The organism is Pseudomonas sp. TE6288 (assembly GCF_054062095.1).
The window spans coordinates 168,402-211,024 of sequence record NZ_JBSSEW010000013.1 but is presented as its reverse complement, the minus strand read 5'-3'; the positions used below and the strand labels follow the sequence as shown (position 1 = coordinate 211,024).

The 42,623-nt window shown below is 64.4% G+C and carries 43 protein-coding genes (1 of these 43 only partly in view); 32 read left to right on the top strand and 11 right to left on the bottom strand.

The window, feature by feature from the left end:
• The first annotated feature begins 228 nt into the window (after positions 1-228).
• The 7 genes from ACVWY1_RS15820 (at position 229) to ACVWY1_RS15790 (ending at position 6,222) form a co-directional block, all read left to right on the top strand.
• The gene (locus tag ACVWY1_RS15820) at positions 229-810 is read left to right on the top strand and encodes an alpha/beta hydrolase (protein WP_111531976.1); all 582 of its coding nucleotides are present in this window, start codon (positions 229-231) and stop codon (positions 808-810) included.
• Between the two features lie 63 nt (positions 811-873).
• Positions 874-1,821 carry a sigma 54-interacting transcriptional regulator gene (locus ACVWY1_RS15815; RefSeq protein WP_102684748.1) on the top strand — a complete coding sequence of 316 codons (948 nt, stop codon included), beginning with the start codon at positions 874-876 and terminating at the stop codon, positions 1,819-1,821.
• A gap of 181 nt (positions 1,822-2,002) precedes the next feature.
• Entirely contained in the window at positions 2,003-2,788 is a 786-nt protein-coding gene (locus tag ACVWY1_RS15810; RefSeq protein ID WP_457378486.1) for a MetQ/NlpA family ABC transporter substrate-binding protein, read from the top strand.
• 477 nt (positions 2,789-3,265) lie between these two features.
• Positions 3,266-3,931, top strand: a complete 666-nt coding sequence (locus ACVWY1_RS15805; protein WP_102684747.1) for an amino acid ABC transporter permease — start codon at positions 3,266-3,268, stop codon at positions 3,929-3,931.
• On the top strand, positions 3,912-4,571 hold the full coding sequence (locus ACVWY1_RS15800; protein WP_430944041.1) for an amino acid ABC transporter permease: 660 nt from the start codon (positions 3,912-3,914) through the stop codon (positions 4,569-4,571). Before ACVWY1_RS15805 ends, ACVWY1_RS15800 begins: the two co-directional genes overlap by 20 nt.
• Entirely contained in the window at positions 4,568-5,353 is a 786-nt protein-coding gene (locus tag ACVWY1_RS15795) for an amino acid ABC transporter ATP-binding protein (RefSeq protein ID WP_198755011.1), read from the top strand. The genes ACVWY1_RS15800 and ACVWY1_RS15795 overlap by 4 nt, the downstream gene beginning before the upstream one ends.
• Positions 5,350-6,222 (top strand): transporter substrate-binding domain-containing protein, encoded by an 873-nt coding sequence (locus ACVWY1_RS15790; protein ID WP_102684745.1) that lies wholly within the window; start codon positions 5,350-5,352, stop codon positions 6,220-6,222. Before ACVWY1_RS15795 ends, ACVWY1_RS15790 begins: the two co-directional genes overlap by 4 nt.
• Positions 6,223-6,341: 119 nt before the next feature.
• Here ACVWY1_RS15790 and ACVWY1_RS15785 read toward each other — a convergent pair whose 3' ends face one another.
• Together ACVWY1_RS15785 and ACVWY1_RS15780 are read right to left on the bottom strand one after the other, a co-directional pair.
• Positions 6,342-7,160, bottom strand: a complete 819-nt coding sequence (locus ACVWY1_RS15785; protein ID WP_457378485.1) for an alpha/beta fold hydrolase — start codon at positions 7,158-7,160, stop codon at positions 6,342-6,344.
• Between the two features lie 47 nt (positions 7,161-7,207).
• Positions 7,208-9,571: a penicillin acylase family protein gene (locus tag ACVWY1_RS15780; protein WP_046853756.1), complete on the bottom strand. Its 2,364-nt coding sequence runs from the start codon at positions 9,569-9,571 to the stop codon at positions 7,208-7,210.
• Positions 9,572-9,659: 88 nt separating this feature from the next.
• Between ACVWY1_RS15780 and ACVWY1_RS15775 the strand changes: the two genes are divergently transcribed.
• Positions 9,660-10,226 (top strand): sugar O-acetyltransferase, encoded by a 567-nt coding sequence (locus ACVWY1_RS15775; protein ID WP_457378484.1) that lies wholly within the window; start codon positions 9,660-9,662, stop codon positions 10,224-10,226.
• Here ACVWY1_RS15775 and ACVWY1_RS15770 read toward each other — a convergent pair.
• Complete coding sequence (locus tag ACVWY1_RS15770) at positions 10,205-10,762, bottom strand: DUF6436 domain-containing protein (protein WP_277502290.1); 558 nt, start codon at positions 10,760-10,762, stop codon at positions 10,205-10,207. The two genes, ACVWY1_RS15775 and ACVWY1_RS15770, sit on opposite strands and share 22 nt — an antisense overlap.
• Before the next feature lie 125 nt (positions 10,763-10,887).
• Here ACVWY1_RS15770 and bipL point away from each other — a divergent pair, with 125 nt between their 5' ends.
• Entirely contained in the window at positions 10,888-11,814 is a 927-nt protein-coding gene (bipL, locus tag ACVWY1_RS15765; protein WP_457378483.1) for a phospholipase BipL, read from the top strand.
• A 1-nt stretch (position 11,815) separates the two neighbouring features.
• Here bipL and ACVWY1_RS15760 read toward each other — a convergent pair whose 3' ends face one another.
• A complete protein-coding gene (locus ACVWY1_RS15760) occupies positions 11,816-12,568 on the bottom strand; it encodes a DUF2059 domain-containing protein (RefSeq protein WP_139674339.1) in 753 nt (250 codons plus the stop codon).
• 121 nt (positions 12,569-12,689) lie between these two features.
• On the opposite strand from ACVWY1_RS15760, the gene ACVWY1_RS15755 reads away from it, so the two are divergent.
• Together ACVWY1_RS15755 and ACVWY1_RS15750 are read left to right on the top strand one after the other, a co-directional pair.
• Entirely contained in the window at positions 12,690-13,313 is a 624-nt protein-coding gene (locus ACVWY1_RS15755) for a 2OG-Fe(II) oxygenase (RefSeq protein ID WP_457378482.1), read from the top strand.
• Positions 13,300-13,797, top strand: coding sequence for a DUF523 domain-containing protein (locus ACVWY1_RS15750; protein WP_198755013.1), 498 nt, complete (start codon positions 13,300-13,302; stop codon positions 13,795-13,797). The genes ACVWY1_RS15755 and ACVWY1_RS15750 overlap by 14 nt, the downstream gene beginning before the upstream one ends.
• An 81-nt stretch (positions 13,798-13,878) precedes the next feature.
• On the opposite strand, the gene ACVWY1_RS15745 is transcribed toward ACVWY1_RS15750, so the two are convergent.
• Positions 13,879-14,361, bottom strand: coding sequence for a transporter substrate-binding domain-containing protein (locus ACVWY1_RS15745; RefSeq protein WP_139674334.1), 483 nt, complete (start codon positions 14,359-14,361; stop codon positions 13,879-13,881).
• Positions 14,362-14,587: 226 nt separating this feature from the next.
• Here ACVWY1_RS15745 and ACVWY1_RS15740 point away from each other — a divergent pair, with 226 nt between their 5' ends.
• Positions 14,588-15,064 carry a DUF4399 domain-containing protein gene (locus ACVWY1_RS15740; RefSeq protein ID WP_110697227.1) on the top strand — a complete coding sequence of 159 codons (477 nt, stop codon included), beginning with the start codon at positions 14,588-14,590 and terminating at the stop codon, positions 15,062-15,064.
• Between the two features lie 73 nt (positions 15,065-15,137).
• Here ACVWY1_RS15740 and serA read toward each other — a convergent pair whose 3' ends face one another.
• A complete protein-coding gene (serA, locus tag ACVWY1_RS15735) occupies positions 15,138-16,367 on the bottom strand; it encodes a phosphoglycerate dehydrogenase (protein ID WP_110697229.1) in 1,230 nt (409 codons plus the stop codon).
• 170 nt (positions 16,368-16,537) lie between these two features.
• Here serA and ACVWY1_RS15730 point away from each other — a divergent pair, with 170 nt between their 5' ends.
• From ACVWY1_RS15730 to ACVWY1_RS15715, 4 genes are all read left to right on the top strand, one after another.
• A complete protein-coding gene (locus tag ACVWY1_RS15730; protein ID WP_457378481.1) occupies positions 16,538-17,935 on the top strand; it encodes an FAD-binding oxidoreductase in 1,398 nt (465 codons plus the stop codon).
• A 25-nt stretch (positions 17,936-17,960) separates the two neighbouring features.
• Positions 17,961-18,626: a fumarylacetoacetate hydrolase family protein gene (locus tag ACVWY1_RS15725; RefSeq protein ID WP_046853765.1), complete on the top strand. Its 666-nt coding sequence runs from the start codon at positions 17,961-17,963 to the stop codon at positions 18,624-18,626.
• A 105-nt stretch (positions 18,627-18,731) separates the two neighbouring features.
• Positions 18,732-19,652, top strand: a complete 921-nt coding sequence (locus ACVWY1_RS15720) for an SdiA-regulated domain-containing protein (RefSeq protein ID WP_139674325.1) — start codon at positions 18,732-18,734, stop codon at positions 19,650-19,652.
• Between the two features lie 86 nt (positions 19,653-19,738).
• On the top strand, positions 19,739-20,638 hold the full coding sequence (locus ACVWY1_RS15715; RefSeq protein ID WP_457378480.1) for an SdiA-regulated domain-containing protein: 900 nt from the start codon (positions 19,739-19,741) through the stop codon (positions 20,636-20,638).
• 119 nt (positions 20,639-20,757) lie between these two features.
• Here ACVWY1_RS15715 and rpiA read toward each other — a convergent pair whose 3' ends face one another.
• Positions 20,758-21,432: a ribose-5-phosphate isomerase RpiA gene (gene rpiA, locus ACVWY1_RS15710; protein ID WP_038707000.1), complete on the bottom strand. Its 675-nt coding sequence runs from the start codon at positions 21,430-21,432 to the stop codon at positions 20,758-20,760.
• A 134-nt stretch (positions 21,433-21,566) separates the two neighbouring features.
• Here rpiA and ilvA point away from each other — a divergent pair, with 134 nt between their 5' ends.
• The 4 genes from ilvA (at position 21,567) to ptsP (ending at position 26,602) form a co-directional block, all read left to right on the top strand.
• Entirely contained in the window at positions 21,567-23,081 is a 1,515-nt protein-coding gene (gene ilvA / locus ACVWY1_RS15705; protein WP_038706999.1) for a threonine ammonia-lyase, biosynthetic, read from the top strand.
• 79 nt (positions 23,082-23,160) lie between these two features.
• Positions 23,161-23,586, top strand: coding sequence for a DUF2269 family protein (locus ACVWY1_RS15700; RefSeq protein ID WP_267302592.1), 426 nt, complete (start codon positions 23,161-23,163; stop codon positions 23,584-23,586).
• Positions 23,587-23,826: 240 nt separating this feature from the next.
• The gene (locus ACVWY1_RS15695; RefSeq protein ID WP_028688498.1) at positions 23,827-24,306 is read left to right on the top strand and encodes an RNA pyrophosphohydrolase; all 480 of its coding nucleotides are present in this window, start codon (positions 23,827-23,829) and stop codon (positions 24,304-24,306) included.
• 22 nt (positions 24,307-24,328) lie between these two features.
• Positions 24,329-26,602, top strand: coding sequence for a phosphoenolpyruvate--protein phosphotransferase (gene ptsP, locus ACVWY1_RS15690; RefSeq protein ID WP_046853769.1), 2,274 nt, complete (start codon positions 24,329-24,331; stop codon positions 26,600-26,602).
• A 168-nt stretch (positions 26,603-26,770) separates the two neighbouring features.
• Here the strand turns inward: ptsP and ACVWY1_RS15685 are convergent, their stop codons facing one another.
• The gene (locus ACVWY1_RS15685) at positions 26,771-27,517 is read right to left on the bottom strand and encodes an NRDE family protein (RefSeq protein ID WP_457378479.1); all 747 of its coding nucleotides are present in this window, start codon (positions 27,515-27,517) and stop codon (positions 26,771-26,773) included.
• Between the two features lie 132 nt (positions 27,518-27,649).
• Here ACVWY1_RS15685 and ACVWY1_RS15680 point away from each other — a divergent pair, with 132 nt between their 5' ends.
• The 3 genes from ACVWY1_RS15680 to ACVWY1_RS15670 are packed head-to-tail and all read left to right on the top strand — an operon-like array spanning position 27,650 to position 30,278.
• Positions 27,650-28,432, top strand: a complete 783-nt coding sequence (locus ACVWY1_RS15680) for a sulfite exporter TauE/SafE family protein (RefSeq protein ID WP_102684728.1) — start codon at positions 27,650-27,652, stop codon at positions 28,430-28,432.
• Positions 28,433-28,448: 16 nt separating this feature from the next.
• Entirely contained in the window at positions 28,449-29,258 is an 810-nt protein-coding gene (gene lgt, locus ACVWY1_RS15675) for a prolipoprotein diacylglyceryl transferase (protein ID WP_102684727.1), read from the top strand.
• Positions 29,259-29,306: 48 nt separating this feature from the next.
• Complete coding sequence (locus ACVWY1_RS15670) at positions 29,307-30,278, top strand: thymidylate synthase (protein ID WP_046853772.1); 972 nt, start codon at positions 29,307-29,309, stop codon at positions 30,276-30,278.
• 135 nt (positions 30,279-30,413) lie between these two features.
• On the opposite strand, the gene cadR is transcribed toward ACVWY1_RS15670, so the two are convergent.
• A complete protein-coding gene (cadR, locus tag ACVWY1_RS15665) occupies positions 30,414-30,857 on the bottom strand; it encodes a cadmium resistance transcriptional regulator CadR (RefSeq protein ID WP_023630699.1) in 444 nt (147 codons plus the stop codon).
• Between the two features lie 111 nt (positions 30,858-30,968).
• Between cadR and ACVWY1_RS15660 the strand changes: the two genes are divergently transcribed.
• From ACVWY1_RS15660 to ACVWY1_RS15625, 8 genes are all read left to right on the top strand, one after another.
• A complete protein-coding gene (locus tag ACVWY1_RS15660) occupies positions 30,969-33,212 on the top strand; it encodes a heavy metal translocating P-type ATPase (RefSeq protein ID WP_457378478.1) in 2,244 nt (747 codons plus the stop codon).
• 30 nt (positions 33,213-33,242) lie between these two features.
• Complete coding sequence (locus ACVWY1_RS15655) at positions 33,243-34,112, top strand: LysR family transcriptional regulator (protein ID WP_457378477.1); 870 nt, start codon at positions 33,243-33,245, stop codon at positions 34,110-34,112.
• 217 nt (positions 34,113-34,329) lie between these two features.
• The gene (locus ACVWY1_RS15650; protein ID WP_277502279.1) at positions 34,330-35,388 is read left to right on the top strand and encodes a putative 2-aminoethylphosphonate ABC transporter ATP-binding protein; all 1,059 of its coding nucleotides are present in this window, start codon (positions 34,330-34,332) and stop codon (positions 35,386-35,388) included.
• 1 nt (position 35,389) lies between these two features.
• Positions 35,390-37,114 (top strand): putative 2-aminoethylphosphonate ABC transporter permease subunit, encoded by a 1,725-nt coding sequence (locus ACVWY1_RS15645; RefSeq protein ID WP_102681830.1) that lies wholly within the window; start codon positions 35,390-35,392, stop codon positions 37,112-37,114.
• A 30-nt stretch (positions 37,115-37,144) separates the two neighbouring features.
• Positions 37,145-38,167 carry a putative 2-aminoethylphosphonate ABC transporter substrate-binding protein gene (locus tag ACVWY1_RS15640; protein WP_277502278.1) on the top strand — a complete coding sequence of 341 codons (1,023 nt, stop codon included), beginning with the start codon at positions 37,145-37,147 and terminating at the stop codon, positions 38,165-38,167.
• A 91-nt stretch (positions 38,168-38,258) separates the two neighbouring features.
• The gene (locus ACVWY1_RS15635) at positions 38,259-38,804 is read left to right on the top strand and encodes a phosphonate degradation HD-domain oxygenase (RefSeq protein WP_277502277.1); all 546 of its coding nucleotides are present in this window, start codon (positions 38,259-38,261) and stop codon (positions 38,802-38,804) included.
• Between the two features lie 179 nt (positions 38,805-38,983).
• Positions 38,984-39,175: a type II toxin-antitoxin system HicA family toxin gene (locus tag ACVWY1_RS15630; protein ID WP_102681827.1), complete on the top strand. Its 192-nt coding sequence runs from the start codon at positions 38,984-38,986 to the stop codon at positions 39,173-39,175.
• Positions 39,176-39,191: 16 nt separating this feature from the next.
• Positions 39,192-39,605, top strand: a complete 414-nt coding sequence (locus ACVWY1_RS15625; protein ID WP_198755330.1) for a type II toxin-antitoxin system HicB family antitoxin — start codon at positions 39,192-39,194, stop codon at positions 39,603-39,605.
• Here the strand turns inward: ACVWY1_RS15625 and ACVWY1_RS15620 are convergent, their stop codons facing one another.
• Together ACVWY1_RS15620 and ACVWY1_RS15615 are read right to left on the bottom strand one after the other, a co-directional pair.
• Positions 39,606-40,985 (bottom strand): ATP-binding protein, encoded by a 1,380-nt coding sequence (locus ACVWY1_RS15620; protein WP_457378476.1) that lies wholly within the window; start codon positions 40,983-40,985, stop codon positions 39,606-39,608.
• 1 nt (position 40,986) lies between these two features.
• Positions 40,987-41,706, bottom strand: coding sequence for a response regulator (locus ACVWY1_RS15615; protein WP_110697258.1), 720 nt, complete (start codon positions 41,704-41,706; stop codon positions 40,987-40,989).
• Positions 41,707-41,865: 159 nt separating this feature from the next.
• Between ACVWY1_RS15615 and ACVWY1_RS15610 the strand changes: the two genes are divergently transcribed.
• On the top strand, positions 41,866-42,623 hold the start of the coding sequence (locus ACVWY1_RS15610; RefSeq protein ID WP_431196984.1) for a TonB-dependent siderophore receptor. Its footprint extends 1,519 nt past the window's final position; only the first 758 of its 2,277 coding nucleotides appear in the window; the start codon lies at positions 41,866-41,868; its stop codon lies beyond the right edge, outside the window.

Here is a 42,623-nt window from a genome sequence, read left to right as displayed (position 1 = left end):
TCAAGGTGATCAAGCGGATGGCTTACGGCTACCGGGACAGCGAATTCTTTTTCATGAAGATCAAGTATGACTTTCCCGGCAATCCGTGAAGAACCTTTTTTTATGCGCGAAGCCAGGCCTCTTTCATTTTGGTATTTTGGTTATTAATAAATATCTTCTTATTCCTTTACGAATATAACCCCCTCCCTATACTTGCACCCAAGCACGCAAACTTCCGGAGGCGTCCCCATGCGCAATGAGTCGATTCGTTACCTGATTGTGCCGGGCTGGCAAGGATCGCCAGACAATCATTGGCAAAGTCACTGGCAGCGCAGCCTGCCCAACAGCGCCCGGGTCGAGCAGAGCGACTGGCTCACGCCACAACGGCGCGATTGGGTTCAGGCATTGGAGCAGGCGATCGCCGCCGAGCGTTCGCCGGTGATTCTCATCGCCCATAGCCTGGGTTGCATCACGGTCGCTCACTGGGCCGCCCAGGCCAGCCCTGATCTGCAGCAAAGAGTTCGCGGCGCGCTGCTGGTGGCACCGGCGGATGTCGAGCGGCCGAATTGCGCGCCAGCCCTGCGCAATTTCGCGCCGATTCCCCTGCAGGCCCTGCCGTTTCCCAGCCAAGTGGTCAGCTCCGACAACGATCCGGCGGTGAGCGTGCCGCGCGCGTTGTACCTGGCGCAGGCCTGGGGCGCCGAAGCCGGGCTGTTGGCCAACGCCGGGCATATCAACGTCAAGTCCGGGCACCTGCGCTGGGAGCAAGGCTTTGCCTATCTCTACCGGCTGCAGGCCCGTGTCGACCAGCGCGCCCTGCGCCGCGCCTGATCCACAGGTTTCATCGACTGAGCTGAATCCCTCGACCGCTTGCGGCCGGGGCGGGAGTATTCCATGACATTTCACACACCATTCGGTCAGCCGCTGCTGACCTTCCCCGAACTGGACAAGAGCCCACTGAGCATCCGCGCCAAGGCGCTGGTGTTCGTCGATCCGCGCTCCCAGGCGCTGCGCCAGGCCCTGGAGCGGCTGGCGCCACAACCGTTGCCGGTGCTGATTCGCGGCGAGACCGGCACTGGCAAGGAGCTGCTAGCCCGGCAGATTCATCGCGCCAGCGATCGGGGCGGCCTGTTCGTGTCGGTCAACTGCGCGGCCATCAGCCCGACCTATGCCGATGCCGAGCTGTTCGGCTACAGCGCCGGTAGCCAGGGCGGTACTGCCAGCAGTCGCGCCGGATGGTTCGGTTCGGCCAATGGCGGCACGTTGTATCTGGACGAGATCGCCGACCTGCCCCTGGCGATCCAGGGCAAGCTGTTGGCCGCCCTGGAGAATCGCGAGGTGATCAGGGTCGGCGCCACGCAACCGCAGGCGGTCGATGTGCGGCTGGTGGCCGCGTCCAGCATCGACCTGGCGCTGGCAGTGCGCGCGGGGCGTTTCAACGAGCGGCTCTACCATTACCTGTACGAAGGTGAGCTGGAGTTGCCGGCGCTGCGTGATCGGGTCGGCGATATCCTGCCGTTGGCCGAGTACTTCGTGGGGATCTACAGCGTGCGCCTGGATCGGCCGGTTCCCCTCATCAGCGAGGCCGCCCAGCAGGCGCTCGAAGCGCATGCCTGGCCGGGCAATACCCGCGAATTGGAGAACGTCATTCACTTCGCCCTGCTGGTCAGCGATGGCGAGGAAATCCTCCCCGCGCATCTCGACCTGCCCGATACCGCTCCCCTCGCCAGCCTGGCCCGCCAGCTCATGCAGCTAGGCGGCAGTCGAGAGGCGGATACCTTGGCCGAACTGCGCGATCTGCTCGGCGCGGCGCTGGCACGACTGGGGAAAAGCTCGCCGTAGAGCAGTCTGCCGCCGTTCATAAGCAAAGGGCGTGATGGCCATTTGTTTTTGGCATAAGCAGCTAATCAAAAGATATTGTTCCGGAATAAAAAATCTCGGTATTGTCCGCTGCACGCCCACCCGAACGGATGGGCACCCGACTCGCCATCTGCGATGGCCCAGCTTTAGAACAAGGATCACCATGAAAAAGACCCTGCTGACCACCGCCCTGGCCGCCGCACTGTCGTTCGCGGGCCTCGCCAACGCCGCCGAGAAACTGGTGGTGGCCGCCACGCCCGTGCCGCATGCCGAAATCCTCGAACTGATCAAGCCGACCCTGGCCAAGGAAGGCGTGGACCTGGAGATCAAGGTCTTCACCGACTACGTCCAGCCCAATGTGCAGGTCGACCAGAAGCGCCTGGACGCCAACTACTTCCAGACCCTGCCGTACCTGAAGAACTTCAACGAAGGCAAGGGCACCCACCTGGAGACCGTGATCGGCGTGCACGTCGAACCGTTCGGTGGCTACTCGAAGAAGGTCAAGAGCCTGGCCGAGCTGAAGGACGGCTCGACCGTGGCCATCCCCAACGAGGGCAGCAACAGTGGCCGTGCCCTGCTGCTGCTGCAGAAGGCCGGGCTGATTACCCTGAAGGATCCGAAGAACGCCCTGGCCACGCCGAAGGATATCGCCGAGAACCCGAAGAAGCTCAAGTTCAAGGAGCTTGAATCGGCCATGCTCCCGCGTGTGCTGGATCAGGTCGACCTGGACATGATCAACACCAACTATGCGCTTGAAGCCGGCCTGAACCCGGCCAAGGACGCCCTGGTGATCGAAGGTAGCGATTCGCCGTACGTGAACTTCCTGGTTGCCCGCCCGGACAACAAGGACAGCGCGGCGATCCAGAAGCTGGCCAAGGCGCTGACCAGCCCGGAAGTGAAGGCATTCATCGAGAAGAAGTACAGCGGCGCGGTACTGCCAGCGTTCTGATACGCGACCTGGAACGAAAAACGCCGACGCATTTTGCGTCGGCGTTTTTGTTTGTGCTGAGCTGACGGGCAGGCCAGTCTGGAGTAGTGCAGCGCAAGCCTCAGCGTTGAGTCGCCAGGGCCCGGCGCAGCGCCAGGAGCCACAGCAGTTGTTCGTTCGAAGCAGGCAAGCAGGGGCTGTTCATCGTTGTCTTCCTTGTTGAATGTGATGGGCCGTGCAAGTCACAGTTTGAAATCCCTTGGAGGGGAAAAGCCTCGGAAAGATCCGCGTCTAGTGAAGGAAATTTCCGAACGTCACGGGGTGGTGATATAGATATGCAATAAAGATATTTATAAAAATATTTTTATGCCTTTAGAGTCTAGGAATCGTGCTTACCGGCACAGCGCCACTATTCGTGAAATGACGCCGAGTTACCCTCGTGCCGACCCTGGACCTTCCCATGCCGTACCTTCGTGACCCCGTGCCGAGGCCCTTTCCATGAGCTTCGACACTGCTTTCATGCTTAGCACACTGCCGGCCTTCTTCAAGGCCGTTGGCGTGACCCTGCAAGTCGGGGCGATCGCAATCGTCACCTCGTTGCTGGTGGCGCTGCTCAATGCGACGATCCTGGTGTTGCGCACGCCGTACCTGTGGCGCCTGGTCAAGGGCTATGTGGAGCTGGCGCGCAACACACCGTTGCTGATCCAGCTGTTCTTCGTCTACTTCGCCTTGCCGAGCCTGGGGGTGAAGGTATCCGGCTTCGCTGCCGCGATCATCACCCTGACGTTCATGGGCGGTGCCTACCTCACCGAGGTACTGCGCGCCGGGGTCGAGGCCGTGCCACGGGCGCAACTGGAATCCGGGCGCTCCATCGGGCTTTCCGAGGGCCAGCTGCTGCGCCATGTGATCCTGCCCCAGGCCGGCATCCTCAGCCTGCCGGCACTGTTCGCCAATTTCGTCTTCCTGCTCAAGGAAACCACCGTGGTTTCGGCGGTGGCGGTGCCGGAGATTCTCTACACCACCAAGAACTACATCGCCCTGTACTACAAGACCTACGAAATGCTCGCCGTGCTGACCCTGCTCTGCGTGCTGATCTTCCTGCCGCTGTCGCTGCTGCTGCGCTACCTGGAACGGAGGCTGCAACATGGCCAGTTCGGGCATTGAGCTGCTGCTGGTTTCGCTGCCGCAACTGGCCACGGGCGCTGGGCAGACCCTGGCGATCTCGGCCCTGGGCATCCTGTTCGCCACCTTGGGCGGCGTGCTCTACGGCGTGCTGGCGACCCTCGGCAGCCGTTGGCTGAACATCCTGCTGCAGGTGTACCTGGAACTGTTCCGGGCGATTCCGGTGCTGGTCTGGCTGTACCTGGTGTTCTTCGGCTTGCCGATCTTCTTTGGCCTGAGCATCCCCAGCTTCTGGTGCGCGGTGCTGGTGCTGGGCCTGTGGGGCGCCAGCGAGGTCGGCGAGGTGGTGCGCGGCGCCTTGCAGTCGCTGCCACGCGGGCAGCGCGAGGCGGGGTTGTCGATCGGCCTGGGCGGCTGGCAGCTGTATGCCTATGTGCTGCTGCCCCAGGCGCTCAAGCGCATGACCCCGCCGACCATCAATATCTACACGCGGATCATCAAGACCAGCTCGCTGGCGGTGCTGATCGGCGTGGTCGAAGTGATCAAGGCGGGGCAGCAGATTATCGAACGTACCTACGAGTCGGTGCTGATCTACGGCGCGCTGTTCCTGTTCTTCTTTCTTGTCTGCTATCCGCTGTCAGCCGCCTCCCGTGTGCTGGAGCGGCGCTGGGCCCACGCATGAATCCATTGATCGAATTCCAAGGCTTCAACAAGTTCTTCGGCCAGCACCAGGTGCTGGCAGACATCGACCTCAAGGTCCAGGCCGGCGAGGTGGTGGTGATCCTCGGCCCCAGCGGCTGCGGCAAGAGCACCCTGCTGCGCTGCCTCAACGGCCTGGAAGAGGCCCAGGGCGGCAGCCTGCGCCTCGACGGCCAGGAGCTGCTCGGCCCCGACACCGACTGGCGCCAGGTGCGCCAACGGGTCGGCATGGTGTTCCAGAGCTACCACCTGTTCGGCCACATGAGCGTGATCGACAACTTGCTGCTGGGGCCGCTGAAGGTGCAGAAGCGCGAACGCCACGAGGCCCAGGCCCAGGCCGAGGCTCTGCTGGCCCGGGTAGGGCTGCTGGACAAGCGTGACGCGTTCCCGCGCCAGCTCTCCGGTGGTCAGCAGCAACGCATCGCCATTGTCCGTTCGTTATGCATGAACCCACAGGTGATGCTCTTCGATGAGGTCACCGCCGCCCTCGACCCGGAGATGGTCAAGGAGGTGCTGCAGGTGATCCAGGGTCTGGCCCGCGAAGGCATGACCCTGCTCATCGTCACCCACGAAATGGCCTTCGCCCGCGCGGTGGCCGACCGCATCGTGTTCATGGAGGCCGGCAGGATCCTTGAACAGAACCACCCTGAGCGCTTCTTCACTCAACCGCAGACCGCACGCGCGCAGCAGTTCCTGGAGAAATTCTCGTTCGTCGAAAGCCTGCCCAAGACACTGTCTAAGCCACTGCACAAGGAACTGTCATGAAGACTGCCCCGTTCGCCAAACTGCTCGCGCCATTGCTGGGCCTGGCCCTGCTGGCCGGCTGCAACAAATCCGAAGACCCGGCCAAGCCTGCCGCCGCCTCGCCGGCCACCAGCTACCTGGAAACCATCAAGGCCCGTGACAAGCTGATCGTCGGCGTGTTCACCGACAAGCCACCGTTCGGCTTCGTCGATGAAAGCGGCCGCTACGTGGGCTTCGACACCGACATCGGCCGTCGCTTCGCCAAGGACCTGCTGGGCGACGAGAACAAGGTCGAGTTCGTCGCGGTCGAGCCTGCCAGCCGCATCCCGTTCCTGCAGAGCGACAAGGTCGACCTTATCCTCGCCAACATGACCGTCACTCCGGAACGCAAGGAGGCCGTAGACTTCACCAACCCCAACCTGCGCGTGGCGGTGCAGGCCATCGTCGCCGACGGCAGTTCGGTGCAAAAGCTCGACGACCTGGCCGACAAGACCATCATCGTCACCACCGGCACCACCGCCGACATCTGGCTGACCAAGACCCACCCGGACTGGAAACTGCTCAAGTTCGAGAAGAACACCGAGTCGCTGGCCGCGTTGGCCAACGGTCGGGGTGATGCCTATGCCCAGGACAACCTGATCCTGTTTAGCTGGGCCAAGCAGAACCCGGGCTACCGCGTGCTGCCACAGCTGTTGGGTGACGAAGCACCGATCGCCCCGGCGGTGAAGAAGGGCAATACCGAGTTGCGCGATTGGGTGAACGCCGAACTGGCCAAGCTCGGCGAGGAGAAGTTCCTGCTCAAGCTGTACGACCAGTACGTGCGCAAGGAGCTGAGCGACGACACCAAGCCTGAGAGCGTGATCGTCGAGGGCGGCAACTGGCAGGGCTGATCGCCTGAACGGGGCCGCTGTGCGGCCCATCGCCGGCAAGCCGGCTCCCACAGGAACCCGCGTAGCCCATGTGGGAGCCGGCTTGCCGGCGATGGGCTGCAAAGCAGCCCCTTTCGGTCTCAGCAATTGCGCGGTAACCAGTTCAACAGGAAATCATTCACCACCTGCGGATTCTCCAGGCTGGAGATATGCCCGGCGAATGGAATCTGTGCCGCCAGGCATCCAATCAACTGCGCCATCTCGGCGGACTCCGCCGGTGGCCTTGGGATGTCCTGGTCGCCACAGAGCACGATGGTCCGCTCTCCCGGCAGCTCACCGAGTCGCGCCAGCAGGTCTGGCCGGCCGAAAATTACCCGGCCCATGGGGTCGAGGCTTTCGCGGATGGTCTTGGCAGTGCTCGCCTTCAGCCCGGCGCGGAACTGCTCGCGCACGTCAGGCACGGTTTCCCCTCCGGCATGAAAGAAGATCGGCACCACGACGTCCAGCAACGGATCGATAAAGGCTCCCGCCTTGCTTGCCGCATCCAGCAAACCGAAATACTTCAGCCGCGTCGCCTCGGGCTCCGCGCCCAGGTAGGTGTCCATCAGCACCAGGCGGTCGACTCGTTCAGGGTGGTCGACGGCCAACTGCGCGCCCCACATGCCGCCAACCGACAGCCCGACCAGGTGGCACTTCTGGATATCCAGGGCATCGAGCAACGCCAGGTGCTGGCGGGCCAGGGCAGCCATGTCGACGGTGCTGGCGGGCGGAGCGGCGGAATCGCCGTGGCCCCACAGCTCAGGCACGATGACCCGGAAGTGCCGTGACAGGGCGTCGATCTGCGGTTGCCACATGGCGGACGACCACAGGTAGCTGTGACCCAGCAGCACTGGGAAGCCCTGGCCCTGGTCGACATAGCTCATGCGTGCTCCGTCGATCTCGATGAAGTGTTTCTGCATTGCGTGACCTCATGGATTGCGAGAGGGCCGCTGTGCGGCCCCGGTTTCTATCTGGGCACCAGCCGCAGCGTGCTTTGCGCCGGAATCACCCCCATCCGCGCCTTGTGATAGCGCCCCTCGATGTAGTCCTCGGCCTGGTCGCCATAGTGCCGGTCGAACGGCACGCCACTCTGCCCGACCGGGTTGATGGTCAGCGCGGCGCCGGCGTCGGCGAAGTCGATCAGGCGGCGGGTGGATGGCCCGTAGGTGACCGGCCAGGGCGCCGGGCCGATCTTCGCCGACAGGTTGTTCGGCACCTCATGGGTCCCGGGCGCGGCGTACGGCCCGACATTGAACAACAGGTTCAGCGGCTTCTTCACGCCCAGCGGATGGTTATGGGTGAGGGTATGGGCCTTGCCCCACTGCCAGCTGGCCGGATCCTTGCCGAAGGTCTCGCGCAGGTGCTTGAGGCTGCGCTGCCAGGCCAGGCGCACGATGGCGTTGCGATCGGTGTGTTCGTTGCTACCGCGCAGATTCCACCACGGCGATTGAGGGTCGCCAGCCAGGCGAGGCAGCGCGGCGTCGATGGCACGGGTACTTATCAGCACCGGGAACCAGGTGTCGCCCAGTTCGTCGTGCAGGGCGGCGAACGCCAGCTCGTAGAGAAACTGGTTGAACAGCGTGGCGCTGGTGGAGTCCAGCGGGTAGTCGCCGCGCCAGGCCGCCAGTTGCTCGACCAGTTCTTTCTCTTCGTCGCCCTGGGCGACGTTGCGCAAGGTGCCGAGCAGCGGTGCCAGGGTACGCGGGCCATAGTCGGTGCTGGTGTCCAGCTGCAAGGCCTGGCTGTTCTGGGTGTCCCACTTGATGTCCGGGTCGCGTAACAGGCGATCGAGCTGGCGTCCCCGGTCGGCCAAGTTGTAGTAGCCGGGCACGGGCAGTGCGCCCGGTGGTTGGTAATTGGCCGAGACGATATAGCCGCTGGCCGGGTTCTCCTGCTGTGGATTGGCGCTGAATGGGTAGAACCCCGGCTTGGCGGCCTGGCCGCTGCCGCCGTCGAGGATGAACGCCGGGTTGACGCCATCCGGGCGGATCGGCAGGCGCGCCGCCGCCCACCAGCCGATGTCGCCACGGGCATTGGCCCATACCAGGTTCAACCCTGGCGCCTGGATCTTGCTTGCCGCCTCGCGCATCTTGTCCAGGGTGTCGGCGCGGTTGATCTGGTAGAAACCTTCGAGTATCGGGTTCTCGGTTTCCAGGAAGGCCCACCACATGGCGATGGGCGTCGGGCCTGCGGTGTCGCCGAGCACGCTGTTGACGATCGGGCCGTGGGGCGAGCGGCGCAAGGTGATGCTGGCCGGCTGCGCATCCTTGACCGCGATTTTCTGCTCGGTCTTTTCCAGCGACTGCCAGCGGCCATCGACCATCACCTGCTCGGGGTTCTGCGGATTGGTCCGCTCCGCGATCAGGTCGACGTCGTCGTTCTGGAACATGGTCAGGCTCCAACCGAAGTCGCGGTTGTGGCCGAGCAGGGCGAACGGGTTGAGCGCCTGGAAGTAGCCATACAGGTTGAAGCCTGGCGCCGACAACTCGGCTTCGTACCAGATCGCCGGCACCGCGAAGCTGATGTGCGGGTCACCCGCCAGCAGTGGCCGGCCGCTGCGGGTATGGCTGCCGGCCACGGCCCAGGCGTTGCTGCCCTCGAACTGCGGGATGCCGGCATCGCCCAGGGCCTCGTGGCTGAGCCGCGCCAACTGCTCCAGGCTGCGCCAGTCGGCGGCGGCCAGCGGCGTGGCCACGGCGCCGTCGGGCTGCCAGTCGAGGTCGAAGATCTTCAGGTACTCGGGGCCGAGCTGATCGCGAATGTAGGTCAGCGCCGGGTCGGTGCGGAACGCGGCGGCGAAGCTGTAGGCGAGGTAGCCGGCAATGCTCAGGGTATCCTCGGCGGTAAAGGGGCGCGGCGTGATGCCGAGCAGGTCGAACTCCATGGGCTTGGGGTGGCTGGCCTGCCACTGGTTGATGCCGTCCAGGTAGGCCTGCAGCGCCTGCCAGGCCGGTGACTGGCGGTCCTGGCGCTGCACCATCAAGGCTGCCTGGTCGCGAATGCGCAGGCTGCGGAACAGGGTATCGGTGGGCAGCAACTTCTCGCCCAGCACCTCGGCCAGCTCGCCGCGAGCCAGACGGCGCATGATCTCCATCTGGAACAGACGGTCCTGGGCTTGCACGTAGCCCAGGGCGCGGTACAGGTCCTGCTCGTTCTGCGCCTGCAGGTGCGGCACGCCACGGGCATCGAAGCGCACGCTGACCGGCGCCTGCAGGCCGTTGATGGCCGCTTCGCCATCACGCTGGGGCTGCTTGCCCTGCACGTACCAGTAACCGCCGCCCGCGGCGGCCACGGCGATCACCACCGCCAGCAAGGTCAGGCTGCGCTTCATCGAGACTCCTTGTGCACTCGAGCGAAAGAATGTGGTCCGATCATCGGCGGATTCGCGAACTGAGCATAGCCCCCTGAAAGGAGTTTCCATGTCCCTCAGCGAAAAACAGAAAATGCTGGCAGGCCAGCTCTACCATGCCGGCTGCCCCGAGCTGCAAGCCGAGCAGGCGGCCAACCGTCAGTGGATGCACCGTTACAACGGCAGCGTCGAACAACCCAACGAGACGCGCCATGATTTGTTGAAGGCGCATTTCGCCATCGTGGGCGAAGGCGTGGTGATCCGTCCGCCGTTCCACTGCGACTACGGCTACAACATCAGCGTGGGCGCCAACACCTTCATGAACTTCAACTGCGTGATCCTCGACGTGCTGCCAGTGCGCATCGGCGCCGACTGCCAGATCGCCCCGGCGGTGCAGATCTACACCGCCGACCACCCGCTGGACCCGGCGCTGCGCCGCAGCGGCCTGGAAAGCGGGCGGCCGGTGATCATTGGCGACAATGTCTGGATCGGCGGCGGGGCGATCATCCTGCCGGGGGTGACCATCGGTGATAACGCCGTGGTCGGCGCCGGCAGCGTGGTGACCCGGGATGTGCCGGCCGGGGCGGTGGTGGTGGGTAATCCGGCGCGGGTGCGTCAATCGATCCAGGGGCAATAGCAGCCGACCGCCAGGGTATTCGAGGCCTGCACCCGACGCCCTTGTGCCAGCGCCTTGAGGATCGGCTCGATGAAACTGTTGCTCGAGTTGCACACCGCGCCTTCGCTGTAGGGGCCGAAGTAGGCGAGGTTGCCGTCGTGGTCCCAGATCGCCACGGCGGGGCTGGCGGGCAGGTGCTCGCTGCCGGGCAGGCTGGCCAGGGGCTTCAGTGTTCCCAGATTGGCCGGCAGTTGGCCGTGGCTGCCAGGCTTTTGCACGACATGGAAACTGACCCCGAGCGGCGCGAAGTGCTCGACCAGCTCGCCCAGGTGCTGCTGGTTGCCGACATTGCACGGGCAGGCCGGGTCCCAGAAGTGCACCACGCGGATCGGGCCCGGGCCGGCCAGCTCGGCTGGGAGGCTCAGTTGGCTGCCGTCGAAGAAGGTGGCCTGGTTGTCGAACGGACGCAGGTAGCGGGACTGGAAGCTGTCGTAGGCCCACCAGGCGGTGGCAGCGCAGAGCAGCAGGGCAAGGAATATCAGAAGTCGCTTCGCCATAGGGGCCTTGCGCGATGCTCGTGGGAGCGGGCTCGCATTGTTCGTCGGAGGAGGGCCAAGCTTGCCATGACGCGGCCCAGAGCTGAATATCGCAGATCAATACTTGCTTCACTCTGGATGTACCGATGCCCGCCAGTTTCCACCCCGACCTGCTGCGCGCCAGCCTGTCGCCCCTTGCCGATCGCCACCTGCTGTCCACCCAGGGCCAGGCCTACCAGGGCTTCTACGGCCTGGGCATGTCCGCACACAGTTGGCTGGGCGGCTTCCGGGTGGCAGGCTTCGACCTGGTCGGCCAGGTCTGGCTGCCCGAACGGCCACAGGCGACGTTGTTCCTGTTGCATGGCTACTACGATCACATGGGGCTATACCGTCATGTGATCGAATGGGCCCTGGGGCGCGGCTACGCCGTGATCGGCTGCGATCTGCCAGGTCATGGTCTGTCCAGTGGCGAACGGGCCAGCATCGATGATTTCAGCATCTACCAGCAGGTGCTCGAGGCGTTGTTCGAACAGGCCCGCCTGCTCGACCTGCCACGGCCCTGGCATCTCTGTGGCCAAAGCACCGGTGGGGCGATCGTGGTCGACCATCTGTTGCACCAGGGCGAAAGCAGCCCTGTCGACGGCGAGGCAATCCTGTTGGCCCCCCTGGTGCGCCCGCGCGCTTGGCGCTGGTCAAAGCTGAGCTATTGCGTGCTGCGCCACTTCGTCAATGGCATCGAGCGGCGCTTCAGCGAAAACACCAACGACCCGGCCTTCCTGCCTTTTCTCGAAGCTGACCCGCTACAGCCACGGCGCCTGCCGACCGCCTGGGTCGGTGCGCTGATGAAGTGGGTCCGGCGCATCGAAGCCGCGCCCCGGAGTACGCGGCGGCCGCTGATCGTGCAGGGCGAGGCGGACGGTACGGTAGATTGGCCGTACAACCTCAAGGTGCTCAAGGCCAAGTTCGCAGAGCCGCAGATCCTCATGCTGCCTGAGGCGCGGCACCACCTGGCCAACGAGCTGCCTGGCATCCGCCAGCGCTACTTCGAGTTCATCGGCCAGCGCCTGGACTGACTTACTTCAGGTTGGCGGCGTTCTGGCCCACGGCCAGGGCGGCGCGAATCGCGGCCACCGCGGCCTTGTAGTAGGCCTGGCCGTCCGTCGATTCGGCGAAGGTGGCGAACTGCTCGAGCTCAGCGTCGGACAGGTCGCGATAGACGTACAACAACGTGTTGTTCAGGTCCTCGCCCACTTGGCTCATCAAGCGCTGGCGTTGGCCATCGAGCAGGTTCTGGGCCTGGCCGCCGCCGAACAGGCCGGGCAGCATCGAGCTCAGGCTGTCGGCCGCCACGCCGGCGATCGCCAGGCTGACCTCGGCGCCGGCCTCGCGGGCGGGCAAGGCCTGGGCCAGGTGGCCGACGATCAGCACGCGGTTGTCGCTGGCCTGGATCTTCGGCAGGCCCTTGGCGTGCTTGGCCAGTTGGTCCTTGCGTGTGGCAAGTAGCTCGGCGGCCACGACCTTGCGCCCCAGCGGCGACTGGAAGAAGGCCAGGGCCGGCGAGGGGTTGGGCAGGTTGGCGCGCAGTTGCGCCTGGGCCCTTTGGTCCATGGCCTGGGCCTGGAACCGTTGGTTGCTGTTGTTGACCAGCGCCTGGTAGACCGCAGGCGGCAAGCTGTTGCGGTAGCGCTGCTGGGCGGCGCTCACGGCATCGTTGAAGTGGGCGCGCTGGTCGGGCCAGCCAGCGACCTTGTACAGCTGATCGAGGGTGTCTGCCCAGACAGGCATGGTGCAGATCATCAGCAGAAGCAGGGAAAACAGACGGCGCATTCAGGACTCCTGTCGGCAGGCCGCTATTGTCCTTGGCGTTGCGGGGCTTTGTCGAGTCGCCAGCGGCGCTTCCTGACCAAGTGGCGCTGTGCGAGCGATGGCCGAATGGCTATGATGCGCCATGCACATTCCTTCCGAACATCCGCTGCTGTCGACCATTGTCGATGACCTGGCCACCCGTGGCTGGTCGCAGCAATCTCTTTTCCTGCCCGACGAACTGTCGCGCGCGCTGGCGGCCGAATGCCGTCGTCGCTACGCCGAGGGTGAGCTGAACCCCGCCGGCATAGGGCGTGGCGCCGCGCAGGAGATCCGCGAGGCGATCCGTGGCGACCAGATCCAGTGGATCGACCCCGGTGAATCGGAGTTCTGCGATCGCTACCTGGGGGCAATGGACAGCCTGCGCCAGGCCATCAACCGGGGGTTGTTCCTGGGGCTCGAGGACTTTGAGTGCCACTTTGCCCTGTATCCGCCGGGCGCCTTCTACAAGCGCCATCTCGACCGCTTCCGCGACGATGACCGGCGCATGGTGTCGGCCGTGCTGTACCTCAACGAGGGTTGGCAGCCGCAGGACGGTGGACAATTGCGCATGTTCCTGAAGGGCGATGTCGAACACGACGTGGCGCCGTTGGCCGGTAGCCTGGTGGTGTTCCTGTCGGGTGAAGTCCCGCACGAGGTACTCCCGGCTGGGCGTGAACGCCTGTCGTTGACCGGTTGGTTCCGGCGCCGTGGCAATGAGCCGTTCTGAGCTGGCGAAGGTGCTGGTCAGCGCCTGCCTGCTGGGCCAGCCGGTACGCTATGACGGGCGTGCCAGCGGCCATCCCGACGTATTGCAGCGTTGGCAGGCAGAAGGCAGGGTGGTGCCACTGTGCCCGGAGGTTGCCGGTGGCTTGCCGACACCACGACCGCCCGCGGAGATACCCGGTGGGCAGGGCGGGGCGGTTCTGGATGGGCAGGCACAGGTGCTGACGGTGACCGGCGACGATGTCAGCGGCGCCTTTCTCGCCGGGGCCCGCGTGGCGCTGGAACTGGTGCGTCGGCATGGCATCCGTGTGGCGGTACTCAAGTCGGGCAGCCCCTCGTGTGGCAATCTGCAGACCTATGACGGCAGCTTCAGCGGTGTGAAGGTGGCAGGTGAGGGCGTGACCACGGCCTTGTTGCGGCGCGAAGGGGTACTCGTGTTCAGCGAGCTGGAGCTGGAAGACGCGCAGCGAGCGTTGAGCCAGATCTGATCGCGGGGCAAGCCCGCTCCCACGTAATGCTGAGCATGACGGCAGCGTTGCGCGGCAGCGGGCTTGCCCCGCTATGCGGTGTTACTGTCCGGCGCTCGCCTGCTTGGTGCCCTTGAGCCATTTGCTTTCCAGGTCAGCCAGGCGGCCATCGTCCTCGATCCGTTGCAGGGCATTGCTCACAGCCGTCTCGAAGGCTGGATTGCCCTTCAGGTACGGAATCACCAGTTTCTGGCTGGCGAGAGTCCGAATGGTGTCGAGTTGGTCGCTCGGTTCGATGCCTTGCTTATTGAAGGCCATGTCGAACTTGCCGCTCTCCACCCCAGGCAGCACCTCTTCGGCTGGGGTCTCGACGAACTCGGCCCGCACATCCAGCTCCTTGGCCAGGGCCTGGCCCAACTCGATCTCGAAGCCGGTCAGGTGTTCGTTTTCCTTGAACGCATAAGGTGGTGAATCGCTCAGCACGGCAATGCGCAGTTCGCCACGGTCGTTGATTTCGTCGATCAGTTCGGCCTGGGCCAGTGGGCTGAACAATACCGCCAGCAGAATGCCAATGGTCAAACGCATGAGTGCCCCTTCTTGTTCGGCAGGTGAATGTCATTCGCCGAGGCTTTCTTTTCTGCCGCGGTCGAACGCAGCCTATGACCGTGTAGCCGCGTTAATGTTTACGCCGGCCTGAAATATTTCTGCCCCTGTTTTTGAACCTCTGCCTGGCTGGTTGGACTATGGTGAAGTACCGCTGTGCTTCGTTTAAGTGATAGCGGTCAATTGAAGTGAATCACAGGAGAAGTGAATGAAAAGCCTATTTTCGCGTGCTGCCGTCGCCGGTCTGCTGATGGGGGCGTCGGTGTTCGCCAGTGCCGCGGATGCGCTGAAGAGCCAGCAGCCACCGGAGGGCGCCAAGGTCTTCATCGTTTCCCCCGCCGACGGGGCCACGGTCGACAAGACCTTCACCGTCAAGTTCGGTATCGAGGGCATGGGCCTCAAGCCTGCGGGTGACCAGACCCCGCACACCGGGCATCACCATCTGCTGGTAGATGTGGACAAGGCGCCGGTCGCCGACATGCCGTTGCCGACCAGCCTGATGCCGGAGAACAACGCACCCCTGCCAGCTGGCCCGCAAGTACTGCACTTCGGCAAGGCACAGACCGAGGCGACCATCACCCTGACGCCGGGCAAGCACACCCTGCAACTGGTGCTGGGCGACATGTACCATGTGCCGTTCAAACCGAGCGTCGAGTCGCAGAAGATCACCGTCATCGTCAAATGACGCTTGCTCTGTAGACGCACGCAACGAAAAAGGGAGGCCACCAGGGCCTCCCTTTCTCATGCAGCCGGCAAACTTAGAACAGTACGCGCGAGCGAATAGTGCCCTTCACATGCTGCAGTTTTTCCTGGGCCAGGTCGGAGTACTCGGCATCGACGTCGATGACCACGTAACCCACTTTCTCGTCGGTCTGCAGGAACTGACCGGAGATGTTGATACCGTTCTCGGCGAACACTTTGTTGATCTCGCTGAGTACGCCCGGGATGTTTTCGTGGATGTGCAGCAGGCGGTGCTTGCCTGGGTGGGCCGGCAGCGCGACTTCCGGGAAGTTGACCGACGACACCGAGGTACCGTTGTCGCTGTACTTGACCAGCTTCTCGGCCACTTCCAGGCCGATGTTGGCCTGGGCTTCGGCGGTGGAACCACCGATGTGCGGGGTCAGGATCACGTTGTCCAGGCCACGCAGCGGGCTTTCGAACTCTTCGTCATTGGAGCGTGGCTCGACCGGGAACACGTCGATGGCGGCGCCGATCAGGTGCTTGTCCTTGATCGCGGCGGCCAGGTGGTCCAGCTCGACCACGGTGCCACGGGCGGCGTTGATCAGGATCGCGCCCTTCTTCATCGCGCGGATTTCCTTCTCGCCGATCATCCACTGGGTGGATGGCAGCTCGGGTACGTGCAGCGAGACGATGTCGGCCAGGCCCAGCAGCTCGTTCAGGCTGGTGACCTGGGTGGCGTTGCCCAGCGGCAGCTTGGTCAGCGGGTCGTAGAAGTAGACCTGCATGCCCAGGCTTTCGGCCAGCACCGACAGCTGGGTACCGATCGAGCCGTAGCCGACGATGCCCAGTTTCTTGCCGCGGATCTCGAAGGAGTTGGCCGCGCTCTTGATCCAGCCACCGCGGTGGCAGGAGGCGTTCTTCTCGGGGATGCCGCGCAGCAACAGGATGGCTTCGGCCAGCACCAGTTCGGCCACCGAACGGGTGTTGGAGTACGGCGCGTTGAACACCGCAATGCCGCGGTTGCGGGCCGCGCTCAGGTCGACCTGGTTGGTGCCGATGCAGAAACAGCCGACCGCGACCAGTTTCTTCGCACAGTCGAAGACCTCTTCGGTCAGCTGGGTGCGCGAGCGGATGCCGATGAAGTGGGCATCGGCGATCTTTTCCTTCAGCTCTGCATCCGGCAGCGAGCCGGTGAGGTACTCGATGTTGCTGTACCCGGCAGCCTTGAGGATATCCACCGCATTCTGGTGGACGCCTTCAAGAAGAAGGAACCTGATCTTGCTCTTGTCGAGAGAAGTCTTGCTCATCTGCGTAAACCTGTATCCCGGAGAAAAATGGCGAGGGGGGTGAAGCGGCGCGGCGTCGGCCTTAGCACGAACAGCGGGAGGGCTATGCTAGCATACGCGACACAATCTGAGCCCATCCCGACAGGTGAAGCGTGCTCAGGGTGACTATGAATAAGTCGAGAGTTCCAGCGATGACCCAGTCCGTGGTAATTGATGAACTGATGACCCTGGTCGACCCTGGCAAGGTCCTCACCGACCCTGCCTCGCTCGACGCCTACGGCAAGGACTGGACCAAGCACTACCCGCCTGCGCCAAGCGCGATCGTCTTCCCCAAAACCATCGATCAAGTCCAGGCCATCGTGCGCTGGGCCAACCGGCACAAGGTCGCGTTGGTGCCATCGGGCGGGCGTACAGGATTGTCGGGCGCTGCCGTGGCCGCCCATGGCGAGGTGGTGGTCGCCTTCGACTACATGAACCAGATCCTGGCCTTCAATGAGTTCGATCGAACCGTCGTGTGCCAGCCGGGCGTGGTGACCCGCCAGCTTCAGCAGTTCGCCGAGGACCAGGGGCTTTACTATCCGGTGGACTTCGCCTCCTCCGGCTCCAGCCAGATCGGCGGCAATATCGGCACCAATGCCGGCGGAATCAAGGTGATCCGCTACGGCATGACCCGCAACTGGGTGGCTGGGCTGAAGGTGGTCACCGGCAAGGGCGAGCTGCTCAAGCTGAACAAGGACCTGATCAAGAACGCCACCGGCTACGACCTGCGCCAACTGTTCATCGGCGCCGAAGGCACCCTGGGGTTCGTGGTGGAGGCGACCATGCGCCTCGACCGTGCGCCGCGCAACCTTACGGCGATGGTGCTGGGCACGCCTGACTTCGACGCGATCATGCCAGTGCTGCACGCCTTCCAGGGCAAGCTCGACCTCACCGCATTCGAGTTCTTTTCCGACAAGGGCCTGGCCAAGATCCTCGCCAGGGGCGATGTGCCCGCGCCATTTGAAACCGACTGCCCGTTCTATGCCCTGCTGGAGTTCGAAGCCAGCACCGAGGAGGTGGCCAACGAGGCGCTCGCCACCTTCGAGCACTGCGTAGAGCAGGGCTGGGTGCTGGACGGGGTGATGAGCCAGAGCGACACCCAGCTGAAGAACCTTTGGAAGCTGCGCGAGTACCTGTCCGAGACCATCTCCCACTGGACGCCGTACAAGAACGACATCTCTGTCACCGTCTCGAAAGTGCCGGCGTTCCTGCGCGACATCGATGCCATCGTCGGCGAGCACTATCCGGACTACGAGGTGGTCTGGTACGGCCATATCGGCGACGGCAACCTGCACCTGAATATCCTCAAGCCCGACCACATGAGCAAGGACGACTTCTTCGCCTCCTGCGCCAAGGTCAACAAGTGGGTGTTCGAGATCGTCGAGCGTTACAACGGCTCGATCTCCGCCGAGCACGGCGTGGGCATGACCAAGCGCGATTACCTGGGCTACAGCCGCTCACCGGAAGAAATCGCCTGCATGAAGGCGATCAAGGCGGTGTTCGACCCGAACGGCATCATGAATCCGGGTAAGATCTTCGCTCCCGAATAAAAAGCAGTGTTCACAGGAGTCGGCCATGAGTTACCAGCACCAGTACGTAGACGGCACGCGCATCCACTTCCCGCTGGGCAAGGTGGTGTGCATTGGCCGCAACTACGCCGAGCATGCCAAGGAACTGGACAACCCCATCCCCAGCGAGCCGCTGCTGTTCATCAAGCCCGGTAGTTGCGTGGTGCCCTTGGAAGGTGGCTTCAAGATTCCGACCGAGCGTGGCTCGGTGCACTACGAGGCGGAAATCGCGGTGTTGCTGGGCAAGCCGTTGTCGACCAAGCCGACCGAGGAAGAGGTGCTCGACGCCATTTCCGGCTATGCCCCGGCTTTGGACCTCACCCTGCGCGACCTGCAGAGCAAACTGAAGGAAAAGGGCCTGCCGTGGGAGCTGTGCAAAAGCTTCGATGGTGCTTGCGTGCTGCCGCCTTTTGTCTCGGCAGGCGCCTTCGAGGATGTGAAGGACATCGGTATACGCCTGACCATCAACGGCGAGGTGCGTCAGGACGGCAATAGCGCGATGATGCTCAACCCCATCGTGCCGATGATCCAGCATATGGCCGCGTGCTTCTCGTTGCAGGCGGGTGATGTGATCCTCACCGGCACTCCGGCGGGTGTGGGGCCGTTCGAGGTTGGCGACGAGCTGGTACTGGAGCTTCCAGGCGTCAGCCGGTTCGAGAGCCGGGTGCTCTGAGCCGAAGGTTCGCGCCTTTCCTGGAAAAAGTGCAGAGACGTTTACCGTTTTTTCACACCCTTTGCGGATAATGCGCGAACCTACGCCTATCCTCAGGACCCTTGCATGCCCTCTCCCTCCCGCGCTTCCGTGTCTCCCAAGCGCCCCTTTTACCGGCGCTGGCCGTTCGGCCTGGCAGCAGCAGCGGTTATCGGCTATGGCGTCATATCTGCCATGCACTGGGACGACCGCGGCCTGCTGTGGATAAAGGAAGGTTTCGAAAGCCAGGCTGAACGCCAGGAAAGTATCTGGTTGCCCAGCTACGTGGTCGACATCGATGCCAAGCCGTTGCCCGGCATGGAGCGTGACGAGGCGTCGGACCTGGCGTTCAACCCGCACACCCGGTCGTTGTTCGCAGTCATGGGCAAGCACCCGTTCCTGGTCGAGCTCACCCTGGATGGCGACGTGTTGCGCAAGATTCCCCTGGTGGGCTGGTCCAACCCGGAAGGTGTGGCGGTGCTTGAGGATGGCCAGATCGCCATCGTCGATGAGCGCAACCATGACCTGACGCTGGTCAAGGTGGATGCCGGCACCACGTCGCTGAACCGCGCCGACTACCAGCCCTACGACCTGGGCGACGCTGATGAAGGCAACAAGGGCTTCGAGGCCATTGCCTGGGACCTGATGCGCCAGCGCCTGGTCATCGGCGCCGAGCGGCCGCCCAGGATGTTCACCTGGAACACCGATGGGCGCAGCCCGCTCAAGGGCCAGAAGCAGCCGCTGGCCAGCGACGAACTGGATCTGCGCAACTTGTCCGCGCTGGGTATCGACCCGCGCACAGGGCATCTGCTGGCATTGTCGGCAGACTCCAACATGCTGCTCGAGCTTGACGAAAAGGGTGAGCAGGTCAGCTTCATGACCCTGCTGGGCGGCTTCAATGGCCTGGCTGACACCATTCCGCGGGCCGAGGGAGTGGCAATGGACGATCAGGGCAACCTGTACATGGTCAGCGAGCCGAATCTGTTCTATCGCTTCAAAAAGAACTGACCGATCAGACATTTCTGATGGTGGCATTAAGCTTTGCTTCAGTTGATAGTGGTTAGCTACGCGCTCCTATTGCCGAGTCCGCCCGCATGCGCCGCCACGTTCGCCTGATCTTCGTCTTCTTCGTGTTTGTCTGCCTGCTCGTGCTGGGGGCTGCCGGGCACGAGTTCCGCATGTTCGAGCGGGGCTGGTTCAACCTCAAGACCTGGTGGCAGCCGGCTGAGCAGAGCATCGGCCTGGATCGTTACCAGGTGGTGCTCGAGGCCAGGCCTATCGAGGGCCTGGACGACGACATCTCGGCGTTGACCTACGACCCCGACCGCAAGAGCCTGTTCACCGTCACCAATGCCCGGTCGGAGCTGATCGAGTTGTCACTGGATGGCCGTATCCTGCGCCGTGTCCCGCTGACCGGCTTCGGCGACCCCGAGGCGGTGGAGTACATCGGGCCCAACAGCTACGTGATCACCGATGAGCGCCAGCAGCGGCTGATTCGTGTGCGCCTGGACGATGACACCCTGTTCCTCGATGCCGCCGACGCCGAGCAGTTGTCCCTGGGCATCGGCCTGAACGGCAACAAGGGGTTCGAGGGGCTGGCCTACGACTCGGCAGGCAAGCGCCTGTTCGTGGCCAAGGAGCGGGACCCGATGATGATCTACGAGGTGCACGGCTTTCCCCACGACAATCCCGACAAACCCTACGCCGTGCATGTGGTGCAGGATCGCAAGCGCGACCGGCGGTTGTTCGTGAGGGACCTGTCGAGCCTGCAGTTCGACGAACGCAGCGGGCACCTGCTGGCGCTGTCCGACGAGTCGCGGCTGGTGCTGGAGCTTGATGTGAAGGGGCGGCCGCTGAGTACCCTGTCATTGCGTAAGGGGTTCCAGGGGTTGAAGAAGACCGTGCCACAAGCTGAGGGGATTGCGATGGACGATGCCGGGACCATCTATCTGGTCAGTGAGCCGAACCTGTTCTATGTGTTCAAGCAGCCTTGATGGGTAGAGGATGGCCCTTGCTTCGCCGGTGTTCGCTGGCAAGCCAGCTTCCACAAGGTAGTGCGGACCCTGTGGGAGCTGGCTTGCCAGCGATTCGAGGGCGCAGCCCTCGCTGGCGATTACTCGGCCTTCAGGCTCTTCACGCCTTCAGCGGTACCCAACAACAGCACATCCGCCGGCCGCGCCGCGAACAGACCATTGGTAACCACGCCGACGATCGCGTTGATCTGGCTTTCCAGCTCCACCGGGTTGGTGATCTGCAGGTTGTGCACGTCGAGGATGACGTTGCCGTTGTCGGTTACCACGCCTTCGCGATAGACCGGGTCGCCGCCCAGCTTGACCAGCTGGCGCGCCACGTGGCTGCGGGCCATCGGGATGACCTCGACCGGCAGAGGGAAGGCACCCAGCACCGGCACCAGCTTGCTGGCGTCGGCGATGCAGATGAAGGTCTTGGCCACTGCCGCGACGATCTTCTCGCGGGTCAGGGCCGCGCCGCCGCCCTTGATCAGGTTGAGATGGGCATCGCTCTCGTCGGCGCCGTCCACGTAGAACTCCAGCTCGCTGACGCTGTTCAGCTCGTACACCGGGATGCCATGGCCCTTCAGGCGCTGGGCGGTGGCCTCGGAGCTGGCGACGGCGCCGTCGAAGGCGGTCTTGTGCTGGGCCAGGGCGTCGATGAAGAAGTTGGCGGTCGAGCCTGTGCCAACGCCGACGACGCTTTTCTCATCCAGTTTCGGCAGGATGAGGTCGACGGCGGCCTGGGCGACGGCCTGTTTGAGTTGGTCCTGGGTCATGCGGGCTCCGGGAGGGGCAGGGCGGATATCGAAAGTTGCCTAGTATAGCGGCTCCGGCGGCTTTGCTGTGGTCGCCCGACGTGGCGCTGCGGTAGACTCCCAGCCCTTGTCCCGCGGCCCAGTGATGCTTTCCGATGCTCGAACAGTACGTCAAGAAGATCCTCACCTCGCGCGTCTACGACGTTGCTGTCGAAACCCCGCTGCACACGGCCGGGCAACTGAGCAAGCGCCTGGGCAACACGGTGCTGCTCAAGCGCGAGGACCTGCAGCCGGTGTTCTCGTTCAAGATCCGCGGGGCCTACAACAAGCTGGCGCAACTGAGCGCCGAGGAGCTGGCCCGTGGCGTGGTCACCGCCTCGGCCGGCAACCATGCCCAGGGCCTGGCACTGGCGGCGCGGGAGCTGGGTATCAAGGCGACCATCGTCATGCCCAAGACCACCCCGGAGATCAAGATCGAAGGCGTGCGCTCGCGTGGTGGCAAGGTGTTGTTGCATGGCGACAGCTTCCCCGAGGCGCTGGCCTACTCGCTGAAGCTGGTGGAGGAGAAAGGTTTCGTCTACATCCACCCCTACGACGACCCACACACCATTGCCGGGCAAGGCACGGTGGCCATGGAGATCCTGCGCCAGCACCCGGGCCAGCTCGACGCGATCTTCGTGCCGGTCGGCGGCGGCGGTCTGATCGCCGGTATCGCCGCCTACGTGAAATACCTGCGCCCGGAAATCAAGGTCATCGGCGTCGAACCGGACGATTCCAATTGCCTGCAGGCCGCCATGGCCGCCGGTGAGCGCGTGGTGCTGCCACAGGTCGGGCTGTTCGCCGACGGCGTGGCGGTGGCGCAGATCGGCCAGCACACCTTCGATATCTGCCGCCACCACGTGGACGAGGTCATTACCGTCAGCACCGACGAGATCTGTGCGGCGATTAAGGATATCTACGACGATACCCGCTCGATCACCGAACCTGCCGGTGCCCTCGGTGTTGCCGGGATCAAGAAGTACGTCGAGCTCAAGGGTGTGGCCGGGCAGACCCTGGTGGCCATCGACTCGGGCGCCAACGTCAACTTCGACCGCCTGCGGCATGTGGCCGAGCGCGCCGAGCTGGGCGAGAAGCGCGAGGCGATCATCGCCGTGACCATTCCTGAGCGCCCAGGCAGCTTCAAGGCCTTCTGCGAGGCCATCGGCAAGCGCCAGATCACTGAATTCAACTACCGCAAGCACACCTCGGACGAGGCGCACATCTTCGTCGGCGTGCAGACTCACCCGGAAACCGACCCGCGTGCGGCATTGGTACAGCAGTTGACGGAGCAAGGTTTCCCAGTCACCGACCTGACCGACAACGAACTGGCCAAGCTGCATATCCGTCACATGGTGGGTGGCCACTCGGCCGGGGCCAGCGATGAGATGGTGCTGCGCTTCGAGTTCCCGGAGCGGCCCGGTGCCCTGTTCAACTTCCTCAACAAGCTGGGCGGGCGTTGGAACATCTCGATGTTCCACTACCGCAACCACGGCGCCGCCGACGGGCGCGTGGTCGCGGGCCTGCAGGTGCCGGAGGAAGAGCGTCACCTGGTGCCGGCAGCCCTGGCCAAGATCGGCTATCCATACTGGGACGAGACCGAGAACCCGGCTTACCGGCTATTCTTGGGCTGAACACGCTTCACCTCGCGGGAGCGGGCCTGCCCCGCGATGAGGCCGAAAGCGAAAAAGCCTGCTGAAGGATGATTTTCACATGGAACACCTGACCACCCTCAAGACCCTGCACATCCTCGCCACGGCCCTGTTGCTGCTTGGCGCCCTGGGCCTGGCGGGCTGGACCTGGCATGCCCGGCGCAAGGGCGACACCGAGGCCTATGGCAAGTTGTTGCGCCGCCCGCTGGTGTTCGTCTGGCTGCTGATGGGGCTGTGCCTGCTGAGCATGCCGTTCACCGGCTGGTGGCTGGTGCACCTGGTCGGCTGGCCGCTGGGGCAGACTTGGGTGCTGGCCTCCAGCGTCATCTATACCCTTGGCGCGTTTGCCGTGTGGTGGCTGGTGGCGCGCCTCAACCGGCTGCGCAAGGCCGAAGCCGTCGGCTTGAAGTTCACCTTGGCGCTGGCGGTGTTCAGCGGTGTGTGCTTCCTGTCCATCGCCGGCCTGATGGGCGCCAAGCCGGTCTGATGACACCCGCCAGCCCGCTCCCATTGGTAAACCTTGGGGGCGGGCGGGGCCCGCGAGGGGTTAACGCAGTCGCGTCACCTTGCCTTCATGCAAACCCTGTATACCAGTGCCACGCCCGGTGTGGCGACGCTCGCCCAATACGCAGTCTTCACCTCGCCGCACATAAGCGTGGCGGGCGCGTTGCTGCGCGCTCAGGCTTTGTGGAACAATGCGGCGACATGCGTTTGCGAGGTTGCTGCCGTGATCGACCCGGATGGTTTTCGCCCCAATGTCGGGATCATTCTCACGAATGATGCCGGGCAGGTGCTATGGGCTCGGCGGATCAACCAGGATGCCTGGCAGTTTCCACAGGGGGGTATCAACCCTGACGAAACGCCGGAAGATGCCCTGTACCGCGAGCTGAACGAAGAAGTAGGCCTGGAACGCCAGGATGTGGAAATTCTTGCCTGCACCCGTGGCTGGTTGCGTTATCGTTTACCCCAGCGCCTGGTGCGCACCCACAGCCAGCCGTTGTGTATCGGCCAGAAACAGAAGTGGTTCCTGCTACGCCTGGTGAGCAATGAGCAACGGGTGCGCATGGACCTGACCGGCAAGCCGGAATTCGATGGCTGGCGCTGGGTCAGCTACTGGTATCCGCTGGGCCAGGTGGTGACATTCAAGCGCGAGGTATACCGCCGCGCCCTGAAAGAGCTAGCCCCGCGCCTGCTGACGCGCGACTGACGACGGAGTCCGACCCCGAGCCATGCTCAATACGCTGCGCAAGATCGTCCAGGAAGTGAACTCCGCCAAAGATCTCAAGACGGCGTTGGGGATCATTGTCTTGCGCGTCAAGGAGGCAATGGGCAGCCAGGTCTGCTCCGTCTACCTGCTCGACCCGGACACCAACCGCTTTGTGCTGATGGCCACCGAGGGCCTGAACAAGCGCTCCATCGGCAAGGTCAGCATGGCGCCCAACGAGGGCCTGGTCGGCCTGGTCGGCACCCGCGAGGAGCCGCTTAACCTCGAGAACGCCGCCGATCACCCCCGTTACCGCTACTTCGCCGAAACCGGCGAAGAGAAATTCGCCTCCTTCCTCGGCGCACCGATCATCCACCATCGTCGCGTGGTCGGCGTGCTGGTCATCCAGCAGAAGGAACGCCGCCAGTTCGACGAAGGCGAAGAGGCCTTCCTGGTCACCATGAGCGCGCAGCTCGCCGGGGTTATCGCCCACGCCGAGGCGACGGGTTCGATCCGTGGCCTGGGCCGTCAGGGCAAGGGCATCCAGGAAGCCCGTTTCGTCGGGGTGCCGGGTTCGCCGGGCGCGGCGGTCGGTCGATCGGTGGTGATGCTGCCGCCCGCCGACCTGGAGGTGGTGCCCGACCGCACTGTCGAGGACATCGACAACGAACTCAAGCTGTTCAACAACGCGCTCGAAGGCGTGCGCGAGGACATGCGCAAGCTGTCGGCCAAGCTCGCCACCCAGCTGCGCCCCGAAGAACGTGCGTTGTTCGACGTGTATCTGATGATGCTCGAGGACGCCGCCCTCGGTGGCGAGGTGGTCGAAGTCATCAAGACTGGCCAGTGGGCCCAGGGCGCCTTGCGCCAGGTGGTCGGCGAACACGTCAATCGCTTCGAGCTGATGGATGACGACTACCTGCGCGAGCGGGCATCGGACGTCAAGGACCTGGGCCGGCGCCTGCTGGCGTATCTGCAGGAGGCCCGTTCGCAGTCGCTGGTCTACCAGGACAACACCATTCTGGTCAGTGAAGAACTGACCCCCGCGATGCTCGGCGAGGTGCCGGAGGGCAAGCTGGTGGGCCTGGTTTCGGTACTCGGCTCGGGCAACTCCCACGTGGCGATCCTGGCCCGGGCCATGGGCATTCCCACGGTCATGGGGGTGGTCGACCTGCCTTACTCGAAGGCCGACGGCATCGAGATGATCGTCGACGGCTACAAGGGCGAAGTCTTCACCAACCCCGGCGAAGTGCTGCGCAAGCAGTACAGCGACGTGGTCGAGGAAGAGCGCCAGCTGGCCAAGGGGCTCGATGCCCTGCGCGAGCTGCCGTGCATCACCCCGGATGGCCACCGCATGCCGCTTTGGGTCAACACCGGCTTGCTTGCCGATGTTGCCCGCGCCCAGCAGCGCGGCGCCGAAGGCGTGGGCCTGTACCGCACCGAAGTGCCGTTCATGATCAACCAGCGCTTCCCCAGCGAAAAGGAGCAGTTGGCGATCTACCGCGAGCAGCTGCAGGCGTTCCATCCGCTGCCGGTGACCATGCGCAGCCTCGACATCGGCGGCGACAAGTCGCTGTCGTATTTCCCGATCAAGGAAGAGAACCCGTTCCTCGGCTGGCGCGGCATTCGCGTCACCCTCGACCACCCGGAAATCTTCCTGGTGCAGACCCGCGCCATGCTCAAGGCCAGCGAAGGGTTGAACAACCTGCGCATCCTGCTGCCGATGATTTCCGGCATCCACGAGCTCGAAGAAGCCCAGCACCTGATCCACCGCGCCTGGGGCGAAGTGCGCGACGAAGGCACCGATGTGCCGATGCCGCCGGTCGGGGTGATGGTGGAGATCCCCGCCGCGGTGTACCAGACCCGCGAACTGGCGCGCCAGGTTGACTTCCTCTCGGTCGGCTCCAACGACCTCACGCAATACCTGCTGGCCGTCGACCGCAACAACCCGCGGGTCGCCGACCTCTACGACTACCTGCACCCGGCAGTGCTGCAAGCTCTGCAGACCGTGGTCAGCGTGGCCCACGAGGAAGGCAAGCCGGTCAGTATCTGCGGCGAGATGGCCGGTGACCCGGCCGCGGCAATCCTGCTCATGGCCATGGGCTTCGACAGTCTGTCGATGAACGCCACCAACCTGCCGAAGGTGAAGTGGATGCTGCGCCAGATCAACCTGAGCAAGGCCAGGGAGCTGCTGGCCGATGCCATGAGTCATGACAACCCGCAGGTTATCCACAGCTCGTTGCAGCTGGCGCTGAAGAATCTTGGGCTGGCGCGGATGATCGGGCCGAACAAGACCCTCTGATTTGTGGCGTCTGGGCTGCCGGGCACGGCGTCCTCTGTAGGAGCGGCTTGAGCCGCGATGGAGGCAGCGCAGTATGTGGCACCCGCTTTGCGGGTGATCGCGGCTAAAGCCGCTCCTACAGAGGCCAGGTCAAGTAAATTGGGTCGGTGAACAGGCCGTTACAACACCTCAAACCTCCAGGCTAACCTCGCCCAGATGCCCCCCAAACGGCCCGAAACTGCGCTCGATCATGCGCCGACGGCCTTGGTCATCGACGATCAGCACCGTGCTCGCCCGCGTCCCGTAGTTCTGGCTGGCGATGAATACACTCGATAGCAGCCGCTCGGTGGCCAGCCCCACGCCGGTCTCGGGTAGTTCGCCGTCCGGCGCGGGCTGTGCATCACCCAGCAGCGTCAATAGTTGCTGTGGATCGGCGTTTTCGAGCAATTTCTCAAGCCCGCTGCGCGCTTTGATCAGCTTCGGCCATGGCGTATCCAAGCCGGCATTCGACAGCCCGTACACCCCCGATTCAAGCAGGCGTGGCGCCGGCTCACGGGCATGCAGGTAGCCCAAGCGCTTGTCATCGCCGACCAGCAGGTTGAACCCTGAATACTGGTCACTGCGGCTGGCTACCCGGTCCAGATAGGCCTCGACCCCCAGTTCGCCCTGCAGGTAGGCTGCCACCAGTTCACCGCGGGACCGCGGCCCCAAAGGCTGGCGTGGATCACGGATATTGGTCAGCGCCGCAAAACGCCCGTTCGGCCCGACACCCAGCCAGGTGCCACCGGCTTCCAGGTCACGCCCGGCGTGCACACCCGTCGCGTCCTCCCAGGCCTTCAAGGCCTGGGTCGGCCGCGCATAGAACTCATCGCGGTTGGCCGCGACGATCAGTGGCCGGGCTGTCCCCGGCCGCCAGGCGAATACGATCAGGCACATAGGTTGTCCCCTTGTGTATTGGGCCACTCTACCCGCGCCGCTGGCCGCTATCCATCTTCTGACACAGAGTTCACTAGAGCGCCGGGCGTGGGTTCCGTTACCATGCCGGATTGTTTTCCACTGGGGCCACGAATGGAATTCGCTCTCTATCTGCTGTTGGGCGCCTGCGCCGGCGTGCTGGCCGGGCTGTTCGGCGTCGGTGGCGGCATCATCATCGTGCCGGTGCTGGTGTTCAGCTTCACCTTGCAGGGCTTCGACCCTTCGGTGCTGACCCACCTGGCGGTCGGCACCTCGTTGGCGACCATCGTCTTCACCTCGATCAATGCCGTGCGCGAGCACCAGCGCAAGGGCGCGGTGCAATGGCCGATCTTCGCCTGGATGACCGTGGGCATCCTGCTCGGCGCGCTGGTCGGGGCCAAGACCGCCTCGCTGATCCAGGGCCCGATGCTGCAGAAGATCATCGGTGTGTTCGCCCTGGTGATCGCCGCGCAGATGGCCCTGGACCTCAAGCCCAAGGCCAGCCGCGGCATTCCCGGCAAGCCCGGATTGACCACCGCCGGTGGGGTGATCGGTTGGGCCTCGGCCATTTTCGGCATCGGCGGCGGCTCATTGACCGTGCCGTTCCTTACCTGGCGTAGCCTGCCCATGCAGCAGGCAGTGGCGACTTCGTCGGCCTGTGGCCTGCCGATCGCCCTGGCCAGTGCCCTGGGCTTCATGTGGCTGGGTTGGCATGAGGAGCATCTGCCGGCCCACAGCCTGGGCTACGTCTATCTTCCGGCGCTGGTCGGCATCGCTGCCACCAGCATGTTCTTCGCCCGCTACGGCGCGCGTCTGGCCCACAAGCTGTCGCCGCGCGTGCTCAAGCGTCTGTTCGCCGCACTGCTGTTCTGCGTCGGACTCAGCTTCCTTATCTGAACCTAGAGGAAAGACAATGCTGCCTTACCCGCAGATCGACCCGGTGGCCGTGGCCCTCGGTCCACTGAAAATCCACTGGTACGGCCTGATGTACCTGATCGGCATCGGCGGCGCCTGGCTGCTGGCCTCGCGCCGGTTGAACCGCTTCGACCCCACCTGGACCCGCGAGAAGCTCTCCGACCTGGTGTTCTGGCTGTCGATGGGCGTGATCGTCGGCGGGCGCCTGGGTTACGTGCTGTTCTACGACCTGCACCAGTACCTGGCCAACCCGACGCTGATCTTCGAGGTATGGAAGGGCGGCATGTCGTTCCATGGAGGTTTCATCGGTGTGATGCTGGCCGCGCTGTGGTTCGGCAAACGCAACAACAAGTCATTCTTCGAGCTGATGGACTTCGTCGCGCCGCTGGTGCCGATCGGCCTTGGCGCCGGGCGTATAGGCAACTTCATCAACGCCGAACTGTGGGGCAAGGCCACCGACGTGCCGTGGGCAATGATCTTCCCGCCGTTCAGCGACCCGGCGCAATTGCCGCGTCACCCGTCGCAGCTGTATCAGTTCGCCCTCGAAGGTGTGGCATTATTCGTCATCCTTTGGCTGTACTCGCGCAAGCCGCGCCCGACCATGGCCGTTTCCGGCATGTTCGCGCTGTTCTATGGCATCTTCCGCTTCATCGTGGAGTTCGTGCGCGTACCCGACGCCCAGCTTGGCTACATCGCCTTCGGCTGGTTGACCATGGGTCAGTTGCTCTGCGTGCCGATGATTCTCGGCGGCATCTTCCTGATCTGGTGGGCCTACAACCGCAAACCGACGGCCAAGGCCACCGTTTGATTTCCACGGCAGGGGCGATCCCCCTGCCGTTCTTGTTACAGGTAAGCCATGAAACAGTATCTAGATCTGGTCCGTGACGTCATCGACAACGGCACGCTGCAGGAAAACCGCACCGGTATCCGCACCATCAGCCTGCCTGGCGCGATGCTGCGTTTCGACCTGCAGAAGGGCTTCCCGGCCATCACCACGCGCAAGCTGGCGTTCAAGTCGGCGATCGGCGAGATGGTCGGCTTCCTGCGCGGCGTGAAGAACGCCGGCGAGTTCCGCGAGCTGGGCTGCAAGGTCTGGGACCAGAACGCCAACGAAAACGCCCAGTGGCTGGCCAACCCTTTCCGCCAGGGGCATGACGACCTCGGCGAAATCTACGGCGTGCAATGGCGCCAGTGGCCCGGCTACAAGCGCATACCGCTGAGCAACCCGGCCGCCATCGAGATGGCCGAGAAGGCCGGCTTCCGCCGTATCGCCCAGGACGAGGAGGACGGCCAGGCGTTCGTCATCCTCTACAAGGCCATCGACCAGGTGCGCCAGTGCCTGGACACCATCGCCAACGACCCGGGCAGCCGCCGCATCCTGTTCCACGGCTGGAACTGCGCCCAGCTCGACGAGATGGCCCTGCCACCGTGTCACTTGCTGTACCAGTTCCACCCGAATGTCGAAACCCGGGAAATTTCCCTGACCCTCTACATCCGCTCCAACGACCTGGGCCTGGGCACGCCGTTCAACCTCACCGAGGGCGCGGCGCTGCTGTCGCTGTTCGGCCGCCTGACCGGCTACACCCCGCGCTGGTTCACCTACTTCATCGGCGATGCCCATGTGTACGAGAACCACCTGGATATGCTGGGCGAGCAGATGAAGCGTGAACCGCTGGCGGCACCGAAGCTGGTGATCAGCGACCGCGTGCCGGCGTTCGCCGAGACCGGCAAGTACGAGCCGGAGTGGCTGGAGAAGATCGAGCCGAGCGACTTCTGGCTGGAAGGCTACGAGCACCATGCGCCGATGACGGCGCCGATGGCGGTCTGACAGACCTTCATCGCCTGAGCTTGAACAATCGCGGGGCAAGTCGCATCGGCGCACCGCCGCTCCCACGCAGGTTATGCACAGCCGGCGTGGGAGCGGCGGTGCGCCGATGCGACTTGCCCCGCGATGCTTTTGGTATCAATGCCCGTGGCTGCGCCCCACATGGGAATGCTCGATCTCCGGCACCGACACCGCCCCATTCGTCTCCAACTGCTGCAAGATCGCGCACTCCGCCCCCTGCGCATTGCACTGCTGCCGCAGTTCCACCAGCTGCGCCTGCAGCGCCACCAGCCCATCGATCCTCGCCTGCACATGCTCGATATGCTCGTCGATCAGCGCGTTGACGCTGCCGCATGAGCCGTCGGGGCTGTCGCGCAGGTTCAACAGGCTGCGGATTTCGTCCAGGGTCATGTCCAGGGTGCGGCAGTTGCGGATGAAGGTCAGGCGCTCGACGTGGGCCTGGGTGTAGAGCCGGTAGTTACCGTCGCTGCGGGCAGGTTCCGGCAGCAGCTGTTCGCGCTCGTAGTAGCGGATGGTCTCCACGGCGCAGTCGGTGGCCTTGGCCAGTTCTCCGATCTTCATGGCAAATCTCCTGCAAAGGGCTTGACCCTATAGTGGCTACAGGGTGTTCACTTGGCAACAACCCACTCTGTGGATCTCTACAGAGGCCAGCGCTCAGTTAAGGATGATTCCATGAACCAGCCTGTCAGCCCCGACCACAAGCATGATCACGCCCATGACCTCGATCATGGCCACGCGCCCCACGCCCACGGCTGCTGCGCCAGCAAGGCCGCCCCGGCCCTGGTGCAGCTGACCGAAAAGGCCAGTGGCCAGGCGCAGCTCAGCCGCTTCCGCATCGAGGCCATGGACTGCCCTACCGAGCAGACCCTGATCCAGGACAAGCTGGGCAAGCTGGCCGGTGTCGAGCAACTGGAATTCAACCTGATCAATCGTGTGCTCGGCGTGCGCCATACCCTCGAGGGCACCGCCGAGATCGAGCGGGCCATCGATAGCCTGGGCATGAAGGCCGAACCCTTGGCCGCCGAGGATGATGGCGCCGCCAGCGCGCCCCAGGCCAGCAAGACCCGTTGGTGGCCGCTGGCGCTGTCCGGTGCTGCGGCGATCGCTGCCGAAATCGTGCACTTCTCCGGCAAGGCACCGGAGTGGGTGGTCGCCGCACTGGCCCTGGCGGCCATCCTCGGCTGCGGCCTCGGTACCTACAAGAAGGGCTGGATTGCCCTGAAAAACCGCAACCTCAATATCAATGCGCTGATGAGTATCGCCGTGACCGGCGCCGTGCTGATCGGCCAGTGGCCGGAAGCGGCCATGGTCATGGTGCTGTTCACCGTTGCCGAACTGATCGAAGCCCGTTCCCTGGACCGCGCGCGCAATGCCATCGGCGGGCTGATGCAGTTGGCCCCGGACATGGCCACCGTGCAACAGGCCGATGGTCAGTGGCGTGAGGTCGAAGTGCGCGAGGTGGCAATCGGCGCACGGGTGCGGGTGCGCCCGGGCGAGCGTATCGGCCTGGACGGCGAGGTGGTCAGTGGCCAGTCCAGTGTCGACCAGGCGCCGATCACCGGGGAGAGCCTGCCGGTCGAGAAGGCGGTCGGCGACAAGCTGTTCGCCGGCACCATCAACCAGGCCGGCGCGATGGAATACCGCGTCACGGCCGCCGCTGGTCAATCGACCCTGGCCCGCATCATCAAGGCCGTCGAAGAAGCCCAGGGCGCCCGTGCGCCGACCCAGCGCTTCGTCGACCAGTTCTCGCGCATCTACACCCCCGTGGTGTTCGCGGTAGCGCTCGCCGTGGCGCTCATCCCGCCGCTGTTCATGGCCGGTGCCTGGTTCGACTGGATCTACCGTGCCCTGGTGCTGCTGGTGGTGGCCTGCCCGTGCGCGCTGGTGATCTCCACCCCGGTGACCATCGTCAGCGGCCTGGCCGCGGCGGCGCGCAAAGGCATCCTGATCAAGGGCGGTGTGTACCTGGAGGGCGGGCGCAAGCTGGACTTCCTGGCCCTGGACAAGACCGGCACCATCACCCACGGCAAGCCGGTGCAGACCGACAGCAAGGTGCTCGACCCACTGTTCGAGGGGCGCGCCCAGGCCCTGGCCGCGAGCCTGGCTGCCCGTTCCGACCACCCGGTGTCGGGTGCCATCGCCCTGTTCGCCAAGGGCCAGGATCTGGTTCTGAGCGAAGTCTCCGAGTTCGCCGCCCTGGCCGGTCGCGGTGTGCGCGGTGATATCGAGGGCCAGACCTACCACTTGGGCAACCATCGCCTGGTGGAAGAGCTCGGCCTGTGCTCCCCAGAGCTGGAAGCGCAACTGGATGTGCTGGAGCGCCAGGGCAAGACCGTGGTGCTGCTGCTCGACCGCTCAGGTCCGCTGGCGTTGTTCGCCGTGGCCGACACGGTCAAGGACAGCAGCCGCCAGGCGATTGCCGAGCTGCACGCGCTGGGTATCAAGACGGTCATGTTGACCGGCGACAATCCCCACACCGCCCAGGCCATTGCGGCCCAGGTGGGGATCGACCGCGCCGAGGGCAACCTGCTGCCTGCGGACAAGCTCGCCAGCATCGAGAACCTGTACGCCCAGGGGCATCGTGTCGGCATGGTCGGCGATGGCATCAACGACGCGCCGGCCCTGGCCCGCGCCGAGATCGGCTTTGCCATGGCCGCCGCCGGTACCGACACCGCCATCGAGACCGCCGATGTGGCGCTGATGGACGACGACTTGCGCAAAATCCCGGCCTTCGTCAGGCTGTCGCGCCAAAGCGCGGCGATCCTCACCCAGAACATCGTGTTGGCCCTGGGGATCAAGGCAATTTTCCTGGCAATCACCTTCGCCGGCATGGCCACCATGTGGATGGCGGTATTCGCCGACATGGGCGTGAGCTTGCTGGTGGTGTTCAACGGTCTGCGCCTGTTGCGCAAATAACGCCTGCGGCGTGATAAAGAGGTCCTGCCAATGCTGAGCGCCGAGCTCAAAGCCTTCTACATGGTGGCCCGCCTGGGCAGCATCACCCTGGCGGCGAAGAAGCTCGGGCTCAGCCAGCCCACGGTGACCACGCAGATCCGCAACCTCGAGGGCCAGTACAACGTCGAGCTGTTCTACCGCGGCGGCCGGCGCCTGGTGTTGAGCGAGGAGGGCGTGCGCCTGCTGCCGATGGTCAAGGCGCTGCTGCAGCAGGAAGCCGATATCGAGTTCGAGTTGCGCAACAGCGGCCAGGCCCAGGGCAGCCTGCGCATCGCCGCCACGGCGCCGTACTACATCCTCGACCTGGTGAAGATCTTCCGCGAGCGCCTGCCGCAGGTGGAGGTGGCGGTGGAGATCGGCAACTCGCAGCAGGTGCTGGAAATGCTCGAGGACTACCGGGTGGATATCGCTGCCTCGTCGCAATTGCTCGAAGACGCACGCCTGGTACGCCGGGTGCTGGGCAGCGACCCGCTGGTGGTGGCGGTACACCGCAATCATCCCTTGGCGCAACGCCAGGCAGTGTCGATCGAGGTGGTGGCCGGGCATTGCCTGCTGATGCGCGAGAAGGGCTCGACCACCCGCAAGCTCACCGAGCAGATGATGCAGGACGCCGGGGTGAAGGCCGGGGCGCTGCTGGAGATCGGCAGCCGCGAGTCGATCCGCGAGGCGGTGCTGCGCAATATCGGCATCAGCATCATTGCCCGCCATGAGGTGCCGCATAACCCCGAGCTGCGGGTGCTGGCGCTGGAAAACGCACCGGTGATGCACGAGTACCTGTACTGCCTGAAGGAGCGGCGCCAGGCGCGGTTGCCGGCGGCGTTCCTGGGGGTGGCGCAGGAGGTGGTTGGATCGCAATTCTGACAGTTCTCTACTGGTTGCACCGGCCTCATCGCCGGCAAGCCGGCTCCTACAGGGTTGGCGCCGACTTGCTTTTGTGGGAGCTGGCTTGCCAGCGATAGGGCCCTCAAGACCACTACAAAATCTGCCTATACCACTATCACCGGCTTTTGCTCCAACGCCACAGAACCTTCGCACAGTCTGCCTAGCATGGCCCCCATCGCTTCGATGAGGACCTGCCATGAACCACGTCACCCCGGGCGCACAGATGAAAGTGCGCGGCATCCACAAACGCTTTGGCGCTTTCACCGCGCTCAACGACGTGTCCCTCGACATCGCCGCTGGCGAGCTGGTGTGCCTGCTCGGCCCCTCGGGCTGCGGCAAGACCACCCTGCTGCGCTGCATCGCCGGCCTGGAGCGCCAGGACCGCGGCACGCTGTACATTGGCGACCGCGATATCTCCGAGCTGCCGCCCCAGGCCCGTGACTACGGCATCCTGTTCCAGTCCTACGCGCTGTTCCCCAACCTCACCGTCGAAGCCAACATCGCCTATGGCCTGACCGGCAGCAACCGCGAGGCCTCCCGCCAGCGGGTGAGCGAGATGCTCGAGCTGGTGGGCCTGGCCGGCAGTGAGAAGAAGTATCCCGGCCAGCTCTCCGGTGGCCAGCAGCAGCGCGTGGCCCTGGCCCGCGCCTTGGCGCCGTCGCCCTCGCTGCTGCTGCTCGACGAGCCCATGTCGGCCCTCGACGCCCGTGTTCGCGAGCACCTGTGCACCGAGCTGCGCCAGCTGCAACGCCAGCTGGGCATCACCACGCTGATGGTCACCCACAACCAGGACGAGGCCATGCTGATGGCTGACCGCATCGCCGTGATGAACAACGGCCAGGTCGAGCAATACGCCACGCCCCAGGAAATCTACGACCAGCCGGCCACACCCTTCGTCGCGGAGTTCGTCGGCCAGGGCAACTGGCTGCCGTTCCGGCGCAGCAGCAATAGCCACGCCCAGGTCGGTGGCATGCACATGCGTCTGGCCGACAACGCCAGCGCCGTCAGCAGCGGCCGACTGTTCTGCCGGCCCGAGGCGATCACCGTCAACCCGGTGGTGCACGAGGAAAACCTGTTCCCGGCCAAGGTTCGGGAAGTCACCTTCCTCGGCAACCGATGCCGCATGAGCTTCGAGCTCGAAGCCCTGCCGGGCCATGCGCTGCTCGCGGAGCTTGCGCCCGAAGCCATGCCGCGCCTGGGTTCGCAGGACATCTGGGTGGCCCTGCCGCCGCAGAGCCTGCAGGTGTTCGCCTGAGATGGCCGCGCCCATGACCCTGCCGCTCACTCACGGCAACGACAGGCCACGCACCGGCGTCGCCCTGGGGGACCGACTGTTCGTCGTCGGTGGCAAGAGCCTGTTGCTGGGCCTGCTGGTGCTGGCGGTGCTGCTGCCGTTGCTGGCGATCTTCTGGCGTGGCTTCAGCACTGAAGCCGGGCAGGGCGGGGGACTGCTGGCCGCCCGCGAACTGTTTGCCAGCGCGAACTTCCACTGGCTGCTCGGCAACAGCCTGTCGGTAGCCCTCACCGTTGCCGCCATCGTCGTGCCGCTCGCCTACCTGTTCGCCTATGCCCTGCAACGCACGCTGATCCCGGCCAAGGGGCTGTGGCGCGGCATTTCGCTGCTGCCGTTGTTGGCGCCGTCGATGCTGCCGGCGATCGCGCTGGTCTATCTGTTCGGTAACCAGGGCCTGCTGCGCGGGCTGCTCAGCGACAACATCTACGGCTTCTGGGGCATCGTGCTTGGCGAGGCCATCTACACCTTCCCCCATGCGTTGATGATCCTGCTCTCGGCGCTGTCACTGGCCGACGCACGGCTGTTCGATGCCGCTTCGAGCATGGGCGCGGGACCTGCCCGGGCATTCTTCAGCATCACCTGGCCGGCCACGCGCCAGGCGGTGTTCGCGGCGTTCTGCCTGGTGTTCACCCTGACCATCACCGACTTCGGCGTGCCGGTAGTGGTCGGTGGTGATTACCAGGTGCTGGCGCTGGAAGCCTACAAGGCGGTGGTCGGCCAGCAGCAGTTCGGCCGTGGTGCGCTGATCGGCATGGTGCTGCTGGTGCCGGCGCTGCTCAGTTTTACCGTGGATGCCTGGCTGCGCCGCCGCCAGGGCGAGGCCATGAGCGGCCGCGCCCAGGTGTTCGAGCCCAAGCCGTCGAGGCTGCGTGATGGCTGCTACCTGGCGATCGTGTTGCTGGTCTGCACGGCGCTGCTGGCGGTGATCGGCATGGCGGTGTACTCGTCGCTGGTCAAGTTCTGGCCGTACAACCTGTCGCTGTCGCTCAAGCACTACATGTTCGAAGACACTGCCGGCGGCGGCTGGCTGGCCTATCGCAACAGCGTGACCATGGCCATCGGCACCGCGCTGATCGGCAGCGTGGTGATCTTCACCGGTGCCTACCTGATGGAGAAGACCCAAGGCCAGCGCCTGCTCAATCAGCTGCTGCGCCTGCTCAGCTTCATCCCCATGGCGGTGCCCGGCCTGGTGCTGGGCCTGGGCTACGTGTTCTTCTTCAACCTCAACGGCAACCCGTTACACGTGTTCTACGGCAGCATGGCGCTGCTGGTGGTGTGTACCATCGCCCACTACCTGACCACCGCGCAGATGACCGCCACCACCGCCCTGCGCCAGCTCGACGGTGAGTTCGAAGCCGCCGCGCTGTCGCTCAAGGCGCCGCTGTACAAGCACTTCGTGCGGGTCACCGTGCCGATCTGCCTGCCCGCGCTGCTGGACATCATCCGCTACCTGTTCGTCTCGGCGATGACCACCGTGTCGGCGGCGATCTTCCTCTACAGCCCCGACACCATCCTCGCCGCCGTTGCCGTGCTGAACATGGATGACGCCGGCAACGTTGGCGGCGCCGCTGCCATGTCGACCCTGATCCTTTTGACCAGCGCCGCCGCCTCCCTGCTGCTGGCCGGCGCTTCGCGCGGCCTGCTGCGCCGCTCCCAGGCCTGGCGCCAACGCGCTCCCGGCCATTGACCGACTGCCCATACCAATAGGAACCGCATCATGTTCAAGCCCCTCGCACTTGCCGCTGCCGTATCCGCCGTGTTCAGCCTGCAGGCTTCGGCCGCGACCCAGCTGACCGTCTACACCGCCCTGGAGGCCGAGCAGCTCAAGAGCTACAAGCAGGCCTTCGAGAAGGCCAACCCGGACATCGAGATCAAATGGGTGCGCGACTCCACCGGCATCATCACCGCCAAGCTGCTGGCCGAAAAAGAGCGCCCACAGGCTGACGCCGTGTGGGGCCTGGCGGCCTCCAGCCTGGCCATCCTCGACCAGAACGGCATGCTTGAAGCCTATGCGCCGAAGGACCTGGGCAAGATATCGCCCAACTACCGCGACGCCGCCAATCCACCGGCCTGGGTGGGCATGGACGTGTGGGCCGCGACGATCTGCTTCAACACTGTCGAAGCCGAGAAGCAGGGCCTGAGCAAGCCGATGAGCTGGCAGGACCTGACCAAGCCTGAGTACAAGGGCAAGATCGTCATGCCCAACCCGGCCTCGTCCGGTACGGGCTTCCTCGATGTGAGCGCCTGGCTGCAAACCTTCGGCGAGCCTCAGGGCTGGGCCTACATGGACGCACTGCACCAGAACATCGGCCAGTATGTTCATTCCGGCTCCAAGCCATGCAAGCTGGCGGCGGCAGGTGAGTTCCCGATCGGCATCTCGTTCGAGTACCCGGCCGTGCAGCTCAAGCGCCAGGGCGCACCGCTGGACATTGTCCTGCCCAAGGAGGGCCTGGGCTGGGAGATCGAGGCCACGGCGGTGATCAAGGGCTCGCCGAAAGCCGATGCCGCCAAGCGCCTGGCCGACTTCTCCGCCAGCCCTGCCGCCATGGAGCTGTACAAGGAGAACTTCGCGGTGCTCGCCGCCCCCGGCATCGCCAAGCCGCAGACCGAACTGCCGGCCGACTATGAGCAGCGCCTGATCAAGAACGACTTCGCCTGGGCCTCGAAGAACCGCGACCAGATTCTCGCTGAGTGGCGCAAGCGCTACGACGGCAAGTCGGAGAAAGTCGCCCAGCAGTAAGGCCCTCATCGCGGGGCAAGCCGGCTTCTACACTCAAGAAGCGGGCCTGCCCCGCGATAGCGTCAGCCCAGGCAACGCAGGAGTCCACGCAATGCCAACTTCTTCCCGGATCATCGACGACACCTTCGCCCTGTACGAGCGTCATGGCAGCGCCGACTACATCGGCGAGGCCATCACCCAGCTCGAGCACATGTCCCAGGCAGCCCAACTGGCCATGGCCGAAGGCTACGACGACGAAGTGATCCTGGCCGCCTTCTTCCACGACATCGGCCACCTGTGCGAGGGCGAGGACATGGGCGGTTATGGCGTCGTCAGCCATGAGCGCATTGGTGCCGAATATTTGCGCCGGTGTGGTTTCAGCGAGCGGCTGGCCAGGCTGGTGCAGTACCACGTCGAGGCCAAGCGCTACCTGACCTTGCGCCAGCCCGGATACTACGACCGTTTGAGTGAAGCCAGCCGACGCACCTTGGCGTACCAGGGTGGAGTGATGAACGGTGCCGAAGCCGATGCGTTCGAGGCCGACCCGTTGTTCGGGGTCAGCCTGCGCCTGCGCGAGTGGGACGAGATGGCCAAGCAGGTCGGGGTGCCAGTGATGGATCTGCAAGTGTTGAAGGCAAAGGCATTGGCCGTGCTCTGAACAATCTGGCGATTCTCCCTGCTGCAAGATCCCGCATCACTTCTCCCGGTGTTTGCTCCGTTCCTCTCCCCATACTTCTCATCCTGGCAGCCCGCTTGTCGTAATGGTGGGTATGGTGTTGATAATTGTCTTTCGGTGGTTATACTAACCACCGATCGGCCGGCCCAAGGAATGGGTGAATGAACAGCCGTGAAATGATTGCTGTGATCGAGGCGGATGGCTGGTATCTGGTGCGCTCCAAAGGCAGCCACCATCATTTCAAGCATCCTGAAAAAGCCGGGCTGGTCACCATCCCGCATCCCAAGAAAGACCTGCTGCCCGCGACTGCGGCCAGCATTCTGCGCCAGGCACGCATCAGCTACGCCAGCTGACGAGGAGACCATCACCATGTTGTTCCCTATCGCGATCTTCCCCGGTGACGACCAGCACGCCTGGGGCGTGGAAGTCCCGGATATCCCCGGCTGCTTTTCGGCGGGCGAAGACCTCGACGACGCCATCGCCATGGCGCGTGAAGCGATCGAAGGCCACCTCGAACTGCTGGCCCAGGACCAGCAGGAAATCCCCAGGGCCAGCAAGGTCGGCGTGCATGCGGCCAATCCCGCCTATGCCGGCTGCACCTGGGCATTGATCGATATCGACATCACCCGCTACCTGGGCAAGGCCGAGAAGCTCAACATCACCTTGCCGGCGTACCTGCTCACCCGCATCGACAGCTACGTACAGAACCACCCGGAGCACAAGAGCCGTTCGGGCTTCCTGGCCGAAGCGGCGCTCAGGATCCTGCAGGGTGACGGCAAATGATCAGGCGATCTTGCCCTTGGGCAATCGCACGCTGACCCGCAACCCGCCCCCGTGGCGGTTCATCAGCTTCAGTTCACCGCCATGGCTGGAAACGATGCGCTGGGCGATGCTCAGCCCCAGCCCATAGCCGCCAGAGGCCTGGTTGCGTGAGCCCTCGCCGCGCACGAAAGGCTCGGTGATAGTCGACAGCAAGCCCGGGTCGATGCCCGGGCCGCGATCGTCGATATGGATGTACCCATCGGTTGGCGTGCTTTCCAGCTCCACCGCGACCTCCCCGGCATAGCGCAGGGCATTGACCAGCAGGTTTTGCAGGCACCGTTGCAGCAGCAGGGCGTCTACCTGGGCCAGGCCCACCTGACCATGGATCGGCAAGGGCTCTTCGGCGCTGGCCAAATCCGCGCATTGGCGTGCCACCAGGCGGTCGAGGTCGACCGCTTGCAGGTTCTGCTGCTCGCCCGCCCGCAAGTAGTCGAGCACCTGGCCGATCATGCCGTCCATCTGCGCGATGTTCTGGCGCAGGCGTTCCTTGTGTTCGCTGTCCTCCAGCCGTTCCAGGCGCAGGCGCATGCGCGTCAGCGGTGTACGCAGGTCGTGGGACACGGCGGCGAGGAAGTAGGCCTTGTCGTTGAGCATGCGGATCAGCCGCTGCTGCATGGCGTTGAAGGCCTGGGCGGCGTGCCGCACTTCCTCGGGGCCGTCCAGCGGCAACGGCGCCTGTTCCAGATTGCCTCCCAGGCCACGGGCGGCATCGGCCAGGCGGCGCAGCGGGCGCAGGCACAGACGTACCGCCACCAGGCACACCACCAGCACGGCGGCGATGCGCAGGGCATAGACCCGCAGCAGGTAGTCGCTGATCAGCACCCACGCCGACTCGCCACTCCAGCCCTGCAACTCCTGGCCATCGATGACCAGCCAGTGGCCATCGGCGAGGGGTACGGCAAACTCGATATGCGCCTGGGCGGTGCGCAAGCCGAACAGGCTGCGCCAGACGATGGGCTGACCCAGTTCGTCGGTGAGCCGGACCTTGAGCAACCTCGGCCGCGCATCACCCCCCAGTTCGTAGGCCAATGCCTGATGCAGCAACAGCTCGATGCGCCGCCAGCCTCGCCGTTGGTCATGCTCACCCTCGGGCGGCGCTTCGGCGCAACGTAGCTGGTAATGCTTCGGTACCTGGCGTGCCGCGCCATGGCACTCGGCCTGGGCGATCAGGGGGGCGCTGCGCGCCGCGATCAACCGCACCGGCGCTTCCAGCACCTGGGCGAAGCGAACGTCGAACCAGATGCTGCTGGACATCAGCTGGATCACCAGGGTGCCGCTGATCATGATCAGCAGCAGTTGGCCGAACAGCGTGCGCGGCCACAGCCGGCGAAGCAGCCGCACCTCAGGCGCCCAGCGCTTCGCGGGCCAGGCTCAGCAGATAGCCTTCGTTGCGGATGGTGAGGATCTGCGCGCCTTGGCCTGGCGCCCGGCGCAGTTGCTGGCGCAGGCGGCTGATGCACATGTCCACCGAGCGGTCGTCGGGCAGATGGTCGCGGCCGAACGCGCTGCGTGTCAGGTGGTCCCTCGAGACCACGCGGTTGTTGGCGTCCAGCAGTTCACGCAGCACACGGTAGTCGGAGCGTGGCAGGTTGAAGGCTTGGCCGTCCGGGTGAACGAGCAACCGCTTGACGTGATCGAGACGCAAGCCTGCAAACAGTTGTGCCTCGCTGGCCGACATCTCGGGCTCTGCCTCCAGGCGTTGGGGGCGACGCAGCACAGCCTTGATCCGGGCGACCAGTTCGCGCGGCTCGAAGGGTTTGGCCAGGTAATCATCGGCGCCTACTTCCAGACCGATGATGCGGTCCAGGGTGCTGCCCCTGGCCGACAGCATCACCACCGCCAAGCCCGGCTGCGCCTGCAACTGCCGGCACAGGCTCAGGCCGTCCTCGCCGGGCAGCATCAGGTCGAGTACCACCAGGTCGACCTTGTGCCGGGTCAACTGCGCGTGCATCTGCTCTCCATCGGCGGCTGCGATTACCTGGTAGCCGGCGTCTGTCAGGTAATCGCAGAGAAGTTCGCGAATCTCGTCGTCATCGTCGACGACCAGCAAGGTCGTGCTCATGGTTGTGGGGTACCTGTGCAAAGGGGAACCGTGAGGCTCATTACGTTCGATTACATCCCCGTACATCCCGTCCATGGAGCCGAAGGGGCAGATGCCTAGAATCGTAACAAAAAATCATCTGCGAATACGAAGCCTTCCCAAATGGTATGCAAGAGCATCATGACTGACACAACCCCCTGGGTCCGAGGCGGCAGTCGCCTCTCCCCGCTTGCCTTCTTCGTGGCCCTCGGGCTTAGCGGCACAGCCTTCGCTGACAGTCCGGTGCTGGAACTGGGCGCCACCAACATCGACAGCAGTGCGCTGCCGCTGGCCGACGACAGCGGCCAGATCGGCTACACCGTGCAGAACACACGCAGCTCCACAGGCTTGCAGCTGACACCCCGGCAGACGCCACAGTCGGTCACCAGCATCACCCGCCAGCAAATGGAAGACCGTGCTATCCACACCCTCGAGCAGGCCCTGGACACCACGCCGGGCGTGAGCATGAGCAAGATGGAAGTGGGCGGGCGCACCGACTTCCGCGCCCGTGGCTACTCGATCAGCAACTGGAAGATCGACGGCTTGCAGTTCCCCGGAGGTTCGGACTTCAGTGGCGGCGGCAACGCGCTGAACATGGACCTGTACGAGCGCATCGACATCGTCCGTGGCGCCAACGGCCTGCTCGGTGGCACCGGCGACCCCTCGGCCACCGTCAACCTGATCCGCAAGGCGCCGACCCGGACCTTCGGCGGCAGCGCCTACGCCACCTACGGCAGCTGGGACAAGCGCCGCCTGGGTGCCGACCTGAACCTGCCGCTGTCCGAGGACGGGCGCCTGCGTTCGCGTCTGGTCATGACCCAGCAGGACGCCGGCTCGTTCCGCGACAACCAGTCCGAACGCTCCCGCGCGGCCCTGGCCAACTTCGAATTCGACCTGGA

What these genes read in the sequence shown, in the direction of transcription:
- ACVWY1_RS15820 (WP_111531976.1), top strand. Translation starts at nt 229, where the DNA reads ATGCGCAATGAGTCGATTCGTTACCTGATTGTGCCGGGCTGGCAAGGA.
- ACVWY1_RS15815 (WP_102684748.1), top strand. Translation starts at nt 874, where the DNA reads ATGACATTTCACACACCATTCGGTCAGCCGCTGCTGACCTTCCCCGAA.
- ACVWY1_RS15810 (WP_457378486.1), top strand. Translation starts at nt 2,003, where the DNA reads ATGAAAAAGACCCTGCTGACCACCGCCCTGGCCGCCGCACTGTCGTTC.
- ACVWY1_RS15805 (WP_102684747.1), top strand. Translation starts at nt 3,266, where the DNA reads ATGAGCTTCGACACTGCTTTCATGCTTAGCACACTGCCGGCCTTCTTC.
- ACVWY1_RS15800 (WP_430944041.1), top strand. Translation starts at nt 3,912, where the DNA reads ATGGCCAGTTCGGGCATTGAGCTGCTGCTGGTTTCGCTGCCGCAACTG.
- ACVWY1_RS15795 (WP_198755011.1), top strand. Translation starts at nt 4,568, where the DNA reads ATGAATCCATTGATCGAATTCCAAGGCTTCAACAAGTTCTTCGGCCAG.
- ACVWY1_RS15790 (WP_102684745.1), top strand. Translation starts at nt 5,350, where the DNA reads ATGAAGACTGCCCCGTTCGCCAAACTGCTCGCGCCATTGCTGGGCCTG.
- ACVWY1_RS15785 (WP_457378485.1), bottom strand. Translation starts at nt 7,160, where the DNA reads ATGCAGAAACACTTCATCGAGATCGACGGAGCACGCATGAGCTATGTC.
- ACVWY1_RS15780 (WP_046853756.1), bottom strand. Translation starts at nt 9,571, where the DNA reads ATGAAGCGCAGCCTGACCTTGCTGGCGGTGGTGATCGCCGTGGCCGCC.
- ACVWY1_RS15775 (WP_457378484.1), top strand. Translation starts at nt 9,660, where the DNA reads ATGTCCCTCAGCGAAAAACAGAAAATGCTGGCAGGCCAGCTCTACCAT.
- ACVWY1_RS15770 (WP_277502290.1), bottom strand. Translation starts at nt 10,762, where the DNA reads ATGGCGAAGCGACTTCTGATATTCCTTGCCCTGCTGCTCTGCGCTGCC.
- bipL (WP_457378483.1), top strand. Translation starts at nt 10,888, where the DNA reads ATGCCCGCCAGTTTCCACCCCGACCTGCTGCGCGCCAGCCTGTCGCCC.
- ACVWY1_RS15760 (WP_139674339.1), bottom strand. Translation starts at nt 12,568, where the DNA reads ATGCGCCGTCTGTTTTCCCTGCTTCTGCTGATGATCTGCACCATGCCT.
- ACVWY1_RS15755 (WP_457378482.1), top strand. Translation starts at nt 12,690, where the DNA reads ATGCACATTCCTTCCGAACATCCGCTGCTGTCGACCATTGTCGATGAC.
- ACVWY1_RS15750 (WP_198755013.1), top strand. Translation starts at nt 13,300, where the DNA reads ATGAGCCGTTCTGAGCTGGCGAAGGTGCTGGTCAGCGCCTGCCTGCTG.
- ACVWY1_RS15745 (WP_139674334.1), bottom strand. Translation starts at nt 14,361, where the DNA reads ATGCGTTTGACCATTGGCATTCTGCTGGCGGTATTGTTCAGCCCACTG.
- ACVWY1_RS15740 (WP_110697227.1), top strand. Translation starts at nt 14,588, where the DNA reads ATGAAAAGCCTATTTTCGCGTGCTGCCGTCGCCGGTCTGCTGATGGGG.
- serA (WP_110697229.1), bottom strand. Translation starts at nt 16,367, where the DNA reads ATGAGCAAGACTTCTCTCGACAAGAGCAAGATCAGGTTCCTTCTTCTT.
- ACVWY1_RS15730 (WP_457378481.1), top strand. Translation starts at nt 16,538, where the DNA reads ATGACCCAGTCCGTGGTAATTGATGAACTGATGACCCTGGTCGACCCT.
- ACVWY1_RS15725 (WP_046853765.1), top strand. Translation starts at nt 17,961, where the DNA reads ATGAGTTACCAGCACCAGTACGTAGACGGCACGCGCATCCACTTCCCG.
- ACVWY1_RS15720 (WP_139674325.1), top strand. Translation starts at nt 18,732, where the DNA reads ATGCCCTCTCCCTCCCGCGCTTCCGTGTCTCCCAAGCGCCCCTTTTAC.
- ACVWY1_RS15715 (WP_457378480.1), top strand. Translation starts at nt 19,739, where the DNA reads ATGCGCCGCCACGTTCGCCTGATCTTCGTCTTCTTCGTGTTTGTCTGC.
- rpiA (WP_038707000.1), bottom strand. Translation starts at nt 21,432, where the DNA reads ATGACCCAGGACCAACTCAAACAGGCCGTCGCCCAGGCCGCCGTCGAC.
- ilvA (WP_038706999.1), top strand. Translation starts at nt 21,567, where the DNA reads ATGCTCGAACAGTACGTCAAGAAGATCCTCACCTCGCGCGTCTACGAC.
- ACVWY1_RS15700 (WP_267302592.1), top strand. Translation starts at nt 23,161, where the DNA reads ATGGAACACCTGACCACCCTCAAGACCCTGCACATCCTCGCCACGGCC.
- ptsP (WP_046853769.1), top strand. Translation starts at nt 24,329, where the DNA reads ATGCTCAATACGCTGCGCAAGATCGTCCAGGAAGTGAACTCCGCCAAA.
- ACVWY1_RS15685 (WP_457378479.1), bottom strand. Translation starts at nt 27,517, where the DNA reads ATGTGCCTGATCGTATTCGCCTGGCGGCCGGGGACAGCCCGGCCACTG.
- ACVWY1_RS15680 (WP_102684728.1), top strand. Translation starts at nt 27,650, where the DNA reads ATGGAATTCGCTCTCTATCTGCTGTTGGGCGCCTGCGCCGGCGTGCTG.
- lgt (WP_102684727.1), top strand. Translation starts at nt 28,449, where the DNA reads ATGCTGCCTTACCCGCAGATCGACCCGGTGGCCGTGGCCCTCGGTCCA.
- ACVWY1_RS15670 (WP_046853772.1), top strand. Translation starts at nt 29,307, where the DNA reads ATGAAACAGTATCTAGATCTGGTCCGTGACGTCATCGACAACGGCACG.
- cadR (WP_023630699.1), bottom strand. Translation starts at nt 30,857, where the DNA reads ATGAAGATCGGAGAACTGGCCAAGGCCACCGACTGCGCCGTGGAGACC.
- ACVWY1_RS15660 (WP_457378478.1), top strand. Translation starts at nt 30,969, where the DNA reads ATGAACCAGCCTGTCAGCCCCGACCACAAGCATGATCACGCCCATGAC.
- ACVWY1_RS15655 (WP_457378477.1), top strand. Translation starts at nt 33,243, where the DNA reads ATGCTGAGCGCCGAGCTCAAAGCCTTCTACATGGTGGCCCGCCTGGGC.
- ACVWY1_RS15650 (WP_277502279.1), top strand. Translation starts at nt 34,330, where the DNA reads ATGAACCACGTCACCCCGGGCGCACAGATGAAAGTGCGCGGCATCCAC.
- ACVWY1_RS15645 (WP_102681830.1), top strand. Translation starts at nt 35,390, where the DNA reads ATGGCCGCGCCCATGACCCTGCCGCTCACTCACGGCAACGACAGGCCA.
- ACVWY1_RS15640 (WP_277502278.1), top strand. Translation starts at nt 37,145, where the DNA reads ATGTTCAAGCCCCTCGCACTTGCCGCTGCCGTATCCGCCGTGTTCAGC.
- ACVWY1_RS15635 (WP_277502277.1), top strand. Translation starts at nt 38,259, where the DNA reads ATGCCAACTTCTTCCCGGATCATCGACGACACCTTCGCCCTGTACGAG.
- ACVWY1_RS15630 (WP_102681827.1), top strand. Translation starts at nt 38,984, where the DNA reads ATGAACAGCCGTGAAATGATTGCTGTGATCGAGGCGGATGGCTGGTAT.
- ACVWY1_RS15625 (WP_198755330.1), top strand. Translation starts at nt 39,192, where the DNA reads ATGTTGTTCCCTATCGCGATCTTCCCCGGTGACGACCAGCACGCCTGG.
- ACVWY1_RS15615 (WP_110697258.1), bottom strand. Translation starts at nt 41,706, where the DNA reads ATGAGCACGACCTTGCTGGTCGTCGACGATGACGACGAGATTCGCGAA.